Origin of the sequence: Flavobacterium urumqiense (genome assembly GCF_900108015.1) — a bacterium.
GTDB lineage: Bacteria > Bacteroidota > Bacteroidia > Flavobacteriales > Flavobacteriaceae > Flavobacterium > Flavobacterium urumqiense.
Genome location: NZ_FNVP01000009.1, coordinates 1 through 57,671, shown reverse-complemented (window position 1 = coordinate 57,671; position 57,671 = coordinate 1). Strand labels below are relative to the sequence as shown.

Annotated in this window: 56 protein-coding genes and 1 pseudogene; 25 read left to right on the top strand and 32 right to left on the bottom strand. The window is 33.1% G+C overall.

Going from position 1 to position 57,671, the window contains the following annotated elements; translation table 11 throughout:
• Positions 1-89 precede the first annotated feature (89 nt).
• Positions 90-2,693, top strand: coding sequence for an ATP-dependent chaperone ClpB (gene clpB, locus C4S35_RS11400; RefSeq protein ID WP_104000284.1), 2,604 nt, complete (start codon positions 90-92; stop codon positions 2,691-2,693).
• A 143-nt stretch (positions 2,694-2,836) separates the two neighbouring features.
• Here the strand turns inward: clpB and C4S35_RS11395 are convergent, their stop codons facing one another.
• Positions 2,837-3,304, bottom strand: coding sequence for an OsmC family protein (locus tag C4S35_RS11395; RefSeq protein ID WP_104000283.1), 468 nt, complete (start codon positions 3,302-3,304; stop codon positions 2,837-2,839).
• Between the two features lie 201 nt (positions 3,305-3,505).
• On the opposite strand from C4S35_RS11395, the gene C4S35_RS11390 reads away from it, so the two are divergent.
• Positions 3,506-4,375, top strand: a complete 870-nt coding sequence (locus tag C4S35_RS11390; RefSeq protein WP_104000282.1) for a DUF808 domain-containing protein — start codon at positions 3,506-3,508, stop codon at positions 4,373-4,375.
• A 456-nt stretch (positions 4,376-4,831) separates the two neighbouring features.
• The gene (locus C4S35_RS11385; RefSeq protein WP_104000281.1) at positions 4,832-5,347 is read left to right on the top strand and encodes a hypothetical protein; all 516 of its coding nucleotides are present in this window, start codon (positions 4,832-4,834) and stop codon (positions 5,345-5,347) included.
• Between the two features lie 224 nt (positions 5,348-5,571).
• Here C4S35_RS11385 and C4S35_RS11380 read toward each other — a convergent pair whose 3' ends face one another.
• From C4S35_RS11380 to C4S35_RS16070, 3 genes and pseudogenes are all read right to left on the bottom strand, one after another.
• Positions 5,572-6,687, bottom strand: a complete 1,116-nt coding sequence (locus C4S35_RS11380) for an IS91 family transposase (RefSeq protein ID WP_104000280.1) — start codon at positions 6,685-6,687, stop codon at positions 5,572-5,574.
• A pseudogene (locus tag C4S35_RS16075) lies at positions 6,666-7,076 on the bottom strand (tyrosine-type recombinase/integrase); the annotation flags it as partial. The pseudogene C4S35_RS16075 and the gene C4S35_RS11380, both read right to left, overlap by 22 nt.
• Positions 7,077-7,094: 18 nt before the next feature.
• Complete coding sequence (locus C4S35_RS16070; protein WP_244175262.1) at positions 7,095-7,463, bottom strand: hypothetical protein; 369 nt, start codon at positions 7,461-7,463, stop codon at positions 7,095-7,097.
• A 376-nt stretch (positions 7,464-7,839) separates the two neighbouring features.
• Between C4S35_RS16070 and C4S35_RS11370 the strand changes: the two genes are divergently transcribed.
• Entirely contained in the window at positions 7,840-8,808 is a 969-nt protein-coding gene (locus C4S35_RS11370; RefSeq protein WP_104000279.1) for an RES domain-containing protein, read from the top strand.
• Between the two features lie 182 nt (positions 8,809-8,990).
• On the top strand, positions 8,991-10,064 hold the full coding sequence (locus tag C4S35_RS11365) for a serine hydrolase domain-containing protein (RefSeq protein ID WP_104000278.1): 1,074 nt from the start codon (positions 8,991-8,993) through the stop codon (positions 10,062-10,064).
• Positions 10,065-10,106: 42 nt separating this feature from the next.
• On the opposite strand, the gene C4S35_RS11360 is transcribed toward C4S35_RS11365, so the two are convergent.
• Positions 10,107-10,388, bottom strand: coding sequence for a hypothetical protein (locus C4S35_RS11360; protein WP_104000277.1), 282 nt, complete (start codon positions 10,386-10,388; stop codon positions 10,107-10,109).
• Positions 10,389-10,668: 280 nt separating this feature from the next.
• On the opposite strand from C4S35_RS11360, the gene C4S35_RS11355 reads away from it, so the two are divergent.
• Positions 10,669-11,556 (top strand): carbon-nitrogen hydrolase, encoded by an 888-nt coding sequence (locus C4S35_RS11355; protein WP_104000276.1) that lies wholly within the window; start codon positions 10,669-10,671, stop codon positions 11,554-11,556.
• Positions 11,556-12,602: an agmatine deiminase family protein gene (locus C4S35_RS11350; protein WP_244175261.1), complete on the top strand. Its 1,047-nt coding sequence runs from the start codon at positions 11,556-11,558 to the stop codon at positions 12,600-12,602. Before C4S35_RS11355 ends, C4S35_RS11350 begins: the two co-directional genes overlap by 1 nt.
• Positions 12,603-12,682: 80 nt before the next feature.
• On the opposite strand, the gene C4S35_RS11345 is transcribed toward C4S35_RS11350, so the two are convergent.
• A complete protein-coding gene (locus C4S35_RS11345; protein ID WP_104000275.1) occupies positions 12,683-14,935 on the bottom strand; it encodes a M1 family metallopeptidase in 2,253 nt (750 codons plus the stop codon).
• A 302-nt stretch (positions 14,936-15,237) separates the two neighbouring features.
• Here C4S35_RS11345 and C4S35_RS11340 point away from each other — a divergent pair, with 302 nt between their 5' ends.
• From C4S35_RS11340 to C4S35_RS11330, 3 genes are all read left to right on the top strand, one after another.
• Positions 15,238-16,089 (top strand): aldose 1-epimerase family protein, encoded by an 852-nt coding sequence (locus C4S35_RS11340; RefSeq protein ID WP_104000274.1) that lies wholly within the window; start codon positions 15,238-15,240, stop codon positions 16,087-16,089.
• Positions 16,090-16,113: 24 nt separating this feature from the next.
• Positions 16,114-16,662, top strand: a complete 549-nt coding sequence (locus C4S35_RS11335; RefSeq protein ID WP_104000273.1) for a GNAT family N-acetyltransferase — start codon at positions 16,114-16,116, stop codon at positions 16,660-16,662.
• Between the two features lie 137 nt (positions 16,663-16,799).
• On the top strand, positions 16,800-17,351 hold the full coding sequence (locus tag C4S35_RS11330) for a DUF3575 domain-containing protein (protein WP_104000272.1): 552 nt from the start codon (positions 16,800-16,802) through the stop codon (positions 17,349-17,351).
• A 7-nt stretch (positions 17,352-17,358) separates the two neighbouring features.
• On the opposite strand, the gene C4S35_RS11325 is transcribed toward C4S35_RS11330, so the two are convergent.
• Positions 17,359-17,589 carry a VF530 family protein gene (locus C4S35_RS11325; RefSeq protein WP_104000271.1) on the bottom strand — a complete coding sequence of 77 codons (231 nt, stop codon included), beginning with the start codon at positions 17,587-17,589 and terminating at the stop codon, positions 17,359-17,361.
• 69 nt (positions 17,590-17,658) lie between these two features.
• On the opposite strand from C4S35_RS11325, the gene smpB reads away from it, so the two are divergent.
• Positions 17,659-18,111, top strand: a complete 453-nt coding sequence (gene smpB, locus C4S35_RS11320) for an SsrA-binding protein SmpB (protein WP_104000270.1) — start codon at positions 17,659-17,661, stop codon at positions 18,109-18,111.
• An 89-nt stretch (positions 18,112-18,200) separates the two neighbouring features.
• Positions 18,201-19,244, top strand: coding sequence for a Fic family protein (locus C4S35_RS11315; protein ID WP_104000269.1), 1,044 nt, complete (start codon positions 18,201-18,203; stop codon positions 19,242-19,244).
• A gap of 37 nt (positions 19,245-19,281) precedes the next feature.
• On the opposite strand, the gene C4S35_RS11310 is transcribed toward C4S35_RS11315, so the two are convergent.
• Entirely contained in the window at positions 19,282-19,923 is a 642-nt protein-coding gene (locus tag C4S35_RS11310) for a protein-L-isoaspartate(D-aspartate) O-methyltransferase (protein ID WP_104000395.1), read from the bottom strand.
• 144 nt (positions 19,924-20,067) lie between these two features.
• Here C4S35_RS11310 and C4S35_RS11305 point away from each other — a divergent pair, with 144 nt between their 5' ends.
• The 8 genes from C4S35_RS11305 (at position 20,068) to C4S35_RS11270 (ending at position 27,694) form a co-directional block, all read left to right on the top strand.
• On the top strand, positions 20,068-21,033 hold the full coding sequence (locus tag C4S35_RS11305) for a Gfo/Idh/MocA family protein (protein ID WP_104000268.1): 966 nt from the start codon (positions 20,068-20,070) through the stop codon (positions 21,031-21,033).
• A 6-nt stretch (positions 21,034-21,039) separates the two neighbouring features.
• Positions 21,040-21,636, top strand: a complete 597-nt coding sequence (locus C4S35_RS11300; protein ID WP_104000267.1) for a hypothetical protein — start codon at positions 21,040-21,042, stop codon at positions 21,634-21,636.
• A 1-nt stretch (position 21,637) separates the two neighbouring features.
• Positions 21,638-22,525, top strand: coding sequence for a 3-hydroxyacyl-CoA dehydrogenase family protein (locus C4S35_RS11295; protein WP_104000266.1), 888 nt, complete (start codon positions 21,638-21,640; stop codon positions 22,523-22,525).
• 75 nt (positions 22,526-22,600) lie between these two features.
• Positions 22,601-23,821, top strand: a complete 1,221-nt coding sequence (locus C4S35_RS11290; RefSeq protein WP_104000265.1) for a DUF1015 domain-containing protein — start codon at positions 22,601-22,603, stop codon at positions 23,819-23,821.
• Between the two features lie 30 nt (positions 23,822-23,851).
• The gene (locus tag C4S35_RS11285; RefSeq protein WP_104000264.1) at positions 23,852-24,511 is read left to right on the top strand and encodes a YggS family pyridoxal phosphate-dependent enzyme; all 660 of its coding nucleotides are present in this window, start codon (positions 23,852-23,854) and stop codon (positions 24,509-24,511) included.
• 74 nt (positions 24,512-24,585) lie between these two features.
• Positions 24,586-25,947 (top strand): exonuclease domain-containing protein, encoded by a 1,362-nt coding sequence (locus C4S35_RS11280; protein ID WP_104000263.1) that lies wholly within the window; start codon positions 24,586-24,588, stop codon positions 25,945-25,947.
• A 41-nt stretch (positions 25,948-25,988) separates the two neighbouring features.
• Complete coding sequence (gene miaA / locus C4S35_RS11275) at positions 25,989-26,906, top strand: tRNA (adenosine(37)-N6)-dimethylallyltransferase MiaA (protein ID WP_104000262.1); 918 nt, start codon at positions 25,989-25,991, stop codon at positions 26,904-26,906.
• A 47-nt stretch (positions 26,907-26,953) separates the two neighbouring features.
• Positions 26,954-27,694: an acyl-[acyl-carrier-protein] thioesterase gene (locus C4S35_RS11270; protein WP_104000261.1), complete on the top strand. Its 741-nt coding sequence runs from the start codon at positions 26,954-26,956 to the stop codon at positions 27,692-27,694.
• 304 nt (positions 27,695-27,998) lie between these two features.
• Here C4S35_RS11270 and C4S35_RS11265 read toward each other — a convergent pair whose 3' ends face one another.
• The 13 genes from C4S35_RS11265 to C4S35_RS11205 form a co-directional block, all read right to left on the bottom strand.
• Entirely contained in the window at positions 27,999-28,712 is a 714-nt protein-coding gene (locus tag C4S35_RS11265; protein WP_073206317.1) for a response regulator transcription factor, read from the bottom strand.
• A 3-nt stretch (positions 28,713-28,715) separates the two neighbouring features.
• The gene (locus C4S35_RS11260) at positions 28,716-30,299 is read right to left on the bottom strand and encodes a sensor histidine kinase (protein WP_104000260.1); all 1,584 of its coding nucleotides are present in this window, start codon (positions 30,297-30,299) and stop codon (positions 28,716-28,718) included.
• A 59-nt stretch (positions 30,300-30,358) separates the two neighbouring features.
• Positions 30,359-30,955, bottom strand: a complete 597-nt coding sequence (coaE, locus tag C4S35_RS11255; RefSeq protein WP_104000259.1) for a dephospho-CoA kinase — start codon at positions 30,953-30,955, stop codon at positions 30,359-30,361.
• Position 30,956: 1 nt separating this feature from the next.
• Entirely contained in the window at positions 30,957-31,955 is a 999-nt protein-coding gene (locus tag C4S35_RS11250) for a glycosyltransferase family 2 protein (protein ID WP_104000258.1), read from the bottom strand.
• A 119-nt stretch (positions 31,956-32,074) separates the two neighbouring features.
• Positions 32,075-32,881 carry an enoyl-ACP reductase FabI gene (locus C4S35_RS11245; protein WP_104000257.1) on the bottom strand — a complete coding sequence of 269 codons (807 nt, stop codon included), beginning with the start codon at positions 32,879-32,881 and terminating at the stop codon, positions 32,075-32,077.
• Positions 32,882-33,000: 119 nt separating this feature from the next.
• Positions 33,001-34,191: an enoyl-ACP reductase FabV gene (gene fabV, locus C4S35_RS11240; protein ID WP_104000256.1), complete on the bottom strand. Its 1,191-nt coding sequence runs from the start codon at positions 34,189-34,191 to the stop codon at positions 33,001-33,003.
• A 95-nt stretch (positions 34,192-34,286) separates the two neighbouring features.
• Positions 34,287-35,939: a DNA repair protein RecN gene (recN, locus tag C4S35_RS11235; protein WP_104000255.1), complete on the bottom strand. Its 1,653-nt coding sequence runs from the start codon at positions 35,937-35,939 to the stop codon at positions 34,287-34,289.
• Between the two features lie 54 nt (positions 35,940-35,993).
• Positions 35,994-36,878 (bottom strand): type IX secretion system protein PorD, encoded by an 885-nt coding sequence (porD, locus tag C4S35_RS11230; protein WP_104000254.1) that lies wholly within the window; start codon positions 36,876-36,878, stop codon positions 35,994-35,996.
• A complete protein-coding gene (gene coaBC, locus C4S35_RS11225; RefSeq protein ID WP_104000253.1) occupies positions 36,866-38,083 on the bottom strand; it encodes a bifunctional phosphopantothenoylcysteine decarboxylase/phosphopantothenate--cysteine ligase CoaBC in 1,218 nt (405 codons plus the stop codon). The genes porD and coaBC overlap by 13 nt, the downstream gene beginning before the upstream one ends.
• Before the next feature lie 7 nt (positions 38,084-38,090).
• The gene (locus C4S35_RS11220) at positions 38,091-38,408 is read right to left on the bottom strand and encodes a DNA-directed RNA polymerase subunit omega (protein WP_035671643.1); all 318 of its coding nucleotides are present in this window, start codon (positions 38,406-38,408) and stop codon (positions 38,091-38,093) included.
• Between the two features lie 4 nt (positions 38,409-38,412).
• Positions 38,413-39,207 carry an outer membrane protein assembly factor BamD gene (locus tag C4S35_RS11215; protein WP_104000394.1) on the bottom strand — a complete coding sequence of 265 codons (795 nt, stop codon included), beginning with the start codon at positions 39,205-39,207 and terminating at the stop codon, positions 38,413-38,415.
• 130 nt (positions 39,208-39,337) lie between these two features.
• A complete protein-coding gene (dapA, locus tag C4S35_RS11210) occupies positions 39,338-40,225 on the bottom strand; it encodes a 4-hydroxy-tetrahydrodipicolinate synthase (protein ID WP_104000252.1) in 888 nt (295 codons plus the stop codon).
• Between the two features lies 1 nt (position 40,226).
• Positions 40,227-40,754 carry a DUF6913 domain-containing protein gene (locus tag C4S35_RS11205; protein ID WP_104000251.1) on the bottom strand — a complete coding sequence of 176 codons (528 nt, stop codon included), beginning with the start codon at positions 40,752-40,754 and terminating at the stop codon, positions 40,227-40,229.
• A gap of 47 nt (positions 40,755-40,801) precedes the next feature.
• Between C4S35_RS11205 and C4S35_RS11200 the strand changes: the two genes are divergently transcribed.
• Both C4S35_RS11200 and C4S35_RS11195 read left to right on the top strand, forming a co-directional pair.
• Positions 40,802-41,602 (top strand): 5'-nucleotidase C-terminal domain-containing protein, encoded by an 801-nt coding sequence (locus C4S35_RS11200; RefSeq protein ID WP_104000250.1) that lies wholly within the window; start codon positions 40,802-40,804, stop codon positions 41,600-41,602.
• A gap of 161 nt (positions 41,603-41,763) precedes the next feature.
• A complete protein-coding gene (locus C4S35_RS11195; RefSeq protein WP_104000249.1) occupies positions 41,764-42,675 on the top strand; it encodes a bifunctional metallophosphatase/5'-nucleotidase in 912 nt (303 codons plus the stop codon).
• Here the strand turns inward: C4S35_RS11195 and C4S35_RS11190 are convergent.
• The 7 genes from C4S35_RS11190 to rpsF all read right to left on the bottom strand — a co-directional run bounded on the left by C4S35_RS11190 (position 42,661) and on the right by rpsF (position 50,440).
• Positions 42,661-43,353 (bottom strand): lysoplasmalogenase family protein, encoded by a 693-nt coding sequence (locus C4S35_RS11190; RefSeq protein ID WP_104000248.1) that lies wholly within the window; start codon positions 43,351-43,353, stop codon positions 42,661-42,663. The genes C4S35_RS11195 and C4S35_RS11190 overlap by 15 nt on opposite strands.
• Positions 43,343-45,346, bottom strand: a complete 2,004-nt coding sequence (gene ligA / locus C4S35_RS11185; RefSeq protein WP_104000247.1) for an NAD-dependent DNA ligase LigA — start codon at positions 45,344-45,346, stop codon at positions 43,343-43,345. Before ligA ends, C4S35_RS11190 begins: the two co-directional genes overlap by 11 nt.
• Positions 45,347-45,422: 76 nt before the next feature.
• Positions 45,423-45,896 carry a DUF6495 family protein gene (locus C4S35_RS11180; RefSeq protein ID WP_104000393.1) on the bottom strand — a complete coding sequence of 158 codons (474 nt, stop codon included), beginning with the start codon at positions 45,894-45,896 and terminating at the stop codon, positions 45,423-45,425.
• A gap of 136 nt (positions 45,897-46,032) precedes the next feature.
• Positions 46,033-49,194, bottom strand: coding sequence for a TonB-dependent receptor (locus C4S35_RS11175; protein WP_104000246.1), 3,162 nt, complete (start codon positions 49,192-49,194; stop codon positions 46,033-46,035).
• Positions 49,195-49,290: 96 nt separating this feature from the next.
• Complete coding sequence (gene rplI, locus C4S35_RS11170; protein ID WP_104000245.1) at positions 49,291-49,731, bottom strand: 50S ribosomal protein L9; 441 nt, start codon at positions 49,729-49,731, stop codon at positions 49,291-49,293.
• Between the two features lie 65 nt (positions 49,732-49,796).
• Positions 49,797-50,093, bottom strand: a complete 297-nt coding sequence (rpsR, locus tag C4S35_RS11165) for a 30S ribosomal protein S18 (RefSeq protein ID WP_073206367.1) — start codon at positions 50,091-50,093, stop codon at positions 49,797-49,799.
• 5 nt (positions 50,094-50,098) lie between these two features.
• Positions 50,099-50,440 carry a 30S ribosomal protein S6 gene (gene rpsF, locus C4S35_RS11160; protein WP_035671622.1) on the bottom strand — a complete coding sequence of 114 codons (342 nt, stop codon included), beginning with the start codon at positions 50,438-50,440 and terminating at the stop codon, positions 50,099-50,101.
• Between the two features lie 165 nt (positions 50,441-50,605).
• Between rpsF and C4S35_RS11155 the strand changes: the two genes are divergently transcribed.
• Positions 50,606-51,301 carry a LytR/AlgR family response regulator transcription factor gene (locus C4S35_RS11155; RefSeq protein WP_104000244.1) on the top strand — a complete coding sequence of 232 codons (696 nt, stop codon included), beginning with the start codon at positions 50,606-50,608 and terminating at the stop codon, positions 51,299-51,301.
• A 10-nt stretch (positions 51,302-51,311) separates the two neighbouring features.
• On the opposite strand, the gene priA is transcribed toward C4S35_RS11155, so the two are convergent.
• The 4 genes from priA to nadC form a co-directional block, all read right to left on the bottom strand.
• Positions 51,312-53,762: a replication restart helicase PriA gene (priA, locus tag C4S35_RS11150; protein ID WP_104000243.1), complete on the bottom strand. Its 2,451-nt coding sequence runs from the start codon at positions 53,760-53,762 to the stop codon at positions 51,312-51,314.
• 89 nt (positions 53,763-53,851) lie between these two features.
• On the bottom strand, positions 53,852-54,283 hold the full coding sequence (locus C4S35_RS11145; RefSeq protein WP_104000242.1) for a DUF2147 domain-containing protein: 432 nt from the start codon (positions 54,281-54,283) through the stop codon (positions 53,852-53,854).
• Positions 54,284-54,382: 99 nt separating this feature from the next.
• Complete coding sequence (locus tag C4S35_RS11140) at positions 54,383-55,294, bottom strand: YihY/virulence factor BrkB family protein (protein WP_104000241.1); 912 nt, start codon at positions 55,292-55,294, stop codon at positions 54,383-54,385.
• On the bottom strand, positions 55,291-56,148 hold the full coding sequence (gene nadC / locus C4S35_RS11135; RefSeq protein WP_104000240.1) for a carboxylating nicotinate-nucleotide diphosphorylase: 858 nt from the start codon (positions 56,146-56,148) through the stop codon (positions 55,291-55,293). Before nadC ends, C4S35_RS11140 begins: the two co-directional genes overlap by 4 nt.
• A 271-nt stretch (positions 56,149-56,419) precedes the next feature.
• On the opposite strand from nadC, the gene C4S35_RS11130 reads away from it, so the two are divergent.
• Positions 56,420-56,908 carry a hypothetical protein gene (locus C4S35_RS11130; RefSeq protein ID WP_104000239.1) on the top strand — a complete coding sequence of 163 codons (489 nt, stop codon included), beginning with the start codon at positions 56,420-56,422 and terminating at the stop codon, positions 56,906-56,908.
• Between the two features lie 121 nt (positions 56,909-57,029).
• The gene (locus C4S35_RS11125) at positions 57,030-57,521 is read left to right on the top strand and encodes a CIA30 family protein (protein WP_244175260.1); all 492 of its coding nucleotides are present in this window, start codon (positions 57,030-57,032) and stop codon (positions 57,519-57,521) included.
• The last annotated feature ends 150 nt before the right edge of the window (positions 57,522-57,671 follow it).

Below are 57,671 nucleotides of genomic sequence, written 5' to 3'. Positions count from 1 at the left end.
ATGTCAATTTGTCTGTACTATTGTATTGGAATATAAATTGAACATTAAGTTGCAAAGTTAATCAAATAACAACAAAACAATATACGATAATGAACATAAATAAATTTACTATCAAATCTCAGGAAGCCATTCAGCTCTCCCAACAATTGGCGCAGAGCGAGGGGCAACAACAAATAGAAAACGAACATATTTTCAAGGCTATTTTTGAAGTAGATGAAAATGTGGCACCTTTTATTTTGAAAAAACTGAATGTAAATGTGCCACTGTTTCTTCAAATATTAAACAGTACAATCCAGAGTTTTCCAAAAGTTTCGGGTGGCGAAATCATGCTTTCCAGAACTGCAAACACAACACTGAACGAAGCGGAAATTATTGCAAAAAAAATGAATGATGAATTCGTTTCAATTGAGCATTTAATTTTAGCAATTTTTGATTCTAAAACAAAGACAGCCCAAATATTAAAAGATCAGGGTGTAACCGGAAAAGGATTGAAAGCAGCGATAGAAGAATTGCGAAAAGGAGAACGGGTAACTTCGGCATCTGCTGAAGAAACGTATAATTCCTTAAATAAATATGCCAAAAATCTTAATGAGTTAGCTCGAGCAGGGAAACTTGATCCCGTTATCGGTCGTGACGAGGAAATTCGTAGAGTGTTACAAATTCTTACCCGTAGAACTAAAAACAACCCAATGCTCGTGGGAGAACCAGGAGTGGGAAAAACCGCCATTGCCGAAGGATTAGCGCACCGAATTGTAGATGGGGATGTTCCAGACAATTTGAAAGATAAAATCGTGTTTTCTCTTGATATGGGAGCATTGATTGCCGGAGCTAAATACAAGGGAGAATTTGAAGAACGATTGAAATCCGTGGTGAAAGAAGTGACTGCTGCCGACGGCGATATTGTTTTATTCATTGACGAAATCCATACCCTTGTGGGTGCCGGTGGTGGCGAAGGCGCTATGGATGCCGCCAATATTTTGAAACCGGCGTTGGCTCGTGGAGAATTACGCGCTATCGGGGCAACCACATTGGATGAATATCAAAAATATTTTGAAAAAGATAAAGCACTCGAAAGACGTTTCCAAAAAATAATGGTCGAAGAACCGGATACCGAAAGTGCGATTTCGATTTTGCGTGGAATCAAGGAAAAATACGAAACACACCATAAAGTCCAAATCAAAGACGATGCAATTATTGCCGCTGTCGAATTATCGCAACGGTATATTACGAACCGTTTTCTTCCGGACAAAGCCATCGATTTAATGGATGAAGCCGCTTCTAAACTGCGTATGGAAATCAATTCGAAACCCGAAGAACTCGATGTTTTGGATCGAAAAATCATGCAGTTGGAAATAGAAATTGAAGCCATTAAACGAGAAAAAGACGAAAGTAAGCTTAAAATTCTGGGAATGGATTTGGCCAATCTCAAAGAAGATCGCAACGAAATTTATGCCAAATGGAAATCAGAGAAAGATGTCGTTGATAACATTCAAGCCGTCAAAACGGAGATTGAAGACTTTAAATACGAAGCAGAACGTGCCGAACGTGAAGGCGATTATGGAAAAGTAGCCGAAATTCGGTATGGCAAAATTAAGGAAGCGCAAGAACGTTTAGCCATTTTGCTCAAAGAATTACAAGAAAATCAATCTGGAACTTCGTTGATAAAAGAAGAAGTTACTCGTGAAGACATTGCCGAAGTAGTGGCTAAATGGACCGGAATTCCAGTAATGAAAATGCTCCAGGGCGAACGAGAAAAACTATTGAAACTGGAAGATGAATTGCATCACAGAGTGGTAGGACAGGAAGAAGCCATCGAAGCCGTGAGTGATGCCGTGCGCAGAAGCCGTGCCGGTTTGCAGGATATGAAAAAACCGGTAGGAACGTTTCTTTTCCTAGGAACTACGGGAGTTGGAAAAACCGAATTGGCGAAAGCCTTGGCGGAATACTTATTTGACGATGAAAATGCCATGACTCGTATCGATATGAGTGAATACCAAGAACGCCACAGCGTAAGCCGTTTGGTGGGTGCTCCTCCGGGATATGTGGGTTATGATGAAGGCGGGCAATTGACCGAAGCCGTTCGTAGAAAACCGTATTCTGTAATCTTATTGGATGAGATCGAAAAAGCGCATCCGGACACATTCAACATCTTATTACAAGTCTTGGATGAAGGACGTTTGACAGATAACAAAGGACGTTTAGCTGATTTTAAAAATACGATTATCATCATGACTTCCAATATGGGAAGTCAGATAATTCAAGAGAAATTCGAAAACCTTAAAGGAAGTGTGGAAGCCGCAACTGAAGCCGCAAAAGTGGAAGTTCTCGGACTATTAAAACAAACCGTTCGCCCGGAATTCATCAATCGTATTGACGAAATTGTGATGTTCACGCCATTGACTAATGAAAATATAGCCCAAATCGTAGGGTTACAACTAAAAAGCGTAACCAAAATGCTGGCGCAACAAGGCATCACGATGGACGCCACTCCGGAAGCTATTGTATATTTATCCGAGAAAGGGTACGATCCGCAATTTGGAGCGAGACCCGTGAAAAGAGTGATTCAAAGAGATGTGCTAAATGAATTATCCAAAGAAATTCTATCGGGAAAAATAACTACAGACAGCATTGTTCTGATAGATGCGTTTGACGGAAAATTAGTTTTTAGAAATCAAACCGAGTTAGTTTCTTAAGAATCTAGAACATTTAAACTTATGAAAACACTGGTCGAAAGGCTGGTGTTTTTTTATGTCTTACAGTTTTTTAGGAGTAAACCGGCTGATTGAATTGTTGTTTTATAATCAGTATTCAAAAAAAGTAAAAATGCGTAACCACTTTAATTTGTAGCTTCAATTTCGCAAATTGGAAAGTGCAGAATCGGAAAATTACACGAATTGGCTATAAAACAGAGTTGGTTTGCTTTTTTATGTAAGTTAAGTGCCTCCTCTATTTTTTCTTTGTTTGTAATACGAACTTTTGGATTCAGTTTAATGACAGTAAAACGGCCGCTACCGTCATCCAAAACTTCAAGAGTGGCCTCCGCTTCGTCCGTATAAGACACCACGTCGATATCATTTTGTTTACAAACATACAAGTAAGACATCATGTGACAGGAAACCACACTACTCAATAACAGATCTTCAGGATTATACAAAGCTGGTTCTCCTTTGAAAGCTTTGGCAGCCGAAACATTTAAAACAGCCTTACCGCCAATAGTTATGGCATGACTTTTAGTATACGTCGCCGCTTCCTTTTTGGAAAAAAGCCAATCTAATTTAGCTTTAAATACATGTTTAAATCCCATACTTATTTTTATTTCAAATGTAATTAAAAACAGTATCGCTAATACAGAAAGATTATGGGTGAATATTAACTAAAAATTTACCCGGTTTATAAATAGAGTAAATCAAAAAGTAGTAGCTTCGCATCAATAAACAATCAATATGCGCAGATTAGATTTGGGTACTACAATACCAAAATCCGCGCTGTTTAAAAAACAATCAAAATGGCATCAGGTTTTTTCGCATTATTAGATGATATCGCAGCAATTATGGATGATGTTGCGGTAATGAGTAAAATTGCAGCAAAAAAAACGGCGGGTATTTTAGGTGATGATTTGGCCGTAAATGCCGAAAAAGCATCCGGTTTTATTTCATCCCGAGAACTTCCTGTATTATGGGCAATTGCAAAAGGTTCTTTCGTTAATAAAGTAATCATTTTACCCATCGCCTTTCTATTAAGTGCTTTTTTACCGGTAGCTGTTATAATAATCTTAGTACTGGGCGGACTTTATTTAGCTTACGAAGGTGCCGAAAAAATATACGAATACTTCTTCCCGCACGAACATTCCAAGCACGAAATTTTAATGGAACCGTTGACCGAAGAACAAATTTTAGCTTTTGAAAAAGAAAAAATAAAATCAGCCATAGTAACCGATTTTATTTTATCAGTAGAAATCGTAATTATCGCGTTAGGTACCGTAATTGGAAAACCCATTTCATCACAGATACTTGTTGTTTCTATTATTGCAATAATCGCAACAGTGGGTGTTTACGGCATTGTAGCCTTAATTGTCCGCATGGATGAAGCAGGGTTAAAACTGATGCAACTGAGTACTAAAGAACGTAGTTTTACAAAAACGATAGGCAATATCCTGGTGCAAGCGCTTCCAAAAGTTATCAAAAGTTTATCCGTTATAGGTACCATTGCGTTGATCTTAGTAGCAGGAGGCATATTTGTGCACAACATTAATTTTTTACATGATGTTTTACCCCAATTACCCTCCATTGTAACCGAATTTATAATTGGACTTGCAGTTGGAGTACTTGTTTTGGGGGTTGTGAAACTGTTCAAAAAGATCATTGGCAAAAAGTAAGCAATAATTGAATATAATTTAGCTGTATAAATAATTAAAAATCTAAGATAATATCAGTCGAAAGGCTGGTGTTTTTTTATGTCTTTTTTTAGGAGCAGAACAATTCTAAATCTTCACGACGAGTTGTCCCGCTGTCCGCAGTATCTTTTTATAAATGCAACCCTCTCGGGTTACATTTATAAAAAGGATACTGCGGACAGCGGGGCTATTTGACAACAAGTTTTTTCCAGAATAAAGTTTCGAAAAAAGTGCTTTATTAAAGTTTAGAATCTGTTATAAATCATATTCGAATAAAAAAGCTGACTACCAATTTGTAAGAAAATTTTAATATATTTGAGAAAATATAAAGCGTAACAAACCTTCGCCAATCTGCCCATATTTGGGTGTATAGATGAAAGTTTTTATCGCCTATATACAAGTTGTGTGCTATTTTGCAAAAACAGAAAATAATATTATATGAATACAGAATTAGCATTATGGTTTTTGCCAATTATCATTTCTCTTATATTGTTGTTTAAAATATTCAGCGGAAAAGTGATTTTTGAAACAAATTCAGAATATGGAACTCACATTTTGAATATTGAAAAATCAGGTTTTTATTCACTCTGGGTTAGTGATAAAATTTTAACAAAATTCACATTGGAAAGACATAATGCCCAAATTATAAATGAAGACGATAATCGCTTTTTTGAAATGTTTTCTTTTTTTAGAGCAAACACAAATAATGGCAGTAACGGACGAATGCAACTGAGTTCTTATTATCTTGAAAAAGGCGCGTATAAATTTAGAATAGGAAATGAGAGCGATAGTAGATTAATAATATTTGACAAAGCAACTCGTAAAATTTTATATTCAAAAGAAACGGATAATTTTGAATATAAAATTATGAAAACATTACCAGAAATTATTTTCCCCTTATGCTTAATTGGAATATTAATGCCTATTTCGGAAATCGTAAAAATATTAACTTAAAAAAAACAGCACACAACAGCTAGGGTTTCGTTGCGTGCGCAGCACGAACAATGAAGCCCGGGTTGAACGGAACCGATTACCTGCCGTCAACACTATGGAATTACCGTAAAGATTTTAGAGGTATTTTCAAGAGGATCTGGTCCTCTTTTTTTTTGGAGTGGTTTCAGCTTGGTTTTTTTCGTGTTTTCTTTCACTTTTGAGCATACTTGCCCTTACCCATAAAATTAGTTTTCACAGGAACTTGAACTTTGGCTACCGCCAAGATACCAAGCAGGCGGACCGCGCTGGTCAAAAACCGCTATTCGGTTTAAATTGCCTGTTTTACAACAAGGACACTTGGGTAAAAAGGGCTTCTTTTCTACTTTTTCCAGAACTTTTACCTTAAGTTTTTCTTGTAAAAGTTTCAGCTTTTGGCGCTTCCAAGTGCTGCTCAAAAAACCATAATGACGGATTTTTACAAACCGTTTGGGCAAAATATGCAACGAAAACCGCCTGATAAATTCCTGATGAGGGAGTGTCATTTGTTTTTTAACGCCCGCTACTCGGTAATCCTTATAGTCGAAAGTCACGTTTTGCTCGTCAATGCTCTTGATTCTATTATTGCTGATGGCGATTTTATGGGTGTATCTCCCCAAATATTCCACCACCGATTTTGGACTTCCAAAAGGTTTCTTAGCAAATACTACCCATGGTTTTTTCCATAAATCCTGCCGGATTTGTTCGTATTGGATAGGTAATTTTGCTTTTAGTTTGGCGCAATATTTAGCCCTAAAGACTTTCGATAATGCCTTGACAGGAAACAAGAATTTACCATCGTTTCTGCTATTTTGCCACTGTCCGTTTTTATTCACGCCACCACCGGGAACAATGCAATGCAGGTGCGGATGCAAACTCAATTGTTGTCCCCAAGTGTGCAAAACGGCAATCATTCCCATTTGCATTTCCTTGGCTTTGCCAAAACTTTTTAACGTTTCCCATGTCGCTTCAAATAAAGTATCATACACTATTTTAGGCTGATATATCGCTAAAGAATTGATACTGTCTGGTAAGGTAAAAACCATATGGAAGTACCGCACGGGCAAGAGTTCTGTTTCTCTTTTGGCGATCCAATCTTCTCGATTTTGCCCTTGACACTTCGGGCAATGCCGATTGCGGCAAGAGTTATAGCTTATAGTGACATTGCCACAACTATCACAAGCATCGATATGACCACCCAACTCGGCTGTTCTACATTTTTTAATGGCGTAAAGCGTTCGGAGTTGCCAAGTATTTAATCCATAGTTTTCGATTGCAGCACCTGCTTTTCGCAGAACATCGGCTACTTCAAAGCGCGACTGCATTTTGCAAAAAGGGTATCGAGTGGACTAAAGATGCGCTGACTCTCGAGTTGGGCAATATGCAGATATTCCATTGTCGTTTCAACATTCTGGTGTCCCAAAAGGTCTTTCAAAGTCATAATATCCATACCGTCTTCGAGCAAATGCGTGGCGTAACTGTGCCGAAGCGTATGAGTATGAACCTCTTTGATTATACACGCTGCTTTGGCGACTTGCTTCACTGCCCATTGCACGCCTCGTTGCGAATACCGATTGTCAAAATCGCCACCGGCTCCATTAGGCAAAGGCTGTCCATTAAAAACATAATCCTGGGGTTTTTCGGCTTCAATGTACTTTTTTAAACCCCGAATCAAATGCACCGAAAGAGGTACGTAGCGGTCTTTTTTGCCTTTTCCCTGAACTACTTTGAGTTATTTTCTATCGAAATCTAAATCCTGTAAACGCACACTTCTAGCTTCCATACAGCGAAGTCCGCAGCCATAAAGCAAACCAATCAGGATTTTGTGTTTAAGTAGTTTGGCACCTTGGAGCATAGCCCAAACTTCCTCTTTACTTAAAACAACAGGAAGTTTCTTCTCGTGTTTTATCGAAGGTAATCGTAAAAATTCATACGGCAATCCTTCGGATTTTAGCAAAAACCGAAGTCCGTAAACACAGTGTTTAAAATACGTTTGAGATGGTGTTTTGGACTTTTTTTGTTGGTAAAACAAGTAATCCTGTACTTGTTCGGGATCAAGCTCGGTAGGAATTTTACCAAAATAAAGCGAAATAGCCGCCACATGGCGGGAGTAATTGTTGAAAGTACTCTGACTTCGACCTAAGACTGAAACCGTACGCTCAAATCGTTGAAGTAATTCCTCAAATCCCGGAACTTCACGCTTGGCCTGATTGAGAATCTTGTTTTCTCTTAACGCATCAGGATGCTTTTTTTTGTAGTCATAGTATATGAATTTTAATTATATTCGTAAGGTACAAAATCTCGGTAAGTGCTACCGAAGGTTTAGTTCAACACAAGCTACAAGCAATACGGGTACTTGACTTAATTTGAAAATGGTCTTGTATTTGGAAGATTTGGCAAATCCGAATAATGGGCTTAATTTAGTCCCAAACTGCGTGTAGCGCGGGAACGAACGTTATGGCTTATTATAAAAGAAGATGACAACAAACATTGATAATTTTGCAGATATTGATACGGTTAAATTAGCAATCCAAAAATTTCAAGAGATTGGTTGGCCTAGCTTTAATGAAACTGATAATATTGATGAATTCGTTGAAAAGATAACAAAACAAATTACTGACGAGTTAGGTAAATTTCCTAACTATTTAATGCCATTAAAACCGAAAAACTTCCCTTTTGGTATTTTTAGAGTTAGAGAAATGACAGAGGGTACTAATTTTGATTTATATGCAGAACATTCTTATCCACCAGTAGCATTTACAAAACTTGGAAGATGCAATTTTCCCAAACATCCTGTTTTTTACGCCTCTAATAACCCAATAACAGCGCTTTCGGAAGTTGTTAGGAATGAAGAATTCAAAGGCAAGAAATTTTGTATTTCATCATGGGAAATAATAAAGTCAAATGACACATTCATATTTGAAAATTTTCTTCAAACATCCTTGCATCCAAAGAATCATTTTGCTGTATTAGCAAAAGCCTTAGTTAATAGAGTAAATAAGCCTTTCGATCTTAAGCTCCCCGAGGAACAAACACAGGGAATAGTAGAATTCTTAAAATACATTGACAGTCAATTTATTAGTGATGAAAATTATTCCTTTTCTGCATCTTTAGCGCACAGACGTATTTATGGAAAACATAATTTCTGTACAGATATTCTAATGTATCCTAGTGTTCAAACATTAATGCAAGGTGTTAATCTCGCAATTAACCCAAACTTTGTTGATAATCACATGCGCGTGAAAAGATTTTATGTAATTGAAATACAGAGTTTTGATAGGCAAAGTGGTAAATTTACAATTACATTTCATAAATATGGAGAGATAAAGAAAAACGTAATTTTCTGGAAAAAAATACATCCAGAAGATAAACTATATCAAAAATATGTGAAATTAGATTTTAAAAGTTTTATAAGTGACGATTTTAAATTTGACTTTATAAAATAACAAGCCATAACACACACTACAAGCAATTTGGGTTTTAGGCTTAATTTGAAGTTGGTCTTGTATTTGGGATGATTTGGCAAATCCGCCCGCCAAAGCTTTCCAACTTCGGAATCGTCAAAAGAAAATCCAAATAATAAATATCCACCAACTATTTAAAACCAACAACATAAAACATAAGAATTATGAAAAAAATAATGCTTCTCCTTGCCTATTTTACTGTTTGCAATTTAACTTATTCTCAAGTTGACAAAGTGGATAATGCAATTAAAGACTTGATGCAAAAAAATAGAATTATTGGTTTACAACTAGCAGTAATTAAAGACAATGTGATTGTTAAAACAAGTCATTACGGCTTAGCATCAGTCGAAGATTCCATTGCTGTTGATAGCCAGACTATTTTTAGCATTAATTCTATTACTAAAGCATTTACAGGAGTTGCTATTATGCAATTAGTCGAAAATGGAAAATTAAATCTTGACGAACCTATTTCAAAATATTTGGATAAGCTGCCTAAAACTTGGCAAAATATTACAGTAAAACAAATAGTGACTCATCAATCGGGGCTTCCTGAAATTTGGGATTCACAAGGAAATATGTTGTCTGAAAATAGTGAAACTTTATTCCAAAAAATAAAAGAATTGCCTCTTATTTTTAAACCTGGTAAAGAATTCAGAGACAGTCAAGCCAATTACCTGATACTTGGAATGCTTATTGAAAAAATAAGTGGACAGTCATTTGAAAAATTCATTACAGAAAACCAGTATAAAAAAGCTGGAATGAAGAATTCCATCAAAGCTGGAATAGGCGATTTTTACAACATAATTAAGCACTCCGCAAAGCCGTATTCTTATTTTAGAAATAATATTCTAACCAATGTGTATCAACCGATACCTTCAAATTTGTATCCAGCCGGCGGAATCTATTCAACCGGAACTGAAATGGCACAATGGGTAATCGCATTGCAAAGTAATCAATTAATTAATGCCGAAAATCTAAATACGCTTTGGACTCCAATACGATTAGGTAATGGAGAAATATATCAAGAAAACGGTTTTCTGAATCAAAGTTCGATTGGTTTTTATTCTTCTTCAAGAGTTAAAAAACCTGTAATTGCTTCGCTCGGTGGTAATAGAAATGCTTTGTACATTTATCCAAAAGATAATGTTTCTGTAGTGATTTTGACAAATTTAGTGGGATCTCGTCCAGAAAATTTTATTGAAGATATAGCAAATTTATATCTAACAGAGAAAAAATAACCTTAAAAAAAAATTACTTTTCCTTCATAGGCAATTAGGACACTAAAACAACTTATATATTCTGTGAATTGGAATCATCACACCTTGTTTTAACATCACATTTTTGTCTGTAACGCCCCAAACCGTGGTATCTACTACCTTTTTGGATTCAATATCTTCAAAGAAAATTTTAATTTTTGAATGTTCTAAGTTAAACAACGACAACGCTCTATTAATCTCACTTATTCTGGCTTTTATTTCATCAATATCGTCAAGTACATCTGTTTGTGGAAATTTAAGTAGAGCAATTTCTTCTTTATCGATTATTTTGAATTCTTCTGTCATAATTGTAAAAATTTAATGAATTATAAATTACTGTATCGTAGCAAAACTTAGCCCGTTTTATTAGCTATAATACTATACATATAAAAATAAAACCTCCTTGACTTTGTTAATGCCAATTTTATATTAATTTTTTACCTGCTCTCCAAAGTCTCCCGACTTTGGCGTCGTTATGAAAAAATCCAAATAAGAAATACAAGACTATTTAAATCCTAAAAAACACAGTACCCCTATTTTCTACTCTTTATAAAATTTACTATTTTTGCAATCTAAAATTTTAGTCATGCCAAATAAGAAATATAAAATAGCAGTCATTCAATTGAATCTTAATGATATTGCCGAAAACAACTTGAAAAAATGTATCAGTTGGGTTCGTGATGCCGCTAAACTTGGTGCCGAAGTGATTTCGCTACCGGAATTATACAGCAGTCATTATTTTTGTCAAAGCGAAGATGTAGATAATTTTGCTTTGGCAGAACCATTGTACAGTACTTCGTTTATTGCTTTTAGCGCTTTGGCCAAAGAATTAGGCGTGGTAATTATTGTTCCTTTCTTCGAAAAAAGAATGGCAGGAATCTACCACAATAGTGCTTACATCATTGACACAGACGGTTCAGAAGCAGGATTGTATCGTAAAATGCACATTCCTGATGATCCGCATTTTTATGAAAAATTCTATTTCACCCCCGGTGATCTGGGCTTTAAAACGATTCCAACTAAAAAAGGAAAGGTTGGGACGCTGATTTGTTGGGATCAATGGTATCCGGAAGCGGCTCGCTTAACTGCTTTGCAAGGTGCAGAAGTGTTGTTTTACCCAACAGCAATTGGCTGGCATCCCGGTGAAAAAGAGGAATATGGAGTAAACCAACATGGTGCATGGATGAGCGTAATGAAAGGTCACGCCGTTGCAAATGGCGTTTATGTGGCAGCAGCAAACAGGATCGGTTTAGAACAATACTTGCCTGATACGGCGGGAATTCAGTTTTGGGGATCTTCGTTTATTGCGGGACCACAAGGCGAAATTTTGGCGCAAGCCTCACACGATAAAGAAGAAATCTTAATTGCCGAAGTAGATTTAGACTTACAAGAAAATGTGCGTCAGAACTGGCCTTTCTTTAGAGACAGAAGAATAGACGCTTTTGGTGATATCACAAAAAGAGCAATTGACTAATGATGAAAACGAGTAACAACAGAAGGTTCCCTGCTGAGTGGGAAAAGCAACAAGGAATTTTACTTAGTTTTCCACACAACGGCAGGGATTGGCCTGGAAAATATGAAGCGGTTCAATGGGCTTTTGTGGAATTCATTAAAAAAGTGGCTACTTTCGAACAAGTCTTTTTGGTAGTTGCGGATGAAAACCAAAAAGAAAAAGTTAATACCATGCTGGAAACAGCTCATGTGGAACTAACTAATGTTTCGTACATCATTCATAAAACCAATAGAAGTTGGATGCGTGATTCGGGTCCAATTGTTGTGAAAAATGGAACCGAAAGAGAAGCTTTAAACTTTAATTTTAATGGTTGGGCTAAGTATAAAAACATTCAATTGGACAAATTTATTCCTGCAAAGGTGGGCGAATTTCTCAATATTCCTGTGACTCAAGTGATGTACAAAGGAAAACCGGTAATTGTTGAAGGTGGTGCGATTGACACTAATGGATGCGGTACTTTACTGACTTCAGAAGAATGTTTAATGCATCCTGATATTCAGGTTCGGAATCCAAATTTCACCAAAGCCGATTACGAAGCCGTTTTCAGAGAATACCTTGGAATTACAAATGTGATTTGGTTAGGTGACGGAATTGAAGGCGATGATACGCACGGACATATTGATGATTTATGCCGATTTGTCAACGAAGATACGATTGTGACTATTGTGGAAACAGACCCAACCGATAAAAACTACAAACCGTTGCAAGACAACTTAAAACGCTTGCAAAATGCCAAACTCGAAAACGGAAAATCACCTGTAATTGTGGTTTTACCAATGCCAAAACGTTTGGAATTTGATGGATTAAGATTGCCTGCCAGTTATGCTAATTTTCTGATTTTAAACAATTGTGTTTTGGTTCCAACTTTTAACGACAGTAACGACCGAAAAGCGTTAAACATACTTTCAGAATGTTTTCCTGATAGAGAAATTATAGGAATCAGTGCTACTGATTTTATTTGGGGTTTCGGAACGTTACACTGTTTGAGTCAACAAATTCCAGAATAAAAATAACGCATAATTTCTAAATATTGCAGCATAAAAAAAACGCCAACTCAGTTGGCGTTTTTTGTAAAAATTACATAATATTATTTATCTCTTGTGAATAAGAAACTTTGACCGTTAACTTCCAATGTAAATTCATTTTTATTTTCATTAAACTGAATAGTAAGCCCCGCTTGATTCGCTAAGAATTTATCCTTTCCGTCAGGCGCAAAACTTAAATTTGGCTGACCTTCAGATTTTGCTATTAAAACACCTTTCTCTTCAGAAAAAATAATTTTTACAGGAATTTGTTTACTTGAAAATGTACCGAAGTAAGCATCCAAGATTACATCTTTCTCTAATTCTCCTTTTCCGGCAGTCCAAGTATCATTATCTGAATTTACATCCGGGAATACGTGACTTGGATCCAATGTTATAGATTCGATTTCTTCATTTATAGTAGTTTTGAATGACCAGCTTTTATTGCGTTCCCAAATTTCTACAGGAAGAGTAACTCTAGTCACTTTACCAGATTTAGACTTAATATCTAAAATAGATGGAAAAGGCATTTTTTCTAAATTTTCAATAGTAATAACAGCCCCTTTAGTTGGATCATTTTTCACATATTTCACTTTAGAAACTGCTTGATCAAAACGCCAGTTGTTAATAATCCAACCTCTCCAAAACCAGTTTAAATCTTCGCCAGCCACATTTTCCATAGTACGGAAAAAGTCATCTGGTGTTGGATGTTTGAAAGCCCAACGCTCAGTATATGTTCTAAATGCATAATCAAAACGTTCTTTTCCTAAAATTTGCTCACGCAACATAGTCAGACCTGTCCCCGGTTTGTAGTAGGCTAAAATACCTAAGTTAGCTTCTTTCAATCCATCTGGAGCAGAAAAAACAGGTTCCAAATCAGGATTTGTTAGCACCTTTGAAGAACGATGTAAATCTGCAACTGGTTGTTTGTATTCTCCGTTATTAAAATCAACTGAACTCAATGAGTTGATAAATGTATTGAATCCTTCGTCCATCCAAGCAAATAATCTTTCGTTTGAACCCACAATCATTGGGAACCAACCATGACCAAATTCATGATCCGTTACACCCCATAAATCACCTTTTTTAGATTCCCATCCACAAAAAACAATACCAGGATATTCCATTCCGCCTTCGTTACCTGCAACATTTGTAGCTGCTGGATAAGGGAATTCAAACCAACGTTTTGAATAATTTTCAATAGACGTTTTAGTATATTCTGTTGCTCGTCCCCATGCATCCTGACCTTCACTTTCTACTGGATAAGCAGAAATTGCAACAGATTTTTTTCCGCTTGGCAAATTAATTTTCGCAGCATCAATAATAAAAGCAGCAGAAGATGCAAACGCGACGTCTCTAGAATTTTTTATTTTAAACTTCCAAGTTAAAGTACTTTTTCCTGCAGGTCTTGAACTTGCATTGGTAACTTCAGCAGCAGTACGAATCATAACCGTTTTCTCACTGGCAGCAGCTTGACCCCAACGTTTTTGTTGTTCAGCAGTGTAAACTTCTGAAGGATTTTGCAAGTCACCTGAACAAACTACAATATGATTTGCAGGAGCTGTAATTGAAATATCAAAATCACCATATTCTAAATAAAACTCTCCTGCACCTAAATAAGGTAGCGTGTTCCATCCTTTTACATCGTCATACACACACATTCTTGGATACCATTGAGCAATAGTGAAAATTTTACCATTTTTAGTATCTAAAACTCCTGTTCTGTCTGAACCATATTTTGGTGAAATATAAGAAAAGTCAATTTTCACTTTAATTGAACTACCATTACCATTCAATTCTTGTGGCAAAATAATTTGCATTCGAGTATCTACAATAGTAAATTTCGCTTCTTTTTCAACAGCTTTCCCACCTACAGTTGCACTAACTTTAACAGATTTAATTTTATGACCTCCGTCAAAATCTTCTCCATCTGCCCCATTGCGACTTCCACTGATAGGGATAATTGCAACACCACGCGAATCTTTTTTAAATAAATTTTGGTCAACGTTCATCCAAAGAAAAGCCAATTTATCAGGACTATTATTGGTATACGTTAACGTTTCAGTTCCTATGATTTCGCTGGTTTTATCATTTAAATTTGCTGTTAACTGATAATCAGCTCTATTTTGCCAATACTTTGCTCCTGGCTGCCCACTTGCAGAGCGAGTTTCGGTTCCATTTTTAGTATAAAAACCTGGTGCAAATGCATCATGATAATCGTACTTTGATATGTTTGTTTTGGTTTCCTGAGCCTGAAGCGCAGAAACTCCACAAAATAAAGCTAAACAGAATGAAGCTTTAAAGAAATTGTTTTTCATAATTTGATTGATTTTTTACTTTTTTATTTGTTTGCTTACCAATAAGTATAAAAGTGAATCTTTTTGTTACACTAACTATTGCTATTAGTAGAAGATTTACTGCTTGTCTATAACGTGAGAGCTAATTTAGTTAAATGACAATCAAATAAATGTTATAACAAATAAATAAAAAATAACCCACATTGTCACAAAAAAAAATGATTTACTGAATAGGTACTAATTACAAATAGATTTTGGCTGATTTAAATATTTTTACAAATTTTAAAATATATTTACATTTTGAAATTTAAATCTAAACTGCTTTGAAAACAGTAATTAAGAATACATTTTTAACCGCGACAATAAATAGTTTTGGCGCAGAATTATGTTCGCTGAAAAACAAGGAGAACAAAGAATACATCTGGGCGGGAAATTCAGATTTTTGGGGCAAGCACTCTCCTATTTTATTTCCAATTGTAGGTACCCTGAAAAATAATTCATTTCATCACAATGCAAAAGAATATAATTTATCTCGCCATGGTTTTGCCCGAGAAATGGAATTTAAATTAATCGATAAAAAGGAAGATTCTGCGACTTTCTCTTTACAATCAACTGAAGAGACGCTGAGAGTATATCCTTTTCAATTTGAATTGCAAATCATTTATACTCTAGATAATTACAATTTAAGCATTGAATATAAAGTTATAAACAAGGGCAATTCTAAGATGCCTTTTTCCATTGGAGCTCATCCCGCTTTTGCGTTGCCAGGATATTTTAAAGATTATTCCATTCAATTTGACAAAGAGGAATCTTTAAAGTATTACCTTTTAGAAAATGATTTAATTTCAAATCAAACAAAAAAACTAGAAACACAAGAAGGCCAGATTCCATTGACTTATGAATTATTTAAAAATGACGCCTTAATTTTTAAAACATTAAAATCAAAGTCATTAACTATTTTAGAAAATAGAAATCCGTTTTTAAGAGTAAACTTTAACGATTTCCCAAGTTTAGGAATTTGGACCAAAATGAATGCTCCATTTCTTTGTATCGAACCGTGGTTTGGTTATTCCGACACAAATGAGAATTCAGGAAATCTTTTTGAGAAAGAAGGAATTCAAGTTCTGGAAGAAAATGCAACTTTCAGATCAGAATTCAGCATTGAAGTTCTATGAATTATTAAAATAAATTAACAAGATATGTTGACGATAAATTTTACTCCATTTCCAAATTTAGAAACCGAACGATTACTTTTGAGACGAGTAAAAGAGAGCGATGTAAACGAAGTTTTCGCTTTGCGTTCTAATCCAGAAACCATGAAATATATTCCCAGACCATTAGTTAAAACAATTGATAATGCCTTAGAACATATTGCAATGATTAATGCTAAAATCGAAAATAACGAAGGAATAAACTGGGCTATAACATACAAAGGCAGTCCGAAACTAATAGGGATTATAGGTCATTACAGAATAAAACCTGAGCATCACAGAGCGGAAATTGGTTATATGTTGCATAAGGAATACAATGGAAAAGGTATTATCACGGAAGCCGTTCAAGAAGTGGTGAAATATGGTTTTAATGAAATGAAACTGCATTCAATTGAAGCTATAATTGATCCTGAAAATTTTGGCTCTGAAAAAGTTTTACAAAAATGTGGTTTTATAAAAGAGGCTCATTTTAAGGAAAATGAATTCTTCGAAGGACGCTTTTTAGATTCTGTTATATATTCTATTTTGAATAAATAACTATTTTAAATCTTTAACAAACTGTTGATAATTATTTTTACAAAAAACCATATTATTGGCCATTTGAAAGAATAATCTTTATATTTGTCTCCAAAAAATGTTACTTTTTATTGGAAAAGCATTATGTAACCTTTATTATGAAAAAATTATTATTAGTTTCAATTCTTTTCTTTTCAATCCATTCCCAAAGTCAAACCTACGTAAAAGTAAATGCTTTGACTACTTTATTGGGAGTACCAAATATAGGTATTGAGACTAGTATTGGAAAAAAATCAACTTTTCAATTAGATATTTTAGCCTCACCTTGGAAATCCGTAGATGGTAAGCCGCTTCAATTTTATATTTTTATTCCTGAGTATCGTTATCATTTTAAAGAAAAATATAATGGTTTTTATGTAGGAGCGCACATAGGCGCAACTGCATTTAATTTCCAAAAATGGAACTATCTAAATACTGATAAATATGAAAAAGGATTTGGCTATGTTATTGGAGCCACAATTGGATATCAAGCTAAAATAAATCATAAGTTTGTACTGGATTGCTTTTTAGGTGGTGGAAACCAACAGGGATTTTACCATGGCTATTATTTAAGTACCGGAGAACGCTACGAGACTGCTCATCATTGGAATAAAAGTGGCGAATGGTTACCTTACCGAGGCGGTGTTATGGTTTCCTACCGTATACAATAAACTGAAACTATTTGGCAAATTTAGACAAGGATTGAATATACAACTCTTCGATTTGCTTTCTTGCCCAATCTGTTTTCCGTAGAAAAGTTAAAGAAGACTTTATACTGGGATTGTCTGTAAAACATTTAATTTTAATAAGTTCTCCTAAAGTATCAAATCCATAATATTCTACTAATTGTTCCAGGATTCTTAGCAGGGTTATTCCGTGAAGGGGATCTTTTGATTTTGAATTTTCCATTTTGCAAATTTAAGTATTTATATAAAAACAATTGGTGTTTCGTAGATTTGTTTCTACCTTTGTACTCCTATGCTGAAATCAATAAATATCTACAATAAAAGAGCCAAATTCGACTACGAAATAATCGAAACATTTACTGCTGGTATTGTTTTGGCTGGAACTGAGATTAAATCAATCCGTTTAGGCAAAGCGAATATTACGGAGAGTTTCTGTGAATTTAGCAATAATGAACTTTTTGCAATTAATACTTATATTGAAGAATATACTTTTGGTAACCAATTTAATCATAAAGCGAGAAGCGAACGTAAGTTACTTTTAAATAAAAGAGAATTAAAAGGATTAATTAAAAGTGTTCAAGCCAAAGGATTAACAATTATTCCTTTGAAATTGTTTACCAATGAAAAAGGGATGGCTAAACTACAAATTGGCCTTTGTAAAGGAAAGAAAACCTATGACAAACGCGAATCCTTAAAAGAACAAGATACTAAAAGAGATCTTGACAGAATCAAAAAAGCATTTTAAATAAAAAAATGAATTTAAAAAATACTGACTTTTTTTTATTCAAAAAAAATGACTAAATTTGTCAAGACAATTTAAATCTTGATCTAAAAATGAAAACATTACTCAAAAATGCAAGAGAACAAAAAGGACTCAAAACCAGAGAAGTGGCTCAACTTTTAGGAATTGATCAAGCCTTGATTAGTAAATTTGAAAGTGGAAACAGAAAACCAACTAGAGAGCAAGTTATAAAACTAGCATCGTTATTGGAAATTGATTTAGAAACAATAATGGTAGCTTGGCTTAAAGAAAAAATTCTTTATGAAATAGGTCAAGATGAATTTGCCTTGAAAGCATTACTGGTTGCTGAAGAAGAAATAAGGTATCAAAGTAAATCTCCAAAGAAAAAAATATCTACTACGTTACAAAAAATCTTAGATGAAATTGATACTTTAAAGAGAAAACTAGATGGTTTTCGTCAATTTGATAGTTATAGCATTTCTCAGGCATTAGAATTAGAATACACTTTTGAAAGTAATCGTATTGAAGGAAATACTATGACACTTCGGGAAACTGATTTGGTTATCAATGAAGGTTTAACTATTTCAGGGAAAAGTATGAGGGAACATCTTGAAGTGATTAATCATCAAGAAGCCATTGCATACATCAAAGATTTAATGCAAAGAAGTAAATTCATAAATGAAAGCGAGGTACTATCTATTCATAATCTCATTTTGAGAGGAATCCATCCTGAAGATGCTGGTCGCTACAGAAAAGTGCAAGTCATGATACAAGGAAGCAGTCATCTGCCACCGTTTCTGGTTGCAAAAGAAATGGGAGATTTTTTCATTTGGTATGAAACCAATAAAAACAGTCTTCACCCTGTAGTTTTGGCTGCAGAAATACACGAGCGATTAGTTATCATTCATTCATTTATCGATGGAAACGGCAGAACTTCTCGTTTACTCATGAACTTAATTTTATTGCAACATGGCTACATCATCGCTAATATAAAAGGGGATTATGAAAGTAGAATGCTATACTATCAAGCACTGGAAAGAGCTCAAACTAAAAATAACAAAGAAGATTTTTTGTTATTTATAGCTCAAACGGAAAAAGAAAGCTTAGAACGTTATCTGAGTATTATTGGGCGATAAAAAAACGTATCGTTATTTAAGCGAGACAGGTTTCTATTTAATTTTTATCCTCTAATAATGGTACAAATCGAAACTCCCCAAACTCATGTTTTTCGAATTGCGTTTCATTTTTTCTGATTAACAAAGTCATAATTTGGACCTCTTCTCCTAACGGAATAACTAGCCTACCTCCTATTTTCAGTTGTGCCATCAAAGGCTGAGGAATAAAAGGAGCTCCTGCAGTTACTATAATACTATCAAAAGGCGCATAACTTGGTAATCCTTTATATCCGTCTCCAAAAGAAAGATGTTTAGGACGAATACTTAGTTTTGGAAATAAAATGGATGTTTGTTTGAATAATTCATTTTGTCTTTCCACACTATAAACCTTTGCTCCCATTGTACACAAAACAGCAGTTTGATACCCTGAGCCGGTTCCAATTTCCAAAATTTTGTGTTCTTTTTTTACTTCTAATAATTGAGATTGAAAAGCTACAGTATAAGGTTGAGAAATAGTTTGACCAGCCCCAATAGGAAATGCTTTGTCCTGATAAGCATAATCCTCAAAACTGGAATTTAAAAATAAGTGTCTTGGGATTTTTTTTATCGCATCCAAAACACTTTTATCAGTAATCCCTTTTTGTTCCAAAGTGCGTACTAATTGATTCCGAAGTCCTTGATGTTTGGCTGTATCTTTCAAAATTTTATATTTTATTTTGGTAAAAATAGAAAACAATTTTTAATATTAAATAGTGAATTTTAAATATTAAATTGGTCAAATAATTGTTTGATATCTTTAAAAAATTAATCATTTTATTGCTATTTTTGTACAAAGTAAATCATTATGCTGAAAATTGGAGTGTTAGGTGCCGGTCATCTGGGTAAAATACATTTGCGTTTATTACAACAATCTGACAAATATGAATTAGTTGGTTTTTACGACCCAAATCAAGAAAATGCCGAAAAGGTTTCTAAAGAATTTGGCTATAAACATTTTAGCACAATAGCTACACTTATTCATGCTGTTGATGTAATTGATATTGTAACCCCTACTCTTTCCCATTATAAATGTGCCAAAGTCGCTATCAAATCAGGCAAACACGTTTTTATAGAAAAACCAATATCAAATACCGTTGAAGAAGCTGAAGAAATTATTGCTTTAGCAAAAGAATATAACGTTAAAGGACAAGTTGGTCATGTTGAAAGATTCAATCCAGCTTTCAAAGCAACCAAAAACATGATTGATAACCCCATGTTTATTGAAACGCATCGTTTGGCCGAATTTAACCCTCGTGGCACGGATGTTCCAGTGGTTTTAGATTTGATGATACATGATATTGATGCTATTTTAAGTGTTGTAAAATCTAAAGTAAAAAGTATCAATGCCAGCGGAGTTTCGGTTATAAGTGATACCCCGGATATTGCTAATGCCAGAATCGAATTCGAAAATGGATGTGTTGCTAATTTGACAGCCAGTAGAATTTCGATGAAAAACATGCGAAAATCTCGTTTCTTCCAAAAAGATGCTTACATCTCTGTAGATTTCTTGGAAAAGAAATGTGAAGTGGTAAAAATGAAAGATGCGCCTGAAGTACCGGGTGATTTTGATATCATTTTACAAAACGCTGAAGGAGTAAAAAAACAAATTTATTTCTCGAATCCAGATGTGGAACAAAATAATGCAATTCTTGACGAATTAGAATCATTTGCTGATGCCATCAATAATGACACCTCTCCTGTTGTAACATTGGAACAAGCGACTGAAGCATTAAGAGTGGCGTACCAAATTATTGATTGTTTTAAGAAGTAGTTTTTGATGGATAATAAATTAGAAATTAAATATGGGAATCAAAAACAGCTATTTGAGATATTAGATGAAGAGATACGTGTAAATTTAAATACTGCAAAACATAAACTTAAGTATAATATCCCCTTAGAAGATATAGAAAATAGTTGGTATATAGAAAAAGGAAGTCTTGACAAAATAACGGTAAGACTTTACACATCACTCTTTTTAAATTTATTTTTAATTTTATGTGCAGTAGCTTTATTAAATAATGCACCTCCATTGGCTTTTAAAATACTTTGTTCATTCCTACTATTACCATTTATTTTTATGATAATAAAAAATACTAAGGAATATGAAGAGAAACACATAAAATCTTCAAAACATTTATATTTCATATATACTAAAAAAAATGCTGTAGAAGTTAATACATTCATAGAACTAGTGTATCAAAAGCAAATTGATTTTTTTAGAAAAAAATATTTTTTAATAGATCCTGTTTTACCATATAATATTCAATATGAAAGATATATTTGGCTCTACACTAATAAATATATCAATGAAAATGAATACGAAGTGATAAAAGAAGATTTAGATAAATACTTCAATTTTAATCCAACCATATAACATGAAAACAATAGCTGTAATCGGAGCAGGAACAATGGGAAATGGAATTGCCCATACCTTTGCACAAAGTGGCTTTACCGTAAAATTAATAGATGTTTCAGAGCAATCATTGGATAAAGGAATGGCTACTATCGCCGCTAATTTAGACCGAATGATTGCAAAAGGAAGTATTACTCAAGAAGACAAAGCAAAAACAATTACTAATATCATAACATATACTGATATCAAAGATGGTGTTGTTGGTGTAGATTTGGTTATTGAAGCAGCAACTGAAAATGTAGAATTAAAACTAAATATCTTCAAGCAATTGAATGCGGCATGTTCTCATAATACCATTTTAGCGACTAATACATCTTCGATTTCAATTACTCAAATTGGAGCAGTTGTGGCACATCCGGAGCGTGTTATTGGTATGCATTTTATGAATCCGGTGCCAATTATGAAATTGGTAGAAATTATTCGTGGTTACAATACTTCTGACGAAGTTACTAAAACCATTATGGATTTATCTGAAAAATTAGCAAAAACTCCTGTTGAAGTAAACGATTACCCTGGATTTGTAGCCAATAGAATTTTGATGCCCATGATCAATGAAGCAATCGAAACTTTATACAACAAAGTTGCTGGAGTTTATGAAATTGACACCGTAATGAAACTAGGAATGGGTCACCCAATGGGACCTTTACAATTGGCCGACTTTATTGGACTTGATGTATGTTTGGCTATTTTAAATGTAATGTACGATGGTTTCAAAAATCCAAAATACGCACCGTGTCCTTTATTAGTAAATATGGTTCGTGCAGGAAAAATGGGTGTGAAATCTGGTGAAGGTTTCTATGATTATTCTGAAAGCAAAAAAGCGGAGAAGATTTCTAAACAATTTATATAGTCTCAATGTAAATCGAAAGTCTTAAAGTCAATTTTTAGACATTCGACTTTAGTACTTTTGACTTTTGACATATTTATGGCTAAAATAGTTCCTTTTAAAGCAGTTCGTCCTACACGTGATAAAGTCTGCCTTGTCACTTGTCGTTCTTATGAAGAATATGTGAATGCCGAGTTAGCAGCACAATTGGATTTTAATCCGTTATCATTTTTGCATATTCTAAAACCGGCATATACCAATCAAGAAACTGTTTCTTTTAAAAAAAGATACAGACAGGTATATCAAAAATATCAGCAATTCAGGAATGAACTTATTTTAGTCAAGGATAAAAAGCCTGCTATTTACATTCATAAAATTGTTACCAAAACACATTCTTTCACCGGAATTATTGTAGGAACAAGTGTTGAAGATTACCGCAATAATGTCATAAAAAAACACGAAGATATCTTAGCTTTTAGAGTGCAGTTGCTTAAAGATTATATGAAATATGCCGAGTTTAACACGGAGCCTGTTTTGATGACGTATCCCGACAACAAAACAATAGAAAATTGGATTTATAATTGCACTCAAAAATTAGCCGACTTTGAATTTTCGACTACCAAAAAAGAGATCCATTATCTATGGAAAATTGAAGATTCATTAGAGATTAGTTGGTTACAAAATATATTTGAAAAAACAGAAAGTCTTTACATCGCTGACGGACATCATCGCACGGAAGCTTTAAAATTATTATCTGAAGAAAACAAAGACCTTGAAAATAGTGCAAAAGATTATATATTAAGTTATTTAATTTCCGAAAATAACGTTAAGATATACGAATTCAATAGATTAGTAAAAGATTTGAACGGTTTCTCGAAAGAGGATTTTATAAATGAATTAAGTACGAGTTTTGTTATAGAAAATAAATATAAGGAACCTTTTCAACCTTCTGAAAAACATCAATTCGGAATGTATCTTGACAATGATTTTTATAGCCTAATTTTACGAAAAGAAAATGAAGTTTGCGAAACTGCATTGGAAAGTTTAGATACACAAATTCTATACAAAAAAGTACTTTTGCCTCTTCTTGGTATTGAAGATTTACGAAATGACGAACGTATCGAGTATATCTCTGGAAAGCAATCCGTTTTAGAAGTAAAACAAAAAATTGATCAGGGAGAATTTGAAGTTGGTTTTATACTCTTTCCGTCTAATATAGAAGAAATAAAAGCTTTGGCCGATACCAATTTGATTATGCCTCCAAAAAGCACTTACATAGAACCCAAGTTTAGAAGTGGCTTAGTGATTTATGAACTTTAATTATACACTAATAAATTAAAAGACGAAAAAATGTCGATAGCTCAAAACCTACTTTCAATAAAATCCACATTACCGGAACATGTAACCTTAGTGGCTGTTTCTAAAACTAAACCGATTCCGGACCTGATGGAAGCCTATGGAGCAGGACAGCGCATTTTTGGAGAAAACAAAATTCAGGAAATGACTGAGAAATGGGAACAAATGCCCAAAGACATTCAATGGCATATGATTGGTCATGTTCAGACAAATAAAGTCAAATTTATGGCGCAATTTGTGAGCCTGATTCATGGAGTAGATAGTTTAAAATTATTGCAGGAAATCAACAAACAAGCACAAAAATATAACAGGGTTATTGATTGCTTATTGCAAATTCATATTGCCGAAGAGGAAACTAAATTTGGTCTTAATAAAGAGGAATTGTCTTCACTTTTATCTTCCAATGATTTTCAAGAAATGAAAAATATTCGAGTGGTAGGATTGATGGGAATGGCAACATTTACATATGATAAAGAACAAATCAAAAAAGAATTTACACATCTAAAATCGATTTTTGATACCATTCGCAGTACAAATTCACTGCAGTGTATCTCTACATTATCCATGGGAATGTCTGGAGATTATCAACTCGCAATTGAATGCGGAAGCACCATGGTTCGAATAGGAAGTAGTATCTTTGGAGGAAGAATTTGATTTTCAATTTTCGATTAACGATTTTTGACTTCGGATGTTTCATAACTTGAAACATTAAACATTAAACAAAAAATTTGTACGCAATACTTGACATAGAAACCACAGGAGGACAATTTAACGAAGAGGGAATAACTGAAATCGCCATTTATAAATTTGACGGACATGAGGTTGTTGACCAATTTATTAGTTTGGTCAATCCAGAAATCCCAATTCAGCCGTTTGTTGTAAAACTTACTGGAATTAATAATGCCATGCTGCGCTCTGCTCCCAAATTTTTTGAAGTAGCAAAACGCATTATTGAAATGACGAATGATTGCGTAATTGTAGCACACAATGCCTCTTTCGATTACAGAATTCTTCGAACGGAGTTTAGACGATTAGGCTATGATTTTGAAGCCAAAACACTTTGTACCGTTGAACTTGCCAAAAAATTAATTCCGGAACAACAATCCTATAGTTTAGGAAAACTAGTCCGTGCACTTGGAATTCCAATGGCCGATAGACATCGGGCAAGTGGTGATGCAATGGCTACAGTAAAGCTATTTAAAATGCTTTTAGACAAAGATTTAGAAAAAGAAATCGTGAAAGATTTTATCAAACTCGAAGTCGAAAAAGGAATTGCTCCAAAACTACTCGATATAATTGCTAGTTTACCTTCTACAACTGGCATCTATTACATTCATAATGAAAAAGGCAACTTAGTCTATATTGGCAAAAGCCTAAATATTAAAAAACGTGTCAACCAGCATTTCACAGGAACTTCTCCCAAATGCAAAAAAATTCAAGCTGAAGTCTTTACGGTAACCTACGATGAAACCGGAAGTGAATTGATCGCTTTATTGAAAGAAAGTGAAGAAATAAAAATCAACAAACCTATTCACAACCGAGCACAAAGGAAGAGTATTTTTCAACTGGCTTTGTACGCGGAAAAAGATGAAAAAGGCTATCTCAATTTAAAATTGCAAAAAGCAGATGGCCGAAAAAAAGAAATTACTTCGTTTACTTCCTTGCAGGAAGGAAAAAATGCGTTGTTTAGAATTACTTCGGCTTACAATTTGTGTCAAAAAATGACAGGTTTATATGTCACTAAAACAAACTGTTTTCAATACAGCATAAAAGAGTGTGACGGCGCCTGCATTGGACAAATTTCTCCGGAAGAATACAATGCGAGAGTTCAAGGCTTTATTGACAAAAATACATTTGAAAATCAAAATATGGTATTGATTGATAGAGGAAGAACAATCAACGAGAGAAGCGCTGTTTTAATAGAAAATGGGATTTATAGAGGATATGCTTTTTATGATTTGAATTATCAAATTCAGAATATTGAAATCCTTAAAAATATTATTATACCAATGCAAAATAACAGGGATACTAAGAATATTATAAAAGGTCATGTTCGAAAAAGTAAAACACTAAAAATTATTAAGTTTTAAGTTTTATTTGAATTTAATTTTAGTCATTCTTTATAACAAACATGAAATATTTAATTACTATAGTTGGACCTACAGCCATTGGAAAAACTTCTTTGAGCATTGTTTTAGCAGATTATTTCAAATGCGAAATTATTTCCTGTGACAGCCGACAGTTTTTTAAGGAAATGACCATTGGAACAGCAGTTCCCAGCAAATCAGAATTAGCGGCTGCAAAACACCATTTCATCCAAAATAAATCTATTTTTGAAAATTACACAGTTGGCGATTTCGAGAAAGACGCTATGGCTAAACTCGACGAATTGTATTTGACTAATGATTATGTGATTCTAGTTGGTGGATCTGGTTTGTATGTCGATGCCATACTAAAAGGTTTTGATGAATTCCCCGAAATTGATCTTGCAGTCCGTTTAGAGACAACGGCTAATTATGAAAAACTAGGAATTGGGTATTTACAGCAAAAACTGGAAGCATTAGATCCTGATTATTATAAAACCCTACTCATAGAAAATCCGCAAACTTTACAAAATCCGCAACGAATGATGCGTTTTCTAGAAGTATGTGTGGGCTCTGGAAAACCGTATTCTTCCTTTTTGAATCAGAAGCAAAACAGTCGAAAGTTCACTCCTATCCTTGTTGGTTTAGAAGCTGATAGGAAGATAATTTATAACCGAATCAATCAACGGGTTGATATCATGATGAACGAAGGTTTATTGGCTGAAGCCAAAAGTTTATTTCCAAATAAGGAATTGAATGCACTACAAACCGTGGGTTATAGGGAGTTATTCAGTTATTTTGATGGTGAAATCACATTGGAATTTGCCATCGAAGAAATAAAGAAAAATACCCGACGGTTTTCAAAACGCCAACTGACGTGGTTCAAAAGAAATGAACATACAAAATGGTTTGATTTTGAAACTCCATATGAAGAAATTGTTGATTATATCAATTCAAAAAAGTAAAAAATTTTAAATCTAAGAATACGCATTCATAATTAATAATTATCTATATGCCAATAGCTCCAAATTTTACTTCCATTTTAAGCAAAGACTGGGAAATCAATTTTACTCAATGCGCTCCAAATGGTAATTTAAAATATACAGACTTATGCAATATTCTTCAACTGACAGCTGCGGCACATTCAGAGATTGGAGGGATTAGTTTTTCGGACATGCAGGAATTCAACCAAGCTTGGGTTTTAAGCAGAATGCGAGTTGAAATCGATGCTTTGCCTAAATGGGGTGATGTAGTGACAGTAAAAACATGGATTAATTCTTTAGAAAATTCTCGTTCTGTACGTGCGCTGGAAATGTATGTTAATGGAAAGAAGATTGTAGGTTCCGAGACTTTTTGGGCAGTTTTCAATACTAAAATTCGCCGACCTGAAGGCTTGGCTTTACCATTCGAACATTTTGAATTATATCCTGATGCAAGAGCTACAAAACATGGTTTTTCAAAAATTAATTTGAATCATGAAAAAGAGATTGTTTTTGAAAAAACGGTATTCTTGTCCGATTTAGATATTGTAAATCATGTAAATAATGTAAAATATCTGGAATGGTGTTTAGATTTGGTTGAAGAAAAACTAATTCTAAAACAAAAAATTGAAAGTTTCGAAATGAATTTTCTGAAAGAGTTATCTTTAAAAGACAAGGTAATTATTCACGAGAATTTGAATGAAAAAGAAACTATTTTTAGCATCACAAAAGAAGATAAAACCAGCTTCGCTTTACAATTGAATTGGAAATAGGATGAATTTTTAATTTCATAAAACCCTCGCCACAGACAAAAGAGTACGATTATCAATAAGCACAATAAAATAATTCCAAAACAAATGGCTTCGATTTCTGGAGTTCACTAAAAAAATTCTCACATAAAAAATAGAAACAAAATCATAATAAAAAAATGAGATAAACGCTCTAAAAATCGCCTAATTGAGATTGAAAAGGTTTAATTTAAAAATATAAGAAAGGCTTAAACTAATGTAAAGAAAGTTTAAGCCTTTTTATTTAGAGGTATTTTTTCAGTGCCCTCGATTTTTGGAAGCTTTTTTCTTATGCTACTTTGTTTTTTACAACTAGTCTAAATCCTTCACCATGAATATTAAGGATTTCTACATCTTCATCTAGTTTAAGATACTTTCTTAGTTTAGCGATATACACATCCATACTTCTTGATGTGAAATAGTTGTCATCTCTCCATATTTTGGTTAAGGCCAATTCTCTTGGCATCAAATCATTTTCATGAAGAATTAACATTTTTAACAACTCATTCTCTTTAGGAGACAATTTAATTGGCTCTTCATTATTAAAAGTTAAAAAACGAAGTTTTGAATTAAAGTGAAATTTACCTATGTTAAATTCAAATTGTGCTTGTTCTGCCTTAGTATCTGATGATTTTCTTTGAATAATCGCTTTAATTTTCATCAAAAGAACTTCAGAATCAAAAGGTTTGTTTAAATAATCATCGGCACCAGCTTTGTATCCTTTCAAAACATCCTCTTTCATAGATTTTGCTGTTAAAAAAATGATTGGCACTTCGTTGTTTTTTTCTCTGATTTCTTTTGCAAGCGTATAACCATCTTTATATGGCATCATAACATCCAAAATACATAAATCAAATGTATCTTTTTTGAATTTTTCAAACCCTTCCATTCCATTTTTCGCTAAAGTAACATCAAAATCATTCAGCATCAAATAATCTTTTAGTACCGCACCAAAATTCAGGTCGTCTTCCACTAAAAGTATTTTTTTATTTACATTTTCCATATTTTAATTTATTAATGGTAATTTTATTATAAAGGTACTTCCTTTCCCCTTTTCACTTTCTACATAAACTTGACCATTATGGTCCTCAACAATTCTTTTTACATAAGATAAACCTAAACCATGCCCTTTGACATTGTGCAAGTCCCCAGTATGCTCCCTATAAAATTTTTCAAAAATTCTTTTCTGAGCAGTTTTACCCATTCCTAATCCATTGTCCTTTACTTTAATGATAACCATGTCTTTTACATTTTCAGTAAAAACATCAATTTTCGGAACATCAGGAGAGTATTTGATTGCATTTTCCAAAATATTCACAAGTACATTTGTAAAATGAACATCATTCAACAAAACAGTCTCTCTTGTCGCATCATAATGCGTTGTAATTGTACCTTCTCTGTCTTCTAAAATCAAATTTACATGCTCAATTGCCTCATTAATAATTTCTTCCAAATTACAAGATTCTTTAGCTATATCTAATTCTTTTTTCTCTAATTTAGAAATCCGCAGAACGTTTTCTACTTGAGCATGCATCCGTTTATTCTCATCTCTAATCATTTGAAGATACCGAAATACCTTTTCTTTATCATCTATTATTTTTGGATTTTTAATAGCATCCAAAGCTAAATTGATAGTTGCAATAGGCGTTTTAAATTCATGTGTCATATTATTAATGAAATCTGTTTTGATTTCAGATATATGACGTTGACGAATCAATTGATTCAATGCGCTAGAATAAGCAATGAGAATAATAAGCGTAAATATTATTGACAGGATGGTTATACTAACGAGATCAGATAATAGATATTTCTTTTTATGCGGAAAAGTTACTAATAATTGATATTTGCTATTTCCTTCATTATCCGTAAAGATGGGGATTGAATAAGTGGCATTTTTATCATATTTAAAATCTTTTGATTTTACTTTTGTTGCCAAATTATTACTATAAATTCCAAATTCGAATTTTGTATTTACACCATATTCCTCTAATTCTTTTTTAATCAATTTCTGTAAAACATCCGTGGAAACACGTTCGTCTAGAGGCATCGCAGACAGAACATCTTTTGAAGAAATTTCAAAGATTGCATTATCTAAAATATCGAGATTTCCTGATTTTTCAATTCTAACATCAGGAATTAAACTTTGATTAATACCTGTATTATCAATATTATTGTTATTGTAAACTTCTGTTACTCGCTTAGAACTAAAGCTCTTGAATTTTTCACTATCAAATTTTTTATCAAAGAACGGCGGAGAAATATTGTAGTCTTCAGCTATAATACTGTTAGAATAAATAATAGTTTTATTCGTTTTAGGATTTTTCTGAACATAATAAAACTGCAATAAATCATCTTTTTTGGGAAGCTTTCCGGTACTATCCTTGATATGATTTATTTTATCATAAAAATTATAGGTTTCTTGTTTTTGAATTATATCAGCAACATTACCAATAACTTGTTTAACATGAAATTTAAATTGCTCATCATTATTTTTGAATGATGTATTGAACCAGTAAACTTGAACCAGAATTATCCCAATCAAGGATAAGCTCATCAATAATACCAGTACTCTAAAAAAAAGTTTATTCATCGAAACAAAATTAGTATTTTAACAATATATTAAATAATACATTAACCAAACATTAACATCTAAGTAACATTTTGTTTAATCTTTAAAATTTTAAGAATTTTAACAATTTCCGACTTTGTTTCTTCAATATTTGTGTTTTTAATGACAAAATCACTTTTTGAAATGCGTTTTTCGTCATCCCATTGCATATTTATTCTTTTTAAAACCTGCTCTCGTGTCGTTTTATCTCTATCGATTACTCTTTGAATCCTTGTTTCTAAAGGTGCTGTGACAGATATTATTAAATCGCAATTTTTATAACCTCCACTTTCAAACAAAATGGCTGCTTCATAAATTACAAAAGGAACATCTTTATGATTTAAAATCCACTCGTCAAAATGTCTTTTTACGGCAGGATGAACAATAGTATTCAGTTGCTCCAGTTTTTTAGGATCACTAAATACTATTTCGGCAAGTTTTTCTCTGTTTAATTTATTATTTTCAAAACCTGAATTACTAAATACAGCTCTAACGGCATTGACAACTTCGGTAGACTGCATTAACTTTCTCGCTTCATCATCAGCAATATAAACGGGAATTCCTAAAGATAGAAATTCATTGGCAATAGTTGTTTTTCCGCTGCCTATACCGCCCGTTAAACCAATAATTTTTGTCATATTATACTTTAAAAAATAACTCTGGAAAAGCTTCTTGTGGTTTTTGTTTGAGAATGATGATTTTTACAAATGATTCTAAAAATCCTGTTCCATAACCATAAAACTGCTTCCAAACGGCAATTAAAGATAAGTAGCCTATTTTTAGACTCCTATTCTGGTACGTAGACACCAAAAATAGTACCAAAAAATAACCAAAATAAAATTTTAGCAGTAAATCATGATTAAAAATCAATAAAACAATTGCTAAAATAAATCCTACTAAAAAGAAGGTAGGGAAGAAAAAAGTAATTTTATTATATTTGGGGTACCAGCTATTTAAAATAGGTCTTGCTTTTCCAAATTTGTTCACCTGAACAGAAAACTTATTCCAGTCTATTCTTCGTTTATGGTAGACGAATGCTTTAGGAAAAAGTTTGGTTTCAAAACCTAAGTTCCATAAACGTATGGATAAATCTGGATCTTCCCCCGGGTGAATATTTCCAAAACCTTTTGATGCTTCAAAAGCTTTTCGAGACAAACCCATATTAAAACTTCGGGGCTGAAATTTATCTATTTTTTCTGAACCGCCGCGGATTCCACCTGTAGTAAGGAATGAAGTCATGGCAAAATTGATTGCTTTTTGAATATCTGAAAAACTATCCAAAGCTTTATCTGGCCCTCCAAAACAATCTACATAATTTTGTTTCAAAGCATTATCAACTTCCGTTAAATAATGTTTTGGAATAATACAATCCGAATCAAAGATGATAAAATAATCCCCTCTCGCCTTTTTCATCCCATAATTTCTTGAATCTCCGGGTCCTGAATTTTCTTTGTAATAGTATGAGATATCTAATTTGACACCATATTTTTGAGCAACATCTTGACATCTTACTGTTGAGCCATCTTCAACAATCACAATTTCAAAAATTTCATTATAATCAGATTCTGACAAACTTTCTAAAAGTTCATCTACCTCTTCTGGACGATTGTAAACTGGAATGATTAAGGAAAATAACATACTCTTGAATGTGGTATTTAGGTATTGATTTTATTGACGAGAAAATTTTAACAAATGTAATCTTTATCCATAAAAAAACCATCAAATAGCAGTTGATGGTTTATAAAAAATAAATTTATTTATTCAAACATTTCCATCACTTCTTGACTCACTCCCATATTTGAAAACCCACCGTCGTGCAATAAATTTTGCAAAGTTACTTTTCTGGTCAAATCAGAAAACATGGATACGGTGTAATTAGCACAATCTAAAGCCGAGGCATTTCCTAAGGGAGACATTTTTTCGGCAAAAGCTATAAATCCACCAAAACCTTTTACACCTTGACCTGCTTTTGTAGCCGTTGGAGATTGCGAAATAGTATTCACTCTTACTTTTTTATCTCTTCCAAAGAAATAGCCAAAACTGCGGGCTATAGATTCTAAATATGCTTTATTGTCAGCCATATCATTATAGTCCGGAAAAACACGTTGCGCTGCCATATAAGACAAAGCTACAATACTTCCCCACTCGTTCATCGCGTCTTTTTTATACAAAACCTGCATTACTTTATGAAAAGAAACCGCAGATACGTTCCAGCCTTTCTCCGTATAATCATAATTCTGATTTGTATAGTGATTTCCTTTTCGAACATTTACAGACATTCCAATCGAGTGTAAAACAAAATCAATTTTTCCTCCAAGAATTTCAATTGCTTGATCTACTAAATTTTCTAAATCAGTAACAGATGTAGCATCCGCAGCTATAATTTGAGAACCTGTTTTTTGAGCGAGTTGATCAATAGTTCCCATTCTCATGGCAGCCGGCGCATTCGAAAGAACAAAAATCCCTCCTTCTTCATGCACTCGTTCAGCCGTTTTCCATGCTATAGAATTTTCATCCAAGGCACCAAAAATAATTCCTCTTTTTCCTTTTAGTAAGTTGTACATAATTCAATTATTTTAAATGTATTTTTTATAAAAACAATGCACCTTAATTTCGAAATGAATAATACCATTGTGAAATTAAGATGCATTACGGAAACTAAATATTCAATTTAGTAATTGGATTAAGCGATACTTTCGATGTTTACTACTTCGTTTGCATCCGCTTTATAATCTACTCCTTCAACGTCGAAGCCAAATAGATTGTAAAAATCTTTTCTGTATCCTTCTAAATCTCCCATTTCAGATAAATTTTCAGTTACAGCTTCAATCCACAATTTTGCCACTTTCTCTTGAACGTCAGCACGCATTTCTAAATCGTCGATGCGGATTCTTCCTGACTCATCAACTGGAACTTCATTTCCAGTGTATAATCTTTCTTGATATAATCGTTGAATTTGCTCAATACAACCTTCGTGAATTCCTTCTTCTTTCATTATTTTATACAATAAAGAAATATACAATGGAATAACAGGAATTGCAGAACTTGCTTGTGTTACTAACGCTTTATTTACAGAAACAAATGCTTTCCCATCAATATCAGCTAAACTGTTAGTGATGGCAAATGCAGTCGCTTCAAGATGATCTTTAGCACGGCCAATAGTTCCTTTTCTGTAAACTGCTTCCGTCAATGATGGTCCAATGTAAGAATAAGCAACTGTTGTAGCTCCTGGAGCCAATAGATTTTCTGCTTTTAAAGCATCAATCCACATACCCCAATCTTCACCACCCATAACGGCAACCGTATTTTCAATATCATCACCACTGCAAGGCTCAATTGAAATTTCTGAAACTTTACCTGAATGAAAATCAACGGTTTTATTGGTAAAAGTACTTCCGATAGGTTTCAAAACAGAACGGTGCAAAACACCGGTAACCGGATGCATACGAACAGGAGAAGCTAAACTGTAGATAATCAAATCAATTTGACCTAAATCAGCTTTTATTAAATCTAATGTTTGTCTTTTAATTTCATTTGAAAAAGCATCGCCATTAATGCTTTTTGCGTATAATCCAGCTTTATGCGCTTCATTTTCAAAAGCTGCAGAATTGTACCAACCCGGTGAAGCGGTTTTCCCTTCAGAAGGTGCTTTTTCAAAGAATACGCCGATAGTTGCTGCATCTGAACCAAAAGCACTTGTAATTCTGGAAGCCAGTCCAAAACCGGTTGAAGCTCCAATTACCAATACTTTTTTAGCTCCCGCAATAGGACCTTTTGATTTAATATATTCAATTTGATTTTTAACATTTTGTTCACATCCCTTTGGGTGAGATGTCGTACAAATAAATCCTCTCATTCTAGGTTCTATAATCATATTTTGTTATTCTTAAATTTATTATCCTTGAAATTATTTTTGGTAATACCACACAATTCCTTTTTCTTAAAAGGAAACAAATATAAAGCTAAAAATTAATTCAGCAAGGCTTTTGCGTGATTTAAGGCCGAATCAGAAACGATAGTTCCAGATAACATTTGAGCTATTTCGACAATTCTTTCTTCATTGTTTAATAACTTTAATTCGGATTGTGTGTCCTCACCAATAGTCGATTTGAATACTTTGAAATGTGCATTTCCTTTTGCAGCGATTTGAGGTAAATGGGTGATGGCAAAAATTTGCATTTCCTGACTCATCTCTTTCATGATTTCTCCCATTCTAATTGCAATCTCACCCGAAACACCAGTGTCAATTTCATCAAAAATTAATGTTGGTAATTTTGAATATTGTGCTAATATCGCCTTCACAGCAAGCATAATTCTGGACATTTCTCCACCAGAAGCCACTTTTTTCAGTAAGCCGAAATCTGTTCCTTTATTCGCAGAAAATAAAAACTGAAGTTCGTCTTTTCCGTTCGGTAAATACGTTGAAGTTCCGTTAAGTTCTATTTTAAAACGAACATTAGGCATTCCCAAAGTTTCTAAAATGGTAATCAATTTTTGAGATAAAACAGGAATTGAGTCCAATCTATTCTTATGAATTGCATCCGAAAAATCATCTAATGCTATTGTTTTATTCTGAATTGAATTTGTCAATGCAGTAATTTCTTCTTCTAAATTTCCTAATTCTAAAACTGAATTTTCTAAATTGGTTTGAATTTCCAATAATTCATCTACTGAAGAAACTTGATGTTTCTTTTGCAGATTAAAAATTACTTGCAACTTTTGACTTATTAAATCTAATTGTTCCGGATCATTAATCAGTTTCTCTGAGCATCTGTTTAACTCATCTGAGATATCATCAAATTCAATTGTTATACTTGTTACTCTTTCTAATAAGGAATGATATTCTGTAGAGAAAGAAGCAATTTTTTGCAATGAAATCTTGATTTCATTCAAATTATGCAAAACTCCTATTTGTTCTTCATTGGCAATAGCCAACGATTTATCTATTGATTCTTTTATAATCTCAACATTATTCAACTTTTCAAAATCGGCCTCAAGAACTTCCTGCTCGCCAGATTTCAATTGTGCAGCAACTAATTCATCTAATAAAAAAGTATTGTATTCTTGCTCTTTCTTAGATTCACTTTGTCTTTTCAGCAGTGAATTTAGTTTCGATTTATCTGATTTATAACTTTTCAAAAGAATTTGATAATCCAAAATAGTCAATTGATTATTTGCAATTGCATCAATAATTTCGAACTGAACATTTTCATCCGAAAGTTCTTGGGTTTGTTGTTGCGAATGAATATCAATCAAAAACAAACTCAATTCCTGAAGTTCCTGAAGATTTACAGGACTATCATTTATGAACGCTCGTGATTTTCCCGAAGACAGAATTTCACGTCTAATAATAGTGTCGTCTTCATAATCCAAATCATTTTCCTCAAAGAAAGGACGCAAATTATATTTTGAAATTTCAAAATGAGCTTCAATAATACACTTTTCTTCTTTGTTTTTCAACGATGTCAAGTCGGCTCTTTTTCCTAAAACTAGGCCTAAAGCTCCTAATATTATTGATTTACCCGCACCAGTTTCTCCAGTGATTATTGAAAAACCTTTGGAAAAATCAATGGTTAATTTTTCTATAAGCGCATAATTTTTTATCGAAAGAGAGGTAATCATTTAAATTTGTTTTGTGATGAAGAACAAGGAGTATTTAGCAAATTGAAAAATCAATCAATACTTAATTAATGCCCATTTACTCGAGTTTAAGGGCGATACTTTATTCAAATTATCCACTAAATCTGAAATTGTAATACTGGGTCCACCAGAAAATATGGAAACTATTTCATCTGATTTAGCGTCAAAAAATATCCTAGTTAAAAATGCATTTGGTCTTGAATTATTCAATTTTGACAAATTAAATAAAGAGGCTTTTATTCTCTCTTTTGAAGCTTTCAAATCCTGATTCATCAAATCTAATCCCGTATGATAATCAAATAAGGTTTGTCTAATGTCAACAAATGTTGGAGATAATAAATCGTTTATCAAAAAGTAACGGTTTTGGTTACCATCGCTTTGGGTCCATCCTTTGTATCCACCTTGTTGTGCAACATTCGAAATATTTTGTGCAACTTCAAAATTAGGATTTCCTGATTGCAATACAAAAGTATCCGCATCCATCCCTACTATTATATTGCTATAAAAAGCTAACACAGACACTAAATTTGAATCGAAAGAACTTGGATTAAAAATTAAATTTTCAAATTCAGTATACCTGAAACTAAAATCTTTATCATTATAATTTAATACTGGAGAGGAATAAGATGAATTGAAAACAGGTCTTGATGATTGTACTTGTATTGTTGCCGTAAATTGATCAGAGTTGTTCGATAAAACAGTAATATACATCGAACAATTAATTTTTTCATTTTGTTTAAAAGTCTGTCCTGTCCAATCTGTTTTATTTATAAATTCACTTACTGATGCTTCTAAAGTTTTAAAAACTTGTTGATTGGCATTACTTAATTTTTGCGAATTTACTGTGACAACACAATTTAACTGTTGCGCTTGTGTAAGCCCAAAAGTAATTAAAAAAAGAAAAGTAATTATTTTATACATAAAAAATGCTCTATTACTTTGTTTAATATATCATCAGCCACTGCTTCCTTTGATTTCAAATCCATTGGCTCAATATTGAAAAACTTATCTATAAAGGTAACTTTATTTGTAGCTTTCCCAAAACCAGCTCCTAAATCTTGTAATGAATTTAAAACAATCAAATCTAAGTTTTTTTTCTGAATTTTCAACTTAGCATTCTCAATTTCATTTTCTGTTTCTAAAGCAAAACCAATTAAAAACTGATTTTTTTTGATTTCTCCCAAAGAGGCTAAGATATCTTTCGTTTTTTCGAGTTCAATAGTAAAATCATCTGCACTCTTTTTTATCTTCTGTAGCGCAACGTTTTTTGGTTTATAATCCGCAACAGCGGCAGCGGCAATCGCAACATCAACATCAGCATAATACTGATGACAAGTATCATACATTTCTTGAGCAGAAACTACAGGAATTACTTTTATTAATGTATTAGCTACTTTACAATGTGTAGGGCCAGTAATGAGTATTACCGAGGCACCTAAATTTGCAGCACTTGAAGCAATATCAAAACCCATTTTTCCTGATGAATGATTTCCAATAAAACGTACAGGATCTATCGCTTCGTATGTGGGACCGGCAGTAATTAATATTTTTTTCCCTTTCAATGGCAAGCTGCTTTCTAAATCAGCTTCAATAAATGCAATAATATGTTCTGGTTCAGCCATTCTGCCTTCTCCGGAAAGTCCACTAGCCAATTCTCCACTTTCAGCAGGAATTATAGTGTCACCAAATTGAGTCAAAGAGAAAAAATTAGCAATTGTGGATGGATGTTTATACATATCCAAATCCATTGCAGGAGCATAATAAACGGGGCATTTTGCAGATAAATAAGCCGCAATCAAAAGATTATCACAAGTACCGTTTGCCATTTTAGACAGAGTATTTGCAGTGGCAGGCGCAATAACCATTATATCAGCCCAAAGAGCTAATTCAACATGATTGTTCCATTTTTCATTATCGTCGTCTTGATTATAAAAGCTTGAAAAAACAGGATTTTTAGATAACGTAGATAACGTTAATGGAGTTATAAAATCCTTAGAAGCAGGTGTCATTATCACTTGGACATGTGCACCTGCTTTTATGAAAAGTCGTACTAATGAAGCTGTTTTATAGGCTGCAATCCCACCAGAAATACCTAGTAAAATTTTCTTACCGTTTAAAACTGACATTGTACTATTATTTATTTGAATCCCTGTGGTAAATTTTACCGTCTAACCATTCTTGAACCGCTAAAGCATGTGGCTTAGGCAATTTTTCATAAAATTTAGAAACCTCAATTTGTTCTTTATTTTCAAAAACTTCTTCAAGACTGTCATTATATGTAGCAAATTCTTCCAATTTCTCTGTCAATTCTTTTTTGATTTCAGAATTGATTTGGTTTGCTCTTTTAGCCATAATGGTTATCGCTTCATACACATTACCAGTAGGTTCTTCAATAACGTTTTTGTTGTAAGTTATTGTATTTACCGGAGCATTCGTCTTTTTTAAATCCATGACTTTATTTATTAAATTTTTGTAAATCTTTTTCAATTCTAGCTAACATTTCGTCAGCCGTCTTTTTGTATTTTGTATTTGCATCAAACTTTATAAGATTTGAATGTGCCGTTTTTGCAACATTTAATCTTTCTTCCATTTTTGCAGGAATACTGTTAATTGCTAATTGGTAAGCAGAATCATATTTATAAAACAGCGCATCTTCCTTATATATTGTTCCCGGATAATCTCCTAAAAAAAGATCAAACGCAACTATTGCTGATTTATAATCTGATATAGTGTTATATCCTTTTGCATTTTCATATACCTTTTTTTCTATTTTTTCAGTTAGCACTTTTACAGTTTGGTTTGCCTCAGCCAAATATTGCGAGTTAGGGTAATTATCGATAAATGCTTGTAATTTTTCAATAGCCTTAAAGGTATCTTTTTGATCTAAACTATATACTGGCGATAGCATTGAATAACTTTTTGCACCTAAGTAAGCCGCTTCTTGAATTTTTTCACTTTTTGGATAACCTGAAACAAAACTTTCAAATTGATAACCGGCTAAATAATATTGTTTGGTTTTGTAATACGATTGAGCAAACATATAAAACAACTTTTCAGCTTGTGGCTTCCCTCTGTATGCTGGAGCAATTTGCTCAAACAGACGAATCGCTTTAGTATATTTACCTGAATCATATAATTTAGTTGCCATATCAAATTTCACAGCAACATCTTCGGTTTTTAATGCTTTTTGATATTCATTGCAAGAACTAACGACAACAACAAGAAGCAATAGCGATATTATTTTTTTCATTTTTTTACTTTTTTTCTGATTTTCACAGTTTATTTTAACATAAAAAATCATACCGAAGTTTCGGTGGCAAATTTAGTTATTAATTTAGCTACTTCAAAATATATTTTTGTTTAAAAAAATATAAGGTTTATTACCCAAGTTTATTGATTTTTTTAACAAATTGGTCAATTCGTACTGCCAACGATTCATCGACTTTTATTAATGGCAAACGAACAATGTTTTCAGCTATACCCAGTGATAGAAACACTTGTTTGATTCCTGCAGGATTTCCTTGTTCAAAAATCATATCAATACCGTCATCTAAAATGTATTGTGTTTTGAATGCTTCATCCACTTTTCTATTCAAACCCAAACGGATCATTTCTGAAAATTCTTTGGGAAATCCTTGTCCAATTACGGATATAACGCCTGATCCGCCCGCCAAAACCATCGGTAAGGCAATCATGTCATCTCCAGATATTACAAGGAAATCTTTTGGCTTATTTTTTAATAATTGCATCGCTTGTACGATATCGCCTGCTGCTTCCTTGATAGCCACAACATTTTTAAAATCATTCGCCAAACGCAAAACTGTCGATGGTAACATATTACTTGCTGTTCTGCCCGGAACATTATACAAAATCACTGGAATTGGAGATGCTTCAGCAACTGCTTTGAAATGTTGGTAAATTCCTTCTTGTGTTGGTTTATTGTAATAAGGAGAAACAGAAAGCACGGCCACAAATGAAGATAAATCTCTCGTTTTAAGCTCTTCCACTACTTTCATAGTGTTATTTCCGCCAACTCCTAAAACCAAAGGCAAACTGCCATTATTAGCTTCGATGACTGTTTTGATAACTAATTCTTTTTCCTCTTGAGACAATGTAGCATTTTCGGCAGTTGTACCAAGTATTACCAAATATTCAATTCCGCCATCGATTGAAAAATTTACAATTCTTTTTAATGCTTCGGTGTCAATTGAAAAATCTTCTTTAAATGGAGTTACAAGGGCAACACCAGTTCCTATTATTGATTGCATATTATTGTATTATATTTTGTTTAAATAATTTTATATATCTGAATAATTCATCTGTGAAAACTTTATAATTTTTGACGTTCGTACCAATGGTCAAATGATTTAATTTTTTATCGATTGTTGAAAAACCTACTTTAAATACTGCTTTTGAATTATGTGTAATCAGCATTAATATTGCTTTTTCTACATCGTAATAGCTTATGAGTAAATCAAACTTTTCATTTATAAAATCATTCACATTTGGATTTTCAATTGCTCCATTCCAACTAAGATGTTTATCACTGAAACCAGGTTGTGAATTTACATCATTTAACTTAAATCTATCTTTGTACACTATCGTTTTGATGCTTTTCTCTGGAATTCCGTTTGCTATCAACTCCTTAATCAGCGCTTCTTTTTCTGTAAAATGACTCGCATCAATGAGTAAACCAACGGTTTGTATTCCAACTGAAAGTATATTACTTTTTAAATTGTGCAAACTGTTTTTTAATTTTTTTTTTACGTAAAAATCCTTTATATAATTTAAAAACATACTACTTTTACTTTATTACAAAATTAATTAATTAAGTCGCATTTAAAATGGTAAAACTAAAAAAGTATAACTATGTTTTAAAACTTTTTGTTATATTCTTAACATTTGTTTTTATTTTCTCCTGCAGCAAACAAAATTATCATGTTTCTAAAATAGAAGGCAAACAAATTCCCGTTACAGAAAAGGGAAATCTAGTTCCTAATCCGAGCGAACAGTCCAAGCAAATTGATAACTTCATTAAACCGTATAGAGAACATATTAATAAAGATTTAGACAGTGTTCTAGCCTATTGTCCTGTAACATTAGACAAAAGTTCTGGTAAATGGCAAACAACTATTGGAAATTTAATAGCTGACGTTACACTTAAGCGAGGCAACCTAGTATTTAATGCCAGAGAAAAAAAGAATATCGATATTTGTTTACTCAATAATGGTGGCATTCGGTCTATTCTTCCAAAAGGGAATGTTACGAGCAGAACGGCTTTTGAAATCATGCCTTTTGAAAACACTATGGTTGTTATAGCTTTGAAAGGAGAACACATTCTTGAATTGGTTGACTATTTTATCGCCGAAAAAAAACCACATCCAATCTCCGGAATTACTTTTACAATAGGCAAAGACAATGTTGCTAAAAATATATTAGTTCAAGGAAAATCGATTGAAAGAAACAAAATTTATTATGTAGGTACCAATGATTATTTATCAAATGGTGGTGACAATATGAGTTTCTTTAAAAAAGGAGTTCAGAAATTTGATTTGGATTACAAATTGCGAAATATTCTGATTGATTATTTCAAAGAAGTAGATACAATTCCTGTGGTAAATGATGTCAGAATTACTGTTGAATAAAATCAGGGTTCATTCTCAGCATTCATTTTGAATCGCCAGAAAATAGTTCCTTAAATATATAGCCCTAGCCCCGAGTGAAGTGAAAATCCTTTTTATCTGCCTTTTCGGCGGATAAAAAGATTGCAACGGAAAGCGGGAAATAGCTTCAAAAAAATAAAAAAATGAAAAGAAGAGTTTTTATAGAAAAAACAGCAGCCACCACGGCATTGTTAAGTTTAGGTTTATCTTTGAGCAGTTTTGAATCTAAGGAAACTAAACATCTGACGATTCTGCATACCAATGACGTGCACAGTTATATTGACCCGTTTCCTGCAAATCATCCCAGAAACCCAAATATGGGAGGTGTTGTTCGAAGAGCTGCTTTAATTGAAACAATTAGAAAGGAAAATCCAAATGTATTGTTACTTGATGCCGGTGATATATTTCAGGGAACGCCCTATTTTAACTATTATGGCGGTGAATTAGAGTTCAAATTGATGAGTATGATGAAGTATGATCTTTCGACTATAGGCAATCATGATTTTGACAATGGAGTTGAAGGATTGTATGCCCAAATGCCTCATGCTACGTTTGAATTCGTGTCGGCAAATTATGATTTTAAAAATACGGTTATGAATGGCCTAGTAAAACCTTATAAAATTTTCAATAAAAATGGAATCAAAGTGGGTGTTTTTGGACTCGGCATTGAATTGAATGGTTTGGTAGATAAAGCAATGTATAAAGAAACGGTATATAATAATCCTGTTGAAGCTGCACAAGATATGGTTCGCATATTAAAGAAAGAAAAAAAATGTGATTTAGTAATTTGCTTGTCGCATTTGGGATACAATTATAAAGACGAACCCAATAAACTTTGTGATTTAAAATTAGCGGCAATTACCCAAGATATTGACTTGATAATTGGTGGACACACCCATACTTTTCTTGATAAACCTACTGTTGTAAAAAATCTTGCTGGCAAAGACGTTTTAGTAAATCAAGTGGGTTGTTACGGAATTAATTTGGGTAGAATCGATTTTTATTTGGATAATGACAAGCAAAATTCATTTAAAGGAACATCAATTATTGTTTAATTTTCGTACAGATTTGTCATTTGCAATAAAGTAATTTACCATAAAAAAATACGAAAATACCTGAGTGCTTATTTCGATTAAACTAAAAGCGGAAAGTGATAAGTAAAATCCATTTAAAACATAAAATATATCCGAAAGCAAAAAACACAACGACATTAGAAGTAAATTTAGAAAAGCGAAATTGCTTTTTATAATATATTTTATAACCGATATGCAAATCAAAATGCTCAGTACGATACTGTAAATTACAATAATTGAAAAATCTGTTTTCATATTCTCAAATGGCAAGCTTAAAATAGTAATCGATAAAACAATCATTACAATTATTATACTTATCAAAGATAATAGATCTATTTTATCAAACTTTATCTTTTTCAATCCTCTCACAAGATGAATAATCAGCAGTAAATAAACAATCAAAAAACTGAGTACTGAGCCAATTTCTGAATCTACATATCGCATCAAAACAAAAACGTCTCCTATAAAAGAAAATATAAAAATGCCACCTTTTATTAAATCAATTTTATAATTATTTGTAGTTAGATAATATATAAAAATGGAGGATAATAAAAGAGATTTTGTGTAGAGCAAATATGATTCTTGCCCTACTAAAGTTAGTACCACAGTCAGAATACAAGCTAAAAAATAAAGTAAAAGAGATGGTGTTTTAGCTTTCATTTATCAATATCATAAAATCATCTTCGGAAATTATTGGCACATTTAGTTTATTTGCTTTTTCTAATTTTGCCGGTCCCATACTATCTCCTGCAACAACATAATCCGTTTTTGCCGAAATAGAACTTCCCACTTTCCCACCGTTATCTTCAATTGCTTTTTTCAAATCATCCCTTGAATATTTTTCGAAAACACCTGAAACTACAAAAGTTTTTCCTGACAGTTTGTTGGTTGCATTTGGATTTACTTTTTCAATAATTTCAAATTGAATTCCGTAACTTTTTAATCTTTCAATGATAATTTTATTTTCTTTATTTTCAAAAAAATCAATCACACTTTGTGCAATGCGATCTCCAATTTCATCCACCAAAACCAAATCCATCAAAGCAGCCTGACTTAACGCATCAATACTTTTATAATGTTTCGCTAATTTCTTAGCCACCGTTTCTCCCACAAAACGGATTCCAATAGCATACAAGACCCTTTCAAAAGGAATATTCTTTGAATTCTCTACCCCTTTCACTAAATTCTCTGCCGATTTTTGAGCCATTCTTTCCAAAGGCAGAATTTGTTCCACCGTCAATTCATACAAATCAGCATAATTATGTACTAATCCATTATTGAAGAGAAGCGCTACCGTTTCTCCGCCAAGACCTTCAATATCCATGGCTTTTCGTGAAATGTAATGTTGAATTCTTCCAATAATTTGTGGTGGACAACCACAAAAATTAGGACAATAATGATTTGCCTCGCCTTCACCTCTTACTAACTGCGTATCGCATTCCGGACAATGGGTGATGTATTTTGTAGGTTCTGAAGTCTCTGGACGTTTTGTCAAATCAACTGCAATAATTTTAGGAATAATCTCTCCTCCTTTTTCTACAAAAACAGTATCGCCAACACGTATGTCTAATTTCTCCATTTGATCCGCATTATGCAAGGAAGCGCGCTTTACTACTGTTCCCGCTAATTGCACCGGTTCTAAATTTGCCACTGGCGTAATCGCTCCTGTCCTTCCGACTTGGTATGAAATGGAAAGTAACTTTGTTGAAACTTGTTCTGATTTGAATTTGTAAGCAATTGCCCATCGAGGTGATTTGGCTGTAAAACCCAATTCATCCTGAAAATGAAAAGAATTTACTTTTACCACTACTCCATCCGTTTCATAAGGAAGTTGATGTCTGTGGATGTCCCAATAATCTATAAATTCAAAAACATCTTCTAAATTACCAGCTAATTTTGCTTCTTTGGGTACTTTAAATCCCCATTGTCTGGCCGTTTCTAATCCATCAAACTGAGAATTGAACGGTAATTTATTTCCAATTAAAAAATATAGTAAGCAATCCAATGGCCTTTTTGCAACTTCTGCACTGTCTTGTAATTTCAAACTTCCCGAAGCGGTATTTCTGGGATTTGAATACGGTAATTCACCAATTTCAATTAAGTCTTGGTTCATTTTTTCGAAACCGGCAAATGGTAAAATGATTTCACCACGAACATCAAATGTAGAAGGAAAATTGCCTTTTATCCTTAATGGAATTGATTTTATGGTTTTGATATTATTAGTCACATCATCCCCTTGAAAACCATCGCCACGAGTCACAGCTCTTTTTAATTTTCCGTTTTCGTAAGTAATACTGATTGATGCACCATCATATTTTAATTCGCAGGTATATTCTAATGGAACTTCTCCGAGAACTTTTTGAATGCGTTTTTCCCAATCTACTAATTCTTCTTTAGAATAGGAATTATCAAGAGAATACATTCGGTGTTCATGAGGAACGGTTTGAAAGTTTTTTGTAATCGTACCACCCACTCGTTGCGTAGGAGAATTTTCATCAAAGTATTCTGGATATTTATTTTCTAAATTTTGGAGTTCCTTTAATTTTAAATCAAATTCATAATCGGATATTATTGGTTTATCCAACACGTAATAATTATAATTGTGTTGATTTAATTCTTTGCTTAATGTTTGAATTGTATTTTGAATATCCATAGAAAATAAAAATTGGGTATTTTAGTTTTTGAAAAAGTGTATTAAAATAACTAATTTAAAAGAAATAGCACTATAATTACGATTCTATAATCGAATTTATTTGTTTGTATAAAAGACCATCACTCAAAAAAGCACCTTGCTGAATTAAAGCGAAAATCGAAGTATTGCGCTCCTCTGTAAATTCTTTTTTCCCGGTTTTCATTTCAATGGTTTCGGTAAACATATTATCGCTAAGCCATTGCAATCCTTCTCTGGTCAAAAAATCAGTTTCGGGAACCAATGATTTTAGAACGATTGATTGTACGTGAGTATCAAAGCATTCAAAAAGGAAGATGTGATTCTTAGAAAAATGTTCTAAATAAGTTGCTTTTGAAAGAACTCCTTCCCAAATCAAATCAGAGAAAACGTCTAATTCCTGTTCAGCCACTTCTGGTTTTTCAGCTTTAATTTTATCCCATTCCGCTTTATCAATTGCTTGAGTAGCTAAGAATGTGCTGAATTCCTGATTCAACTCTTCAAATTGTTCTTTTGTTAATCTAGAGTATTTCATTGTTATAATTTTTACCCGAAGGGCGCTAAGAAATAAAGTTTTTTTTGGCATTTAATTTCCGGTGCAAATTTAGATTTTTTAAACCAAAAAAAAGCCTTCTTTTTCAAGAAGGCTTTCATAATTTAATAATAATAATTTAGAATATATATCTAATTCCAAACTGCGCTTGCCATCTTGAAGCTAAACTAGCATCATAGTTGAAAGTTTTAGTCTGGGTACCATTAAATGTATAGGTTGGTACATTTGTAGTTTGATTAACCGAAACCCCAATTGGTTGTACACTTGTAGGTACTTGAACCAATCCCCAATCAGAATTTAATAAATTCCCTAAGTTCAATACATCAACACTAAATTGAATAGTATTCTTTTTATCTGAAGCGGAAGAGATTTTAAAGTTATAATCTTGCATTAATTTAAGATCCCATTTTCCTCTCCAAGGCGATAAAGCACCGTAACGCTCAACATACTGTCCTCTTCTACCATTTAAGTAATCATCCTGACTGATGAATTTATCAAAAGCGGCACCTTGTCCGGCTCCAGAAAAAATCATAGTATTGATTTGAGCAGTTGTAGGAATAAAAATTAAATCATTAGCCCCAGAACCATCATTGTTAATATCGCCTCCATAAGTATAGTTAAAACGACCGCCTTGAGCGTATTCAAAGAAAGTAGAAACAGTAGTTGCCCATTTGTCGTTGGTCCCGTATTTCCATTTTTTAGAACCCACTCCGATAAATCGATGTGTATCACCATATTTCGAATTTGAAAGAACATCATTGTTTACATTCCCTAAAGCAGGATTGAAATTAAAAGCATCACCTGTAATCTCAGCTTCTATTGAATTAACATCTTTAGATTTCAAATAGTTATAGGCTAAACTAGCAAATAATCCATTATCAAAAGTCTTTTGCACTTTTACAGAACCATTGAATGCACTACCTTTTTTTGAATTAGTCAATACATACGCGTGTGCTCTTGCAGGAAAACCGTATTCATTCCAAGTACCATAGTCATTAGATCCATAAATTGGTCTGTTGTCTGCACCTACTAATTGGCTTGTTGGTTTTTTCAATCCCCAATCTTGAACATGAACAGCATTTAAATCCTTGTTATAAGACATATCTACTGTAAGTATATAATTGTTTTCGAATTTATGATCAATACCTAAACTTGTTCTCCAAACTTGAGGAAATTTAAAATCATTATTAACCATTTCATAGAAAAATGGATCTGTACCTCCTACTTGATTTCCTACCCAAACAAATGGAAGTTTCCCAGTAAAAATACCAGAACCTCCACGTAATTGTGTTACCTTATTCCCATTTACATCCCAGTTGAACCCTACTCTAGGTGACCATAGTAATGCGTTTCCAGGTAATTTTGTAGAATCAAAATTTACAACACTACCATCTTTTGGATTGTAATAATTAATTGTAGGAACGTATCCTTCAGAATTATCTGTGTCAATAAATTTCTGAATTAATTCAGAAGTATTGAAATAAAGAGGTTTATCAGCTCTTAATCCATATATTAATTTGAAATTATCATTGATATTCCACTCGTCCTGAACATAAAATGCTAATTGACCAACAGTAGTTTCAGCTAGATTCCAACCACCATTAGCACCATCTTCTAATTTGTTTTTTGCCTCAAAAGTAGTTTGTGCCGCGGCAATTGCTGAAGCATAATACCCGTTTGCGATATTTGCATCGAAGCCAGCCATATTAACACTACCAAAAACATCAAAACCATATCCTTTTAAATTAAATGAATTTTTGAAAATGAACTTTTCAAAAGAAAAGCCTGCTGTGTAAGTATGATTTCCTTTTACAATATTTAAATTATCTGTTATTTGAATTACTTTTTGATCTAATTTATTGTTGATTGAGAATGGCTCATGCCCTGCAATAATATAAGGAGATCCATCTTTTGTTATAGTAATAACTGGAGCTGGTGCAGAAAATGGTTTTCTGAAATCATTAAAATGCGTGTATCCTGCCTGTAATTTATTTGTTACCGTTTCACTAAATTTAGAGTTCAATTCAACTAAAAAAGATTGAATTTGATTATTAATTTGGTAACCTGATTTTTCAAATTGCATTGTATTTATGTCAGGTCCTCTGCGGAAAATTGCAGTAGGATGCGCTGGCTTATCTTTTGAAGCATCTAGAAAATTATAAATAACGGCTAATTTATTATTATCATTTATATTCCAATCGAATTTGATAATTCCTTTATTCGAATCTGAGTTATGAGTAAAACCTTGATAAGCACCCGTATTATATCCTAACTTACCTAATTCTGTAGAAACATGCATTAAATCAGTAGCTGAAACTCTCGACTCATTTACCCCAGTTGTACTGTTCCCATCATTAGCAACAACACTTGATCCTAAATCACTTCTTTTATCAATTTCATAATTGGCAAAAAAGAATAATTTATCTTTCACAATTGGACCTCCAATACTTACACCTGCTTGAGTTTGTTCCAATGAAGGAACAAATATTTTTTCTCCATTAACTTTACTTCCGGTTAAATCCTGGTTTCTGTAAAATGAGTAAGCCGTTCCATGAAATTCATTAGTTCCAGACTTTGTAACTGCATTCACAGAAGCTCCTGTAAACCCAGATAATGTTACATCGTAAGGAGCAGTGGCAATCTGAATTTGATCAATAGCGTCTAATGAAATAGGTTGTGAATTTGTTTGCCCTCCTGGAGTAGCTGCATCTAATCCGAAAGGATTATTAAATACCGCCCCATTCAGTGAATAACTATTATACTGATCATTTCTACCACCAAAAGAACCGCCACTTGCTGAAGGCTCTAAACGTGTAAAATCCTCAGCAGATCTTGAGATAGATGGCAAAGTCGCTAATTCTCTTCGACCAATTGTAGTTTCAGCACCTGTTCTTCCGCTTGCAAAAACTTTATTTTTAGCACCAGTAACTTTTACTTCTTGTAATTTTTGACTTTCATCTTGCAAGAGGATGTCCAAACTAAATGCTTTACCTAATTCAAGATAAACATCATTAAATTCTTGATTTTGAAATCCTACATAAGTAACCGTGATTTTATAGGGTCCGCCAATTCTCATATTTAACAAATTGAACCTTCCATCAGCGTTTGACAGCGCAGAATACTTAGATCCTGTTGGAGTATGAACTGCTAAAACTGTTGCTCCCTGCAGTAAGTCAGCCGTCGAGCTTCTTACAATTCCCTTAATACTAGATGTAGTCGTTTGTGCAATCATCGTGTGAATAGAAAGCACAAAAAATAATAAACTAATAACTTTTTTCATATTTTATTTCTGATTTATTTTCTGCAAAATTAGGCAAAAAAAAAACCACTCCTAAGAGTGGTTTTTATAATTTATTAACAAATTGTTAACTAAATGTTATTTTTCAGCAACAATTTCGTAAGGCAATTCAACTATTACATCTCTGTGTAATCTAACGTTAGCAGCATATTTTCCTGTACGTTTAACAATTCCACTAGTAATAAATTTTCTGTCAATTACTTGACCACCTTTTGCTAATGCTTCAGCGATATCAATATTCGTGATTGAACCGAATAATTTTTCACCACCTGCTTTCGCGAAAATTTTGATTTCAATAGCTTTCAAAGCTTCAGCCAATGCTTTAGCGTCGTTTACTACTTTTTCTTCTTTATGAGCTCTTTGTTTTAGATTTTCAGCTAACACTTTCTTTGCAGAAGAAGTTGCTAAATGTGCGTGACCTTGTGGGATTAAAAAGTTACGACCGTAACCATTTTTTACCACTACAATATCATCTTTAAAGCCTAAATTTTGAACGTCTTTTCTTAAAATAAGTTCCATGTTGTTGTCCTTTGTTATAGAAGTTAGGTTTCATGTTTCAGAAAACCAACAACTGAGTTAAATTTTTATTTTAGTAAATCAGCCACATATGGCATTAATGCTATGTGACGCGCTCTTTTTACAGCTACAGACACTTTCCTTTGGTACTTTAATGAAGTTCCTGTTAAACGACGAGGAAGAATTTTCCCTTGTTCATTCACAAATTTCAATAAGAAATCAGCATCTTTATAATCAATATATTTGATACCTGATTTTTTGAAACGACAATACTTTTTTTGTTTGTTTGTTTCTATGTTCAAAGGCGTAAGATATCTGATATCCCCGTCTTTTTTTCCTGAAGCCGATTGTTGTAATGTTGCCATGATAATTAAGCTTTTGTAGATTTTAATTTAGTTCTTCTTCTTTCAGCCCAAGAAATAGCGTGTTTATCTAAACTTACAGTTAAGAAACGCATTACTCTTTCGTCACGTCTAAATTCAGTTTCAAAAGCAATAAGAACTTCTCCTGCTACTTTAAATTCAAATAAATGGTAGAAACCACTTTTTTTGTTTTGAATTTCGTAAGCCATCTTTTTAAGACCCCAGTCTTCTTTCGATACCATTTCAGCTCCACGACTAGTAAGAAAATCTTCAAATTTGCTTACTGTTTCCTTTACCTGAACTTCAGATAAAACGGGATTTAAAATGAAAACAGTTTCATAATGATTCATAAATATGTATTTATTTGTTAAATTGGCTGCAAAAGTAGCAAATTGTTTTATATAAACAAGCGTTATTTTGCTTTAATCGTTATACAGCAAAAAAAAAAGATTGCTATTAGCTTTATTAATAATTTAATGTTAAATTTACTAATCCAAATCTAAAATAAAAAAATTATGAAACTTAATTGCGTAATAGTTGATGATAGTTCCATTCAAAGAATGATTATCGCAAAGTTAGTCAATAATCACACAAACTTACATTTAATTGGGGATTTTTCGAACGCGATTGAAGCTAGAAGCTGCATGTCTGTGCACAATGTAGATTTAATATTTTTAGATATTGAAATGCCTGTTATCAGTGGTTTTGATTTTTTAGATGGTTTAAAAATAAAACCACAAATAATTTTCATTACATCCAAGGCAGAGTATGCAATGAAAGCATTTGATTATGACGCCACTGACTATTTGCAAAAACCAATTGCCATCGATCGATTCAATGCATCGGTGAGAAGGGCAATAGATCTACATGCACTCAAAAAAGAAAATAAAGAAGAAGAAGGCGATCATATTTTCATTAAAAGCAATTTAAAAAAACTAAAAATTTATACTTCAAAAATAAAGTGGATTGAAGCTTTTGGAGATTACGTTAGAGTAGTTACCGAAGAAGATAGTAATCTGGTGCTTTCTACCATGAAATCTTTTGAAAATGACTTATCTAAAGAAAAATTCATCAGAGTACATAAATCATACATTATCAATATTGACAAAGTAGAACGTTTCAATAGTAAATTTGCTGAAATTGGAATTACAAAAATTCCTTTAAGCCGAAATAAAAAAGAAGATTTAGTTAAAGCATTATCATTTGCATAAAAAACTACTTTTAATAAAAATCAACATTTAGCGTAACTTTTATAGCTCTGTATTGAGCAACAGCCTCAAAACTATTCAGAATCTTTTGAATAGTTTTTTTTGTGGTCGTAATTGAAGTTTCTTGTGGAATTTTAATAATTATTGTTCGTATAAATTCATTCCTAATTCTACTAATCGCAGGCTCTTCAGGGCCTAGTACCTGCATATTCAAGTTTTGAGTCAATACTTGATACAACCACATAGAACCTTCTTTTAACTTATCAAAATCGCGCTGTTTTAGTGTTAGTTTAATGATTCTGAAATAAGGCGGGTATTTATAGATTTGCCTGTCATACAATTGCTCATTATACATTCCTAAATAATCATTATTGGTTACTTGCTGAATGGTATTGTGATTGGGATTATAGGTTTGTATAATTACTTTTCCTTGTTTCTCTGAACGTCCGGCACGACCAGCTACTTGTGTCATCATTTGGAAACTTCTCTCAAAAGCCCTGAAATCAGGATGATACAACATATTATCCGCATTCATGATCCCAACTAAACTCACATTGTCAAAATCCAATCCTTTGGCTAGCATTTGCGTTCCTACAAGAATATCTATTTCTCTATTCTTGAAACTATCGATAATTTTCTCGAAACCAAATTTCCCTCTTGTTGTATCCTGATCCATTCTTCCCGTTTTTGCACTTGGAAAAATAGCGATTAATTCCTGTTCAATTTGTTCTGTTCCAAAGCCTTTTGTAGCTAAATCAACACTGGAACAAGAATGGCAATGAGTCGGTTTTGCCATTGTATAACCGCAATAATGGCAACGCAATTGGTTTTTATGCTTATGATACGTCAAACTCACGTCACATTGTTGACACTGTGGCACAAGACCACAAGTCATACATTCTATTATTGGAGAATAGCCTCTTCTATTTTGAAATAAAATTACTTGTTCGCCTAATGATAATGCATTGGTAATTTCCTCAATTAATACATCGCTAAAATGTCCTGTCATTTTTTTGCGAAAATATTTATCTTTTAAATCTACCAATTCAATATTTGGCATCATAACGTTTCCAAATCGTTCTGAAATCTCTACTAATCCAAATTTTCCCGACTTGGCATTGAAATACGTTTCTAAGCTTGGTGTTGCAGAACCTAATAAAACCTTTGATTTATGCGAATGAGCTAAAACGATGGCGGCATCGCGTGCATGATAACGCGGCGCTGGATCTACTTGCTTGAAAGTTTGTTCGTGCTCTTCGTCTACAATTATGAATCCCAGATTATGAAAGGGCAAAAATAAGGCTGACCTCGCTCCTATCACTATTTGGGCTTTTTCGGAATTCTGTAAAACTTGATTCCAAACTTCGACGCGCTCGTTATTATTATATTTCGAATGATAAACAGCTACTTTATTACCAAAATAAGTTCTTAACCTTCCCACTAATTGAGTCGTCAAAGCAATTTCAGGTAACAAATACAATACTTGTTTTCCTGAATCGATATATTCTTCGATGAGTTTGATGTAAATCTCGGTTTTACCGCTGGAAGTTACACCGTGTAAAAGACAAACTTCTTTTAATGTAAAATTTTCTTTAATCCCATCAAAGGCCGTTTGTTGTGTGGTACTTAATTGAAGTAATTCATCCGTTATTTTACCTTTAAAATTTACTCGGTCTTCCTGAAGAAAATAATCCTCGAATATTTCTTTTTCGATTAAAGCTTTTACAATACCGGAAGAAGAATTGGTTGCCTCGATCAGTTTTTTTACCGTTAGCGGCTTCTTTTCCGTAGCGCTCAACTGAAAATAACTTAATACGATTTCCTTTTGTTTGTTGGCATTTTTTAGTGTTTCAAGCAATTCACTTAATCCAGCATTCGATTCATATTTAGAATGCAATCGCACGTACCGAACTAATTTGGGTTTATAGGTTTCAAGCATTTCTTCCTGTAGCACCAAAATATTTTTATCAATCAGTTTTTGAATTACAGGAAAGATGTTTTTCTTGTTTAAAATTGATATAATATCCTGAACTTTCAGTGAATTTTGTTGCTGCAAGGCCTGATAAACCAGATATTCATCATCAGAAAGCAGACTTTCGTCTACAAATAAATCTTCCTTGTGAGTAATTAGCGTTTCGCTTTCCAGTAATAGCGCACTGGGCATTGCACCACGATAAACATCACCAATGGCACACATATAATAGGAAGCAATCCATTGCCAATGTGCAATTTGGATCTCGGTTACAATAGGTTTTTCGTCAAGAATTTGATGGATTTCTTTAGCTTCGTATAATTCAGGTTTGTTTTGGTGAATTTCGATAACTAAAGCCGTGTAAATTTTACTTTTGCCAAAAGGTACTGCAACACGCATTCCTTTTTTTAGATAATGGAATTCGGCTTCAGAAACCATGTAAGTAAAGGTTTTGGCAAGCGAAAGCGGTAAAATTACTTCTACGAAATACATTTTTAAATTATAAATTAGGATTCGAAATTATAAGTTATGAATTAATGGCTCTGGAATTAACCAATAATTCATAACTTACAAACTTTTTGCTACTTTGCTCTGTACCAATATTGTGTTCTTCCAAACAATGAAATTCCAACAAATCCACGGACTTTAAGTTTGTCTTTAGATTCTAAAGTGACTGTACATTTGTAGCTTTTTCCGTTTTTAGGATCCAAGATTTTTCCATTCGTATAGTCAACCCCTTCTTTTGTCAATCCTTTTATGATTATCATTCCAAGAATTGGTTTGTTTTTATCACTTCCCGAACATTCGCTGCACACGTTATTTTTATGCTCCACGTCTAGTATTTCGACCACTTTTCCGTAAATTTTTCCAGATTTTTCGTAGATTTCAACTATTGATTTTGCTTTACCGGTTTCGTCGTCGATAGTTTTCCATTTTCCGATAACGGTTTGGTTTTGAGCATAAAAAATGGTTGTAAAAAATAATGCTGCGACAATTAAAATGTTGTTTTTCATAATGGTTTTTTTTTAGCCCTGATGGAAGCGGAAATCCTTTTTATTCGCCTTTTGGCGGAAAAAAGATTGAAGCGGACAGCAGGAAATAGCTCCTAAAAACTATTCTTCTTTTTTGATTTTTAATTTGTTTACTGTTGCGTTTAACTCGAATCCCAGAAGTAATATCATACAGTTGATCCAAATGTAGAACATTAAGATTAATAATGTACCTATTGATCCATACAATTCGTTATATTTTGAAAATCTTATTACCCAAATACCAAAAATATAGGAATCCAATAGTATTAGGATTGTTGTAAAAACAGAACCAATCGATATAAAAGCCCTGTTTTTGTCGTGTTTTGTACCAAACTTAAACAGTATGGAGGTAGTGGCTAATATCATCAGAATTACAAATGCATATCTCCCTAAAATAATCAATTGATTGACATCGCTAAAGACCGTTTTTTGAATAAATACTTCGAAAACTACAATTGTTGAAATGGTTACTATCAACAACAATGACAACAATAAGGACATGCCTAAAGCAACTATGTATTGATGTATAAATCCTCTTTTGACAAGGACATGGCGAGAGGACTCAAAACCTCCAAGAATCCCATTCAATCCATTTGCCATCAAGAAAATAGACAATATAAAACCGGAAGATAATAATCCGGAATGGCTATTGTGGAGAATATCATTTATAATTTTATAAATGGCATCATAGGTATTTGGGGGAACGCCTTGTCTTACAAACTGAAGAAAATCACTTTGAAAACCTTCGATAGGAATGTATGGAATCAAGTTTAAAATGAATAGCGCAAACGGAAATAATGCCATGAAAAAACTAAATGCAATGGCACTGGCATGATAGGTCAAGGCGCTTTCGACGATTCCTAACCCATACAATTCTAATAAATCATATAACGACAATCCCTGCAACCAAGGGAGTTTTATCTTTTTTAATCCGCGGACAAGATTCCTTATTATGGGAATTCTTTCTATTCTTTCTTCTATTTCCTTACTCATATTGCTTTTAGGCTCAAATCCATGTTATAAACAGAATGCGTTAAGGCTCCCGATGATATATAATTTACACCACATTCTGCGTAATGACGAATCGTTTCTTCATTGATATTTCCTGAGGATTCCGTTAAGCATTTGTTTCCAATTAAAGTTACCGCTTTTCGAGTGTCTTCATAATTGAAATTGTCTATCAAGATTCTATAAACACCTTCGCTCTCCAAGATTTCTTTGATTTCATCCAAGTTTCTGGCTTCGACAATGATTTTTAGATCCAGCTTATTTTCTTTCAGATATGCTTTGGTTTTGGCTATTGCCAAAGTGATTCCACCCGCAAAATCGTTGTGATTGTCCTTGAGCATAATCATATCATACAAAGCAAAACGATGGTTTTCGCCTCCGCCGATTTTCACTGCCCATTTCTCACAAGCTCTGAAACCAGGTGTCGTTTTGCGTGTGTCGAGTATTTTAGTATTGGTTCCTTCCAAAAGCTTTACATATTTTTTGGTTTTGGTAGCGATTGCCGACATTCTTTGCATCGAATTCAAAACAACCCGTTCCGATTTCAAGATGGATTGTGAACTTCCTGAAACATGAAAGATAATATCACCTTTTTTTACTGGCGTTCCATCTTCAATAAAAGTTTCTATTTGCAAATTAGAATCTACAAATTGAAAAACCATTTTGGCAAAAGCCACACCGGCAATTATACCGTCCTCTTTTACAAGCAACTTAGCTTTACCCGTTGCAATTGCAGGAATACAAGCCAAAGAGCTGTAATCTCCAGGACCAACATCTTCCCGGATGGCATTTTTTATTAGTATTTGTAATTCGTTATTGAATTGTGCTTCGCTAATCATTATATAGGAAATTTATTGGAATGCTAAAGTAAGATATATTTTGTGGATTTGAAAATATGTGCGCTTGGTTCTTGTGAAAAGAAACAAATTATTCTATTTTTAAAAAAGCATTGTCCAGTGTGAAAGAGGAGAATGTAAAGTAATGCTGCATTAGAAATTCTAAATATTGACATTCAACATAAAGAGATTAAAATGAATTAAATCAGATCTATTACTTTGGAGTAAATTATTAAAATCTTATATTTGAGTCGGTAACATAAAAAAACTGACTATGAAATCTTTTTTAAGCCTCCTTCTAGTATCCTCACTATTGTCAATTTCTTGCAAAAAAGAAGTCGAGCCGCAAAATAGCGCTACTCCAACAAACATGGTTCCATTTACTGAAGTTGGTAAACAAATGCGTAATCAATCTACAATCAAGTCTCAGGCAGAGCAAAATTCTAATGTAGTTAATCAAAATCAAGCCACAGCAACTCCAAGTCCTGTTGCCAAAGGAATGAATCCAGCGCATGGTCAACCCTTGCATCGTTGCGATATTCCTGTTGGTCAACCATTAAATTCTCCTGTAGCCACCGCTAAAAATACTCCTGTAACACAGCAAATAACTTCCCAACAAAGTCAATCGGCTGCAACTAATCCAACAAAAGCCACTACAGCTCCAATTGTTACAACACCTACTGCTGAGGGAATGAACCCACCACATGGTCAAACAAACCATAGATGCGATATTACTGTTGGTGCACCATTGCCTAAATCATGATTATATAGCAAGGAAATTTAGGGCACAAACCATGATGATTTTGCAGGTTTTAGATTCACAAAAATTTGTTGCAGATAAAATAAGAACTTATGTATTTTACATTATTTAAAAAACAACCACATTGAAACCTATTTTGATTTTCGAATTTAATTTAAATACTGATATCACTAGTTGGAAAATTGTCAATGATGTAGTAATGGGCGGTAAATCAGAAAGCAATTTCTATCTCGATCAGCGTGGAAACGGAACTTTTGAAGGTCACGTATCATTAGATAGTAACGGCGGGTTTTGTTCGGTAAAATATATTTTTGAACCAATAACGATAAGCAAAACTAAATTTATTTGTATTCTACTTAAAGGAGATGGCAAAAAATACCAATTTAGAGTGAAGTCCCATCGTGTTGATCCCCATTCTTATGTGTATTCGTTTCGAACTTCTACCGATTGGCAAACCATTAAAATTCCAATTTCCGAATTACATCCCACTTTTAGGGGGCGTAAATTAGATATACCGAATTACGATGGCTCAAATTTAGAAGAAATTGCGTTCTTGATTGGCAATAAAAAAGAAGAAATTTATCAATTACATATTGCTAGAATTGAGGTGCTGTAATTTAAAAATTAATTGGATTAATTACTCCTATATAAAAGGTAAATCAGCATTTTACTATGCTGACCCCCAAAATTCGGACAATATATCCCAACTAATTTAGATAGGAATAAAAACCTTAAATTAGCACTAATATGTCAAGAACAAGAAGAA

What these genes read in the sequence shown, in the direction of transcription:
- clpB (WP_104000284.1), top strand. Translation starts at nt 90, where the DNA reads ATGAACATAAATAAATTTACTATCAAATCTCAGGAAGCCATTCAGCTC.
- C4S35_RS11395 (WP_104000283.1), bottom strand. Translation starts at nt 3,304, where the DNA reads ATGGGATTTAAACATGTATTTAAAGCTAAATTAGATTGGCTTTTTTCC.
- C4S35_RS11390 (WP_104000282.1), top strand. Translation starts at nt 3,506, where the DNA reads ATGGCATCAGGTTTTTTCGCATTATTAGATGATATCGCAGCAATTATG.
- C4S35_RS11385 (WP_104000281.1), top strand. Translation starts at nt 4,832, where the DNA reads ATGAATACAGAATTAGCATTATGGTTTTTGCCAATTATCATTTCTCTT.
- C4S35_RS11380 (WP_104000280.1), bottom strand. Translation starts at nt 6,687, where the DNA reads ATGCAGTCGCGCTTTGAAGTAGCCGATGTTCTGCGAAAAGCAGGTGCT.
- C4S35_RS11370 (WP_104000279.1), top strand. Translation starts at nt 7,840, where the DNA reads ATGACAACAAACATTGATAATTTTGCAGATATTGATACGGTTAAATTA.
- C4S35_RS11365 (WP_104000278.1), top strand. Translation starts at nt 8,991, where the DNA reads ATGAAAAAAATAATGCTTCTCCTTGCCTATTTTACTGTTTGCAATTTA.
- C4S35_RS11360 (WP_104000277.1), bottom strand. Translation starts at nt 10,388, where the DNA reads ATGACAGAAGAATTCAAAATAATCGATAAAGAAGAAATTGCTCTACTT.
- C4S35_RS11355 (WP_104000276.1), top strand. Translation starts at nt 10,669, where the DNA reads ATGCCAAATAAGAAATATAAAATAGCAGTCATTCAATTGAATCTTAAT.
- C4S35_RS11350 (WP_244175261.1), top strand. Translation starts at nt 11,556, where the DNA reads ATGATGAAAACGAGTAACAACAGAAGGTTCCCTGCTGAGTGGGAAAAG.
- C4S35_RS11345 (WP_104000275.1), bottom strand. Translation starts at nt 14,935, where the DNA reads ATGAAAAACAATTTCTTTAAAGCTTCATTCTGTTTAGCTTTATTTTGT.
- C4S35_RS11335 (WP_104000273.1), top strand. Translation starts at nt 16,114, where the DNA reads ATGTTGACGATAAATTTTACTCCATTTCCAAATTTAGAAACCGAACGA.
- C4S35_RS11330 (WP_104000272.1), top strand. Translation starts at nt 16,800, where the DNA reads ATGAAAAAATTATTATTAGTTTCAATTCTTTTCTTTTCAATCCATTCC.
- C4S35_RS11325 (WP_104000271.1), bottom strand. Translation starts at nt 17,589, where the DNA reads ATGGAAAATTCAAAATCAAAAGATCCCCTTCACGGAATAACCCTGCTA.
- smpB (WP_104000270.1), top strand. Translation starts at nt 17,659, where the DNA reads ATGCTGAAATCAATAAATATCTACAATAAAAGAGCCAAATTCGACTAC.
- C4S35_RS11315 (WP_104000269.1), top strand. Translation starts at nt 18,201, where the DNA reads ATGAAAACATTACTCAAAAATGCAAGAGAACAAAAAGGACTCAAAACC.
- C4S35_RS11305 (WP_104000268.1), top strand. Translation starts at nt 20,068, where the DNA reads ATGCTGAAAATTGGAGTGTTAGGTGCCGGTCATCTGGGTAAAATACAT.
- C4S35_RS11300 (WP_104000267.1), top strand. Translation starts at nt 21,040, where the DNA reads ATGGATAATAAATTAGAAATTAAATATGGGAATCAAAAACAGCTATTT.
- C4S35_RS11295 (WP_104000266.1), top strand. Translation starts at nt 21,638, where the DNA reads ATGAAAACAATAGCTGTAATCGGAGCAGGAACAATGGGAAATGGAATT.
- C4S35_RS11290 (WP_104000265.1), top strand. Translation starts at nt 22,601, where the DNA reads ATGGCTAAAATAGTTCCTTTTAAAGCAGTTCGTCCTACACGTGATAAA.
- C4S35_RS11285 (WP_104000264.1), top strand. Translation starts at nt 23,852, where the DNA reads ATGTCGATAGCTCAAAACCTACTTTCAATAAAATCCACATTACCGGAA.
- miaA (WP_104000262.1), top strand. Translation starts at nt 25,989, where the DNA reads ATGAAATATTTAATTACTATAGTTGGACCTACAGCCATTGGAAAAACT.
- C4S35_RS11270 (WP_104000261.1), top strand. Translation starts at nt 26,954, where the DNA reads ATGCCAATAGCTCCAAATTTTACTTCCATTTTAAGCAAAGACTGGGAA.
- C4S35_RS11265 (WP_073206317.1), bottom strand. Translation starts at nt 28,712, where the DNA reads ATGGAAAATGTAAATAAAAAAATACTTTTAGTGGAAGACGACCTGAAT.
- C4S35_RS11260 (WP_104000260.1), bottom strand. Translation starts at nt 30,299, where the DNA reads ATGAATAAACTTTTTTTTAGAGTACTGGTATTATTGATGAGCTTATCC.
- coaE (WP_104000259.1), bottom strand. Translation starts at nt 30,955, where the DNA reads ATGACAAAAATTATTGGTTTAACGGGCGGTATAGGCAGCGGAAAAACA.
- C4S35_RS11250 (WP_104000258.1), bottom strand. Translation starts at nt 31,955, where the DNA reads ATGTTATTTTCCTTAATCATTCCAGTTTACAATCGTCCAGAAGAGGTA.
- C4S35_RS11245 (WP_104000257.1), bottom strand. Translation starts at nt 32,881, where the DNA reads ATGTACAACTTACTAAAAGGAAAAAGAGGAATTATTTTTGGTGCCTTG.
- fabV (WP_104000256.1), bottom strand. Translation starts at nt 34,191, where the DNA reads ATGATTATAGAACCTAGAATGAGAGGATTTATTTGTACGACATCTCAC.
- recN (WP_104000255.1), bottom strand. Translation starts at nt 35,939, where the DNA reads ATGATTACCTCTCTTTCGATAAAAAATTATGCGCTTATAGAAAAATTA.
- porD (WP_104000254.1), bottom strand. Translation starts at nt 36,878, where the DNA reads ATGTATAAAATAATTACTTTTCTTTTTTTAATTACTTTTGGGCTTACA.
- coaBC (WP_104000253.1), bottom strand. Translation starts at nt 38,083, where the DNA reads ATGTCAGTTTTAAACGGTAAGAAAATTTTACTAGGTATTTCTGGTGGG.
- C4S35_RS11220 (WP_035671643.1), bottom strand. Translation starts at nt 38,408, where the DNA reads ATGGATTTAAAAAAGACGAATGCTCCGGTAAATACAATAACTTACAAC.
- C4S35_RS11215 (WP_104000394.1), bottom strand. Translation starts at nt 39,207, where the DNA reads ATGAAAAAAATAATATCGCTATTGCTTCTTGTTGTTGTCGTTAGTTCT.
- dapA (WP_104000252.1), bottom strand. Translation starts at nt 40,225, where the DNA reads ATGCAATCAATAATAGGAACTGGTGTTGCCCTTGTAACTCCATTTAAA.
- C4S35_RS11205 (WP_104000251.1), bottom strand. Translation starts at nt 40,754, where the DNA reads ATGTTTTTAAATTATATAAAGGATTTTTACGTAAAAAAAAAATTAAAA.
- C4S35_RS11200 (WP_104000250.1), top strand. Translation starts at nt 40,802, where the DNA reads ATGGTAAAACTAAAAAAGTATAACTATGTTTTAAAACTTTTTGTTATA.
- C4S35_RS11195 (WP_104000249.1), top strand. Translation starts at nt 41,764, where the DNA reads ATGAAAAGAAGAGTTTTTATAGAAAAAACAGCAGCCACCACGGCATTG.
- C4S35_RS11190 (WP_104000248.1), bottom strand. Translation starts at nt 43,353, where the DNA reads ATGAAAGCTAAAACACCATCTCTTTTACTTTATTTTTTAGCTTGTATT.
- ligA (WP_104000247.1), bottom strand. Translation starts at nt 45,346, where the DNA reads ATGGATATTCAAAATACAATTCAAACATTAAGCAAAGAATTAAATCAA.
- C4S35_RS11180 (WP_104000393.1), bottom strand. Translation starts at nt 45,896, where the DNA reads ATGAAATACTCTAGATTAACAAAAGAACAATTTGAAGAGTTGAATCAG.
- C4S35_RS11175 (WP_104000246.1), bottom strand. Translation starts at nt 49,194, where the DNA reads ATGAAAAAAGTTATTAGTTTATTATTTTTTGTGCTTTCTATTCACACG.
- rplI (WP_104000245.1), bottom strand. Translation starts at nt 49,731, where the DNA reads ATGGAACTTATTTTAAGAAAAGACGTTCAAAATTTAGGCTTTAAAGAT.
- rpsR (WP_073206367.1), bottom strand. Translation starts at nt 50,093, where the DNA reads ATGGCAACATTACAACAATCGGCTTCAGGAAAAAAAGACGGGGATATC.
- rpsF (WP_035671622.1), bottom strand. Translation starts at nt 50,440, where the DNA reads ATGAATCATTATGAAACTGTTTTCATTTTAAATCCCGTTTTATCTGAA.
- C4S35_RS11155 (WP_104000244.1), top strand. Translation starts at nt 50,606, where the DNA reads ATGAAACTTAATTGCGTAATAGTTGATGATAGTTCCATTCAAAGAATG.
- priA (WP_104000243.1), bottom strand. Translation starts at nt 53,762, where the DNA reads ATGTATTTCGTAGAAGTAATTTTACCGCTTTCGCTTGCCAAAACCTTT.
- C4S35_RS11145 (WP_104000242.1), bottom strand. Translation starts at nt 54,283, where the DNA reads ATGAAAAACAACATTTTAATTGTCGCAGCATTATTTTTTACAACCATT.
- C4S35_RS11140 (WP_104000241.1), bottom strand. Translation starts at nt 55,294, where the DNA reads ATGAGTAAGGAAATAGAAGAAAGAATAGAAAGAATTCCCATAATAAGG.
- nadC (WP_104000240.1), bottom strand. Translation starts at nt 56,148, where the DNA reads ATGATTAGCGAAGCACAATTCAATAACGAATTACAAATACTAATAAAA.
- C4S35_RS11130 (WP_104000239.1), top strand. Translation starts at nt 56,420, where the DNA reads ATGAAATCTTTTTTAAGCCTCCTTCTAGTATCCTCACTATTGTCAATT.